This is a genomic window from Desulfohalobium retbaense DSM 5692, from assembly GCF_000024325.1.
In the GTDB taxonomy this organism is placed as follows: Bacteria; Desulfobacterota; Desulfovibrionia; order Desulfovibrionales; family Desulfohalobiaceae; genus Desulfohalobium; species Desulfohalobium retbaense.
The window spans coordinates 2541576-2598849 of the sequence record NC_013223.1 but is presented as its reverse complement, the minus strand read 5'-3'; the positions used below and the strand labels follow the sequence as shown (position 1 = coordinate 2598849).

Genomic DNA, 57274 nt, shown 5'->3' with positions numbered 1-57274 from the left:
GGCTCTGGAAAACGCTTTCGCCTGCGACCGCATTGCCGCCTTTGGCGGGACTGTGGTCGTCAACCGCCCGATCGACCAGGCAACGGCTACGTTTTTGAGCCAGTCCTATTTTGAAGTCGTGGCCGCCCCGGACTACGAGGCCGGGACGGTGGACATTCTGCAAGGGCGCAAGAATCTGCGCATTTTACAGGTTCCCGGTCTGGCCAACCTCGATTTTCTCTTGCAGCGCCCGTATCTGGATATCAAATCATTGACTGACGGGGGCATGGTTGTCCAGTTCTCGTTTCGCAACCAGATCACGAGCGCTGAGCAATGGGAGCCGGCCCGGGCCGAAAAAGACGGGCTCATCGTCACGGCCCGCCCCCCTTCGGCTCAAGAGGCCGAAGATCTCCTCTTTGCCTGGGCCGTGGAGGCCGGCGTGACGTCCAATTCGGTCATCTTCGCCCGCAACGGGGCCACAGTCGCGATCGGCACCGGGGAGCAGGACCGGGTCGGCTGCGTTGAACTGGCCATCCATAAAGCCTACACCAAGTACGCTGATGGACTCGCCTTTGCCCAAAGCGGGGGATCGTTGTACCAATTGAAGAGCCAAGCCCGGACCGGAGACCAGGAAGCCGCGCAACAGCTCGAGGCCATCGAGGCTCAGACCCGGCGTGAGCACGGCGGACTGCCCGGCTCGGTCATGGTCTCCGACGGATTCTTTCCCTTTCGTGACGGCGTAGATGTGGCCCTGGCCGAAGGGGTCAGCGCCATCGCTCAGCCCGGTGGCTCCATCCGCGACGTGGAAGTGATCCAGGCCGTCAACGAGGCCGAGCCCCAGGTGGCTATGGTTTTCACCGGTCAACGATCTTTTAAGCACTAGGGGCCCGAGGCGCCCCAGACGACAAAGGCGGCAGAGTGACACTTTTGTCTTTTTTCAGGCCCCATAACCTTGAGGTGATGAGTTTTTTCTATGCGACATGAGACTCAGCAGATCACCTCGGGGACGGTTGTTGAATTCATGCAGAGCAACCAGCCGATTGTGGCCTGGGTGGTCGACGCCCAACCCAATCGACTGCGTGTGGTAACGATCAATAAACGGGAAAGCAAACTCCCTGCGGCCCGGGTGCTGCCCTGGTCCGGGCCGAGCTACACCGCCGCAGCCTCCCGGGAGGAATTCCTGGAGCGCCTGGAGCAGCACCAGCAGCGCCGGGTGCAATTGGCCGCAGAACTGGAGCCCGAGTCCCTGTGGGACTTGGTACGCGACGATGTCCAGCGTGGCACGGCCCGGTGGTTTGCTGAACTCATCTGGGCCGACCCTGACGCCGACCAGATCGCGGCCATGGGCCGGGCGCTTTTGGAAAGCAAAGCCCACTTCAAGTTCGTCACTCCCAATTTTGAGATTTATTCCGAGGAAAAGGTCCAGCTTCGCCTGGCAGAGATGGAAGCGGCCCGGCGGCGACAGGAACTGATCGACCACGGCCACGGTTTTTTAAAGGCGCTCTGGGCCAAGCGCCGGGGCGAGGAAACGGTCCTGCCGGAATTGTCGGCGGAATTGGTCGACCAGTTGCGCCAGCTTCTTCAGCGGCGCATGGCCGATCCTGAAGATGGGGAAACCGCCAATGTCTGGCGGGAACTGCGCAAAGGACTGCCCGACGACCCCCATTTGCCCTTGCGTCTGGCCCAGGCCTGGGGACTTGTTCCCGAGCACTATAACGTCCTTCTGGACCGGGCCGGGTACAGTTGGGGCGACGGTTGGTCCCAGGCCTATACGCAGGAAATTGAACGTCTGGAAAACGTTGTCGGGGAGGGCGCCGGCAATCCGGAACCGGAGCGGTTCGTCAGCATAGACGGGGCCTCGACCGAAGACCTCGACGACGCCTTTTTCCTTGAGCGCGACGGCGAAGGGTACCGCTTGACGCTCGCCCTGGCCTGTCCGGTCTGGGGATGGCACTTCGGCAGCCCGCTGGACCAGGCCGTGGCTGAGCGGGCGACAAGCCTGTATCTCCCGGAAGGAGCGAGCCACATGCTCCCCGAACGGCTCGGCACCGGGCTGTACAGTCTGCGCGCGGGACAGACCCGGCCGGCCCTGCTGGTGGACATGGCCCTGGATGCGCGTGGGAGCCTGCAGGAGGTCTCTCCCCGTCTGGGCTGGGTGCGGGTGGCGGAAAATCTGACCTATGCGGCGGTGGAAGAGGCTATGGCCGGGGGAACGGCCCCGGCCATGCTCACCGAGGCCCTGGATCTGGCGACCACCCTGCGCGACCGGCGGATCCGCAACGGCGCCGTGATCATTGAGCGCCCGGAACCCGAGTTGGTCCTCGAAGATGAGGGGCAGACCACCAGAGTCCGTCTGGAGATGAAGGAACCGACCCCGCAGGCCCAGTTGGTGGTCAGCGAATTCATGATCCTGACCAATCGTGCTGTGGCCCAGTGGGCCAACGCTCAGGGGGTGAGCCTGGTCCACAGGACGCAGGATATCAATCTGGGAAACGGCAGCGCGGGGATCTGGAGCGATCCGGCCCAGGCCTACCAGATCGTGCGGCAAATGGGGCCGTCCAAACTCGCGTTGGCGCCCCAGCCCCATGCGAGTCTTGGGGTCAATGCCTATGTTCCGGTCACCTCCCCCTTGCGGCGTTATACCGATTTTCTCAATATGGCCCAGATCATGACCTTTGTGCAGTCGGGCCAGGCGCGTCTGGATGCGGCGGCCTTTGAAGAGCTGTTGCCGTATCTGAGCGCTCGACAGGACAATGTGGCCCAGATCCAGCGGTTTCGGCCACGATACTGGAAATTGGAGTACCTGCGCCAGAATCAGGACGCGTGGTGGCCGGGTATTGTCGTCGAGGCCGGTCCCAAATTGATCACGGTGGCGCTACCCCGGGAACAGGTCCTTTTGCGGGGCAAACGCAATCTTTTCGATGAACCCCCCTCTGTCGGCGAGCGTCTTCTGGTCCGGGTGGGCAAAATCGACCCCTTGAACAACGCAATCGAACTCATGGAAGTGCGGGAGGAAACATGGGACAATTCCTGTTTACAATAGGCTGGCTGGCCCTGTGCTACCTTTTGGGCAGTGTCCCGTTCGGTTTGGTGATCGGCCAGGCCGCATGCCGGATTGACCCCCGGCATTACGGCAGCCGCAATACCGGGGCCACCAATGTCGCCAGGACCTGCGGCACCAAATACGGGGTGGGGACGCTGTTGCTTGATATCGGCAAAGGGGGAGTGCCGGTGGCTCTGGCCATGGTCGTGAGCACATCTCCCTGGTTTTTGAGCCTGACCGGTGCGGCTGTGCTTCTCGGACACATGTTTTCCGTGTTCCTGGACGGCAAGGGCGGCAAGGGTGTGGCCACGACCATCGGGGTTTTTCTGGTCCTCTCCTTTTGGCCCCTTTTCTGGAGCTTGGTCCTGTGCCTGCTGCTCATCTGGTGGACAGGTTTCGTTTCCGTCGGGTCGCTGGCCCTGGTGACTGCTTTGCCTGTTTTGCTGGCAGTTTTCGGCCAGTGGGGTTTTGTGCCTCTGGCCCTGGTGGTTCTGTTGCTTGTGTATTGGCGGCACCGGGAAAATATTGAACGCTTGGCCAAAGGGGCGGAAAACCCCTGGCGCTGAACCGAACCTGGTCGCCGTGACGCACAAGGTGGTTTCCGGAGCGCCGGCGCCCCTCACTCGAGCGTTTTGACCACAGGGATGGAGCCCGGTTGCGCAGCATAGTGCGCAACCGGGCTTTTTTTGACGTCATCATGCAAAATAGGGGAACGGGTGGAGCCGGTGTGGTGCCACAGCCTGGGAAACAGGCAGCAAGCTGAGTGTTGAACGCTTCCTGTATAATGCGGGTCGTTCAAAAATCCCAAGAACGAGGCGCGAAAACGTTCAAGGTCGCAGGGTACTTGTCCGTAGGTCCAAGTTTGAACGTTTTGCAACTGTCAGCCATTGGGAGGTTTTCAACGGCCAGCTAGGCCGGAAGCCGTTTGAGTATGGCTTGGACCAGATCCTCGAGGCCGCCTTTGTCCAGAGCGGTGGTCGGCAGGCCGTGGGGAAAGATATTCAGGACGCGCTGGCGGGCCTCAGGTTCCAGGGTGTCCCATTTGTTCAGCGCCAGCAGACGGGGGATGTCCTCGAGGCCCATGTCCTGGAGAATGGCGTCCACGGCAGCGACCTGTTCTTCGAGTTCCGGGTGACCGGCGTCGGCGACCTGGATCAGGACATCGGCCTCTTCGAGTTCTTCCAGGGTGGCCAGGAAGGCTTCGCGCAGGTCTTCGGGCAACTCGCGGATAAATCCAACCGTATCTGTGAGGACCACTTCGCGATCCTGGGGAAAGCGGATGCGGCGGCTGGTGGGGTCCAGGGTGGCGAAGAGCTTGTCCTCGGCCACAACCTGGCTGTGGGTGATGGTGTTGAGCAGGGTGGACTTGCCGGCGTTGGTGTAGCCCACCAGGGCGACAATGGGCACGCCGGCGTCGGAGCGACGGGAGCGGGTGTGAGCGCGGTGTTTGCGGACCTTGTCCAGTTCCTTGCGGATGCGGGTGATCCGTTCGCGGACTTTGCGCCGGTCCAGTTCGAGTTTCGTTTCCCCCGGTCCCCGACCCCCGATGCCGCCGGCCAGGCGACTCAGGGCCCTGTTTTGTCCCACCAAGCGCGGCAAGGTGTATTTGAGCTGGGCCATTTCCACCTGGAGTTTGCCGGCACGGCTGGTGGCGTGCTGGGCGAAAATGTCCAGGATGAGTTGGGTGCGGTCCAGGACCTTGCGTTCGGTGACCTGGGCCAGGTTGCGCATCTGGCTGGGGCTGAGTTCTCCGTCGAAGATGATGATTCCGGCGTTGGCCTGGAGCGCTTTGACTTCGAGTTCGGCAAGTTTGCCGCGACCGAGGATGAATTTCGGATTCAGGCGGGCCACTCGTTGGACCAGTCGTCCGGCCACATGGAGACCGGCGGTCTGGGCCAAATCGTCCAGTTCGTCGAGTTCGGCCTCCAGACGGGCCCTGGGCTTGGTGCCGACACTGACCAGAAGCGTGGTGTTTTCCCGGGCTTGTAAAGCGATGCCTTCCTGGCGCCGGGCCAACTCCTCTTCCAGGGCTTCGGCCTGGGCGTTGAAGTCGATGTCCACCCGGTCCCACGGTTGCCGTTTGGAAACGGTGTAGGGTTTGGCGTCGGCGTTGGCCGGCAGAAGGTGGGCCCATTGCATGTGCCCGGGGGTGCCGTGCGAATCGACCTCCAGAACCGTGATGGAGTCCAGGCGCAGGAAGACCATATCCATGAGGTCTTCCTCAGAGAGCCCTTCCTGGCCCAGATGGGTGTGGACCAACCGTAAACCGCGCAAGCGCCCGGAATGTTGCCGCTGCCGGCCGAGTTCGGGAATGACGATGCGTCCGGGCTCGCCGACGACGACCATTTCCAGCCGGCCTTGGCGGTCGATCAACAACCCCAATTGGCGGCCGACCTCGTGGGTCAAACCGGCGACTTCGCGGACCTGTTCGCGGCTGAGTCCCCCCTGGCTTGGATACCGGCGCTGGGCGAGACGTTGGAGCTTTTTGAGCTGGCTGGGCTTGAGCCCTGACGTGGAACCTCGTACTTTGGCGGCGATGGGGGCTGCTCCTTTGCTCACTTTCGGAGGTTATTGCTCCTGGACGGGGCGGAGATAGTCGGCGATCATCGCGTCGTAGCGCGAGACCTGGGCAAAGGTTTCGGCGGCGCATTGCTGCCGGATACTCATGCCCACAGTGCCGTTGTTGTCCTGAATTTCCTGGCGGATACGCGGATACCAATGCGGACCGGGCACGACGCAGACGGAATGGAAGTTTTTGGCCGCCGCCCGGAGCAGGGTCGGTCCGCCGATATCGATCTCTTCCACCGCTTCGCGCACGGACTGGTTCTGGGCCACGGCCTTGCCGAAATCGTAGAGATTGACACAAATGAGATCAAAAGGGGCGATGTGATGGTCCTGCAGGGTCTGCATGTGCTCGGGATTGTCCTTATCGGCCAGAACGCCGGCGTGGACGTTGGGGTGCAGGGTTTTGACCCGTCCGCCGAGAATTTCGGGGAATCCCGTGATTTCGTTGACGGAGCGCACCGGGAGCCCCGCTTGGGTCAGCTGGCGCATGGTTCCCCCCGTGGAAACCAATTCGACCCCGGCCTGGTGCAGGGCGCTGCCGAACTCAATGATCGAGCTTTTGTCAGTGACACTGATAAGCGCCCGTGCGATGGGCAAAAATTCCATGACAATTTTCCTCTCGTGTTTCCTGAATTCGGTTCTTTGACGGATCCTGTGAATTTTTGGAGTTTGCCGTCTCTTCTGTGTGCCCACTTTCGGCCCGGTATTTTCTCAATCCCGCCAAAGGGGGATCCTTGCCCCCTCCGGACTCTCAAGTAAAGCAGAACTCCAGGTGTCGAAGATGGCCCTTGTTGCATCGGAATCCGCCTGGGAGCATTCAGTTCGCGGTCCGGTTTCCCCCTTTTGGCGGGACCAAGAAAATGTGCGGGCCTTTCGCTCGAAGCACACAGAAGAGACGGCAAACTCTTGCGTCTGAAATTCCATGCCCTGTGACGAAGAGCCCTGAATTCATGGCCCAGGGGCCTGTGGCTCGGCAGACGGTGCCGATCCCGGGACACGGCCCGAATGTTTTCTTTGCAGGTGCCAAAATTCCGGATGCCTAGCAAGGTACGCCCGGCGATGCCGGTTTGAAAAGGGATGTGTATGCCGATTTATGAATATTTCTGTCAGCAGTGCCGCCGGGTGCATGAAGTGGTCACCACCCGCGCCTCAGCTGCGGCCGATGTCCCCTGTCCGGATTGCGGACACGGCGGGATGCGCCGTTTGATGTCTCGGAGCCGGGTGGTGCTCTCGGAGCAGACCCGCACGGAGCGGCTTGAAGATCCCGCTCAATGGGCCGGCCTTGATGAGGAGGACCCGGTCGCGCTGGCCCGGACCCTCAAACGTATGGGAGCCGCATTTGGGGACAGTTTCGAACCCAGGGAGGTCGACCAGGCCCTGGAGGAAAGTATGGATGCGGCCGCCTCGGCCCCAGAACCGGACGAGGGGGAGCCGGAATAGGCCGCCGGAATCGTTGGCAGGGCCGCGGAACCTCTCCCAAGGCACGTCAAGCGGTATTTGAGTGCAATCGCTTCCTGCCCCCAAGCGAAAGGCAATTGCAGGGGAAAACTCCCTTAGGCACGTGTTTCCGGCGTCTTCAGGGGGTTTTGAATGGGCTGCGAGAGAAGGTGATGTAACAGGCAGCCAGAGAGCCGGGGTGGTGTTTTGAAAGCGTTTTTACAGCGGCATCCGAAAATGGGGTCCGGCGATGAGCATGTTGTTGGGCATCGTGGTCTGGACGGCCTCCATGGTGCTGCCAAACAGCAGGTCCCGGATCACGCCGTGTCCGTAGGCACCGAGGACGAGCAGAGCGTCGTGGGGGATTTCCCAGAGGTTTTCCTGGAATTTTCCGGAGTCGTAAAAGTTCCAGGAGCGGATCTGCCTCTCCACAGTCTGGAGCAGGCCACGTTGTTCCAGGACCTGCCGGTAGTCTTCCCGGGAGCGACCCGGGCCATACGTAAAGACATCCACTGGCAACCCGGTTCGGCGTCCGACAGCGAGCCCCAGGCGCAGGGATTTGACCGCATTCTGGGAGCCGCCGAATAAGACGGTGATGTTGTTCCACGGCTTGTAGACAGCGCTGGGGATGAGCACAGGAAACCGGGAGTTGTGCAGAATTCGCCGGACCTTGGCCCCGATGTGCCCGAGACCGATTTTTGAACTCAGATCGCTGATGCTGCGAGGGCAGCACATGAATTCGTAAGAGGTGGAAAGATCGGGCAGCGTGGAGGCGGTGAACTGCTTCGGGTCGACGAAATGCGCTTCCATATCCATGTTCTCAAGCAGTTCCCGGGCGTGGCGCTGGGCTGTGCCGGGCGAGTTGAGATAGGAGCCGTCCAGATCGACCTGGACGGCATCATGCTCGAAATACATGAGAAATTTTGTCGTCGACGGGATGTAGACCTGGGGCTCCAATGAGAGTTGGTCACAGAAGTACAGTGACTCCAAGAAGGTCTCCCGGCCCAGGGGGGTATTGCGAAAAATATGGAGTAAGCGTGCGGGCATAGGTAGCTCCTTTGCACTTTGTGAGCATAGCGGGACTGTTCCGCAAGGGTCCCAGGCGGTCGTTTGGTCCGGGATACATTTATCGTCAGCCGTTTATTGTCAAGCCGAGGGCCCTGACGAGAAAGCGCACGTCCTCCGCGCTCACGGGACGAGGATTGTGGGCCGTGGAGCCTGAGGCCAGAACTTCGTTAATAAAGGGCCCGGCGTCGGAAATGGTTTTCCCTTGCAAGGGGTTGTCGAGAGTCAGGCGGTCGGCCAGGGCGCGGACAAAAGCGAGGGCATCTTTTCCCCCAAGGGCCTCTTTGGCGGTTTGCAGGCCCTTTGGCGCGGCCTCACGGTTGAATTCCAGCGCCAGGGGCAAGCACAATCCGCAGACGTGGCCGTGGGGAATGGAAAAACGGGCTCCTAACGGATGTGCCAGCCCGTGGACGACCCCGAGTCGGGAATTGGCAAAGGCCATCCCGGTCAGAAAGCTCCCCAGCAGCAGCTGTTCAGCGGCTTCGGATCCGGTGTCAGCCAGGGCTGCTTCCAGGGATTCTGCCAACAGGGCAAGGCCCTGCCCGGCCAATTGGGTGGTGAACCAGGTCGCGCCGGTGCTCATGAGCGATTCCAGGGCCTGGGTCAGGGCGTCAAATCCGGCATTGCGCATACTTTCCGCCGGCGCTCCCTTGAGACAGTCGGCGTCGAGAATCACCAGTCGGGCCAACATCTCTTGCCGTCTGAGCGCTTTTTTGACCCCTGTCAGCGGATTGGTCAGCACCGCGACCTTCGTGGCCTCAGATCCGGTCCCGGCTGTGGTCGGCACAGCGGCAAAGGGCAGGGCCGGAGTCTCGGGCGGCCCGGCGGCGTGGTAGGCAGCCGTCGGTTGAGGGGCCAAGGCCAAACCGGCGCAGGCCTTGCCCAGATCAAGGACGCTACCGCCGCCGACGGCGGCAATCCAGGTCGCGCCGTGATCGTGGGCGGCTTCGCGCAGATCGTCGACCTGCTCGACAGTGGGTTCACCCCCGGCGTGTTCCCAATACCTGACCTGCACCCCGCTCGGACAGGAGTCCTGCAGGGCCTCCAGCCCCCCGTTCTCGCGCAAAGAGGCGCCGTGGACCAGAAGTCCGTGGTTGCCCCAGGCCGTACAACGCGGCAGCAAATCGTTTTTTTCGCCCCGGCCTTGGCGGACAAGGGCCGGCAAGACGGTTTCCTGTCCCCATAGCGTCATAGGCGGCTCCTTTACCAAGCTGACCGTGAAACCCAGCGGGGGCACGGGGTTGGTTAGACAGTGCGGGTCCCGGTGACCCGAAGCACTTCCTGGACCGTGGTTTCTCCCTTCAAGGCGCGTTGTAATCCTGAATCGAGAAGGGTCGTCAATCCCTCGCGTTGGACTATGCCGCGCAGGTCTTCCACATCCGCTCCCGTCCGCATAGCCTCCTGCAACGAAGCGGTAAAGGGGAGGATCTCAAAGATCCCGATCCGTCCCAGGTACCCAGTAAAACGGCAGGCGTCGCATCCTTTGCCTTCCCAGAGCCGGGGCGGGTCATTCGCCCACTGGGAAAGTCCCCAATGCTGCAGGGTCTGCGAGGAGAGACGGTGTTCGCGTTTGCAATACGGGCAAATGCGACGCACAAGGCGTTGGGCAATGATACCCACCAAAGCGGCATTGATAAGGTATTCGGGGAGTCCGAGATCGACAAGTCGGGTCAGGCTCGAGGCGGCGTCATTGGTGTGCAGGGTGGAGAAGACGAGGTGGCCGGTGAGTGCAGCTTGCACGGCCTGTTCCGCGGTCTCCAGATCCCGCATTTCCCCGACCATGATCAGGTCCGGATCCTGGCGGAGGATGTGGCGCAACGTGGCGGCAAATCCAAAACCGATCTGCGGTTGCAGGCCAATCTGATTGAAATCGTCCATGACCATTTCTATGGGATCTTCTACGGTGACCACATTGACCAGCGGCGAACTCAGGCTGTGGAGCGCAGAATACAAGGTGGTCGATTTGCCGCTGCCGGTTGGCCCGGTCACCAGGAGCAATCCGTGGGTCCGGGCGAGAAAACGTTCAAAGAGGCTAAACTGGTCTGCGTCCATCCCCAACTGATCAGGTGCCGGCAGATCGGCGTGACTGGACAAAAGACGCAGGACCATTTTTTCGCCGAACGCCACCGGCAGGGTGGAGACCCGGACATCAGTCGGCTTGTGCTCCAGGACCAATTGGACCCGCCCGTCCTGGGGGCGCCGTTTTTCGGAGATGTCCAGGCGGCTCAGCCCTTTGATCCGGCTGACCATGGCCCGGTGAACGGTCAGCGGCAAGCGGTACAACGGGTGCAGGACACCGTCGATGCGGAATCGGACCAGGGAGTGGTCCCGTTTGGGCTCCAGGTGGATATCGCTGGCCCGCTCGCGCAGGGCCGATTGCAAGAGGTAGTCCACGGCCTGGATAATGTGTTTATGGCTGCGCTGGCCTGGGGGGCCCTTGCTGCCGACATCGACCCGCCCTTCAAGATTAGAAATATCGAGGCCGTCGCCGAATTCTTCGGACGCGGCCTGGATGGCCAGCCGAAAACGAAAGAAATCGTCGATCAGGCGGTGGATATCCGCGCGGGTGCCAAGATAGACGGTGTAGGGCAGGCCGGTGACCCGCTGCATGTCAGCCCAGAGATCGGGTTGAAAGGGGTTGAAGGCCAAAAGGGTGAGACGGCCGTCTTCGATGCGCAGAGGCACGATCTGGTGACTGCGGGCGAAGCTCTCAGAGATCGTTTTCGTGCTGACCTCAAGGTCGAGGTCGAGATAGTCGACCCGGATCAGGCTGAGGCCGAAACAGTTCCCCACTGTCTGGAGCACCACTTCTTCTGTGACCGTGCTTGGACCGGATTCGGGCAAGACGTGCCGTTGTAAACCGAGTTCCAAAAGCAGATCGAACCCGGCGGGATCCTTGCCGGAAATATGTTTGTCCTCGGCGTGGCGGCGGACCCGGGCCTCCTGCTCCTGGACGATTTCCCCGGCTTCGCGCAACAATGGCAACAGGATGTCCAGGCAATAGGTCAGGCGGCGGCGTTGCCAGATCGGGGTGTGTTGGCTCATGCTCGGTCCTGCTGGATGCGTTGGATGAGGGCGCTGGTCGAGTACCCGGCTAAAACCGGCAGACTCAGGACCTCTCCCCCGGCCTGTTCAACGATATCGCGCCCGACAATGGCTTCGACACTCCAATCCCCACCCTTGACCAGGGTGTGCGGCTGGACGGCACAGATCAATTCGTAAGGGGTGTCCTCGTCGAAGACCACGACGGCGTCGACGCAAGCAAGGCCGGCAAGGACAAAGGCGCGCGCCGCTTCGGCCACCACCGGCCGGGAGACTCCTTTGAGGCGGGCGACCGAGGCGTCGCTGTTGAGACCGACGCAAAGAAAGCTCCCGAGGGCCCGGGCGCGCTGGAGATAGTCGACATGACCGGGGTGGAGCAGGTCGAAGCACCCGTTGGTGAAAACGATGTGTTGGCCCTTCCAGTCGCTGTGGCGCAGAATACGGGCGGCTTCTCGGGAATAGAGCTTAGGATTGGGGGGAATGGTGGACATGAACGGCTCGCTGGCAAATTGGGGGAACCTGGATTTCTGGATCGCTTCCGGAATGGGGCGTGCAGACTGGGAATCGAATGTGGGTGCACAGGCGACGCCCGGTTGCCTCTCCAGGCAATGCGTGGGAAAGGGCGATGCTTTTGAGGGGCGTTGCAAGGATTTCCAGGCCGAAGCTCAATTCCGGGAGTGGGTTTGGGGCGCGATTTTTAATGGATTCATAGCATCAATCATACATTCAGCTCGGGGCGGATGCAAGCCGAGTGACCATAATGCGGGGCATCGAACTTCTTCTGGAGTGGCTGGAGGAGACCGAGCAATCCCTTTTTTTAAGGAGCAGGCGTGAGTAACGTATTTTGCAGTGTGGTGATCCCCGCCTTCCATGAGGCCGGCGGGATCAATGCCGTCTGTCGCCATGTCTTTTCCTTGCCGGCGCCAGGGGAAATAGAGGTCCTTGTCGTGGACGGCGCCCCAGAGGCGGATACGTTAAAGGCCCTGCACGTGGCAGGGGTGCGCGGAGTTCGCGCCCCGGCGGGACGGGCCCGGCAATGCAATGCCGGGGCCGGGCTGGCCAGGGCAGAGCGGTTGCTCTTTTTGCACGCGGATACGCGGCTGCCCCATCTGGGATTGTACGCCTTAGGAGAGGCGCTGGGGGGGACGGCCGAGGCGGGGGCCTTTGATCTTGGCGTGGATTCTGCGAGGCTGGGGCTTCGGGTTGTCGCGGCCGTCGCCTCGCTTCGCTCCCGATGGACGCGTGTGCCTTACGGCGACCAGGGGTTGTTTTTCCGCCGGGAAACGTTTTTTCGCTTCGGGGGGTTCCCCGAGATTGCCTTGATGGAAGATCTGGAATTGATGCGCCGTTTACGGCGGGGGAAGACACGGATCGCCATTGTGCATCCGGGCGTCCGGACCTCGCCGCGACGGTGGGAGAAAGAGGGGATCGTGCGGGGCACGCTGCGCAATTGGAGTTTGCGCTTGGCGTATTTCTGCGGTGTTTCTCCGGCGCGGCTGGCGGGTTGGTACCGTCCGCACGGTCAGTCGGAAAATTCTTGAGCAAGGCCGAATGGATTTGTGGTCCGCGAGAACGGGTCGGGGGGTCATACACAAAGCGCCGCTGTGAAAGCAGCGGCGCTTTGTGTGATGCGAATCACGTCGGCGTTTCGCACGGAAACGCGAAATCAGGCTCAGGAAAAGCCCCCGGCCGGAGCGCATCCTGTCCCCGGCTGACCGCCCGGAGAGCCGGACTGACACCGCACGGCCGACATCTGTCTCTGGATGTTCTCGCTTTGACAGGCAGGGCAGCGGACCTTGCTGTCGTCGCTGGACGGGGCCATCTCTTCGAATTCCTGTCCGCAATCGCGGCAGATATATTCAAACAAGGGCATACCTACCTCCGCAAAGGATGGTCTGAAAGTTCTTGCTCCAGGCATTCCTGGAGTTTGTCATTGATGCACTCGACCAAGAGGGTTTTCATGCTTTTGCCGGTGCAGGCCGACAAAATCTTGAGCTTGCGATGTGTATCAAGAGGCAACCGAAGGGTAAGCTGTTTTGTAGGGACTTGTTCTTTCTCCGACACCTGTCCACCTCGTTCGTTCCGGCGTTATGTGTTGGACGAAAGATACATAAAAATGTCAAAATGTCAATAGCCCTTGACATCCTTGCTGTAAGTCTATAAATATGTCTTTGTTTTCGCGGCCCACGAATCGATCCGGGGCCGAAAATCCGGCATCCGCGGCCGTTTAACGCGTGTTCTATCTATGAGTAGTCATTACGCTTTCCAGCGCAGACGACCCCACATCTCCTCACAGCATCCGGCCGCTCCGGGAGCGCTGCCCCACAGCGAGATCCTCCGGACGGATTCGTATACCACCCCTGCCTTTTTTGGGATTTTCCAGCCACTGTACCACCACCATTCAGGCTTGTGACCAGCTTGGTTCAGCAGTCCGATGGGGCAGGATTTTTTTTCCAATAATTCGTATTTTAACCATATAATTTTTAACCAAACACGGCGAGAGGTTAGCGCAGCAGACGGGTTACCGGAGAGTGATATCGCTTGACACGACTGCCGAGTTCTGCGCTTAGTCCTTAAGGAGAGCACCTTAGCGAAACGAGGGACAATATGGCTGAGACAAAGATTAAAGTTGAAAATGTGTACAAGATTTTCGGGCCCCATCCCGAACGAGGCATTGAGCCGCTCCAACAGGGCAAAGGCAAAGAAGAGGTCATGGAGGAGTACAAGCTCAGTGTTGGGGTCAACAATGTTTCCTTTGAGGTCAAGGAAGGCGAGATCCTCGTCATCATGGGCCTTTCCGGAAGTGGAAAATCGACCCTGGTCCGGTGTATCAACCGTTTGATTGAGCCCACGGCCGGTAAGATTTACGTCGGCGGGGACGAAATCACCCAGCTCGACGAGGACGGCCTGCGCAAAATGCGTTTAAAGCACTTCGGGATGGTCTTTCAGAACTTCGCCCTCTTCCCCCATCGCACCGTCCTGCAAAACGTGGGCTACGGTCTGGAAATCCAGGGCGTGGAGATGGAAGAACGCAAGCGCCGGAGCCAGGAAGCCCTGGAGCAGGTCGGCCTGAAGGGTTGGGGCGATTCCTATCCGTCCCAGCTCAGTGGCGGGATGCAGCAACGTGTCGGTCTGGCCCGCGCCCTGGCCCTGGACTCGGATATCATGCTTATGGACGAAGCTTTTTCCGCTTTGGACCCGCTGATCCGCCGGGACATGCAGGATGAGCTGATTGAGCTGCAGAGCCGGATGCAGAAGACCATTGTCTTTATCAGTCACGATCTGGACGAAGCCCTTAAACTCGGTGACCGGATCATCCTCATGAAAGACGGCTACGTGGTTCAGGAAGGCACGGCCGAGGAAATTCTGACCAAACCGGCGGATGAGTATGTGGCCAAGTTTGTTGAAGACGTCGACATGTCCAAGGTCCTCACCGCTGAAACGGTCATGAAGCACTCCGAAGCCCTGGCCAATTGGCGCACCGACGGCCCGCGGGCCGCGCTGCGGAAAATGCGCAAGGCCGGCATTTCCTCAATCTTTGTTGTGGAAGACAGCAACCATATCGTCGGCGTGGTCATGGCTGAAGAGGCCGCCAAGGCGGTTGAAAACGGTGATAAGACGCTGGAAAATATCCTCATCCGCGATGTTAAAACGGTGGCCACGGACGTGCCCGCCCATGAGCTGTTCGCTGAACTCAGCGAAATCCCCTATCCGTTGGCCGTTGTTGATGAAGAGAAGCGTCTGCGCGGCGTGATTGTCCGGGGAACGATTCTGGCGGCCCTTTCAGACCGCGGTGTGGTGGAGTAAGCTGGCGCAACCGCTGAGAGCCGCAGCAAGACCGCATCTGACTTATAGCGACGCTCCACCCAGGCGCGTCCAGACGATAACGATAAGGGAGTTCAACCCATGGCATGGAAGATACCAGTAGGTGACGTTATAGAAGCCACAATTGATTTTCTGGCTGACAACTTTTCATTTGCAACCAAGGCCTTTACCCGGGTGGTCGAGACCGGGCTCGATGTTCTCGTCGGGGGCATGGGGCTCTTGCCGCCCTGGCTGTTTATTATCTTGGCCGCCGCCTTGGCCTGGTGGCTCAGTAAACGACGTGGCATCGGCCTGTTTACCGTCCTCGGTCTCGGTCTGGTCTGGAACATGGGGCTGTGGGATCCGACCCTGAGCACCATCGCTTTGGTTCTCGTGGCCACAGCGATTGCGGTCATGATCGGGGTGCCGCTGGGTATCTTCGCCGCCTTGAACCAGACCTTCTTCCGGGTTGTGACCCCGATTCTCGACTTTATGCAGACCATGCCGGCCTTTGTGTACCTGATCCCGGCGATTCCGTTTTTCGGTCTCGGGAAGGTCGCGGCCATCTTTTCGACGGTCATTTTCGCTATGCCGCCGTCGATCCGTCTGACCTCACTTGGAATTCGCCAAGTGCCCGGTGAATTGGTTGAAGCCGCCGACGCGTTTGGCTCCACCAAGTCCCAGAAGCTGTTCAAATTGCAGCTGCCGCTGGCCACGCCGACCATTCTGGCCGGAGTCAACCAGACGATTATGCTCGCCCTGTCCATGGTTGTTATCGCGGCCATGATTGGCGCCAAAGGGCTCGGCGGTGAGGTCTGGAAGGCCATTCAGCGCCTGGAACCCGGGCGCGGCTTTGAGGCCGGTATCGGCATCGTGATCGTCGCCATTATTCTGGACCGCATCATGCAGCAGGTCGGCGGCGGGAACAAAAGACGGGAGTAATACCCTTTTGGCGCAAACGCCCTCGCGCCGCGAGGGCGTGTTTCTCGCATACCCACCCCAAACCTAAGGAGGATTACCGTGAGAAAGCTGACGCTTATCGCTTTGGTACTGAGTGCTTTCATTCTGGCTGGAGTAAGCACTGCCATGGCCAAGGACACCGTGGAACTGGCCTATGTGGAATGGTCGTCCGAGGTCGCTTCGACCAATGTGGTCCAAGCTGTTTTGCAGGAAAAAATGGGTTATGAATGTGAAATCACGCCGGTAAGTGGTGCCGCCATGTGGCAGGCGACTGCCACAGGTGACGTGGACGGACTGGTAGCCGCCTGGCTGCCCACCACCCACGGCCATTACCTGGAAAAGGTCAAGGACGAGGTTGTCGATCTCGGTCCCAACCTCGAAGGCACCCGTATCGGTCTTGTTGTGCCTGAGTATGTGAGCATCGATTCTATCGATCAAATCAACGAGTATGCCGAGAAGTTCGACGAGCAGATCATCGGGATCGATCCCGGTGCGGGCATCATGTCGGCTACTGAAGAGGCGGTCGAAGAATACAACATGGACAACATCGAACTCATGGAAGGCAGCGGCGCGACCATGACCGCGGTTTTGAAAAACCGTATCGAAGACAAAGAATGGGTCGTGGTCACCGGCTGGACGCCGCACTGGAAGTTCGCCAAGTGGGATCTCAAGTACTTGAACGACCCCAAGGGCGTCTATGGCGGCGAAGAGTTCATTTCGACCATCGTCCGCCAGGGGCTGAAAGAAGATATGCCTGAAGTCTACGAATTTCTGGACAACTTCTACTGGGCTCCCGAAGACATGGCCGAAGTCATGGTCTGGAACCAGGACGGCATGGATCCCTACGAATCCGCCAAGAAGTGGATCAGTGAGAATCCTGAAAAAGTCGAGAAGTGGCTGCCCTAGGGCGTCGCTTCATTGACACCTTTCTGGGCCGCTTTCCGTTAAGGGAGGCGGCCCTTTTTGTCGTTGGCGGTCGGCGTCTCGCATGCTGCCTCTGGGTGCCCACTGGGTTGCGGGGGCGCACTGAGGGCAGTGGGGATGTATCCTGCTTCCTGGCGAACAAAGGAGCACGAGAGATCCATGTTGGATAAAGCGACGTTTGTGTCTGTTTTTTTGCAGAAGCTGGCCAAATTGCCGGTTGGCCATTGTCTCGATGTCCGGACCTACAAGCGAAATCGTTCGGTTGTCTTTCGTAAGGAAACGTCGGAGCGGTATTTCGTGCGTCAGGACGGGTTTTTTGTCGATACCCTGGAAATTGAGCACAGTGAAATGCGCAAATTTTTGAAAAAGGTCCTCAAACAGGAATTTCCCCGCAGTACCAAGATCCGGGTCTACGACCTGGGCCCCTGCGATGTGCACCAGGCGCAACACATGGGGCGAAAGAAGGTCTGAGTGACCAGGTGGTCGAAAAGAACGCACCTGAGCGGGGCTTGTGACACGCATTATGAAGACAGAGCTGTCAAGTGGGTTTGAGGCAATGGTATAATGCTTGCCGGACCGTCTGTTCCTGTTCGGCAGCGGTGAGTTTTTCTCCCCATTGGTCCCGGACATAGAAGGTGTCTGTGACATGGTGGCTGACGGTGTGCACCGAGGCCCAGGCGACTTCCAATTTGAGCTCCTCCAGGGCGTGGACGATACGGTAGAGCAGCCCCGCCTGATCCGGGGCCGCGATTTCAATGACCGTGAAAAAATCAGAGCCCGCATTGTCGAGGCGAAGTTGGACCGCACAGCCAGGGGGAGTCTCAAATCTGGGCACCACCCGGGCGAGCTGGTATTCGAGCGCCAGCCTGGCGGAAAAGACCGCTTCCAGGTCTGACCGGACCCGTTGCCAATACTTCTCCGGGTACAACGGATCCGGAGGTTCGTCGGTGTGCAGGGAAACGACGATAGTCCCGTCCAACCAGCGGTGCAGCGTCCCGGACCGGATATTGACCTGATGCCGGGTCAGCACGCCGGCCAGGGCCGAGAAAAGCCGATCCTCCTTGAGGCACAGGGCGTCGATGCGCCATCCGTCCACTCCCTGCCTGCGCCAGGCTCGCACAACAGGGCCCCGCAGGGCCTTTTCAGTGGCGGCACGGTACATGTCCAGGTGTTCGAGAACATTGTCGATATCGTGCTGCAGAAGGTAGCGCGAGCCCAGACGTTGCAGGAGGGTTTCCTTGTGTTCCGCCGAGCACGGCCATGGCATCCGGGATCGGAGCTGGTCGCGGATGCGGCTGAGGCGGCGGGCATGGTGCCCGTCGGCGAATTCGCCGCTGGCGAGCAGGCGACTGGTCTTGGTCACCAGTTCATTGATCAGACTGGCGACCCATGGAGTCCAACCGGCGGAGCCACTGGCCCGGCTGTCGGCCCAGGTCAGCAGAAGCAGGGCGTGCAGGGTCGCTGGATGCCCGACCTGGTTGGCGAAGGCCAGCACGGTTTCCTCTTCTTGGAGGTCCCGGCGGGTGGCGGTGGTGGAAAGGAGGAGGTGGTTTTCAATCAAAAAGCGAAGCAGCCGTTTCTCTTTCTCTGTCAAGGCAAAAAGGTCCAGGAAAGGTTGAAAAAGACGGGCACCGGCATGGGCATGATCGGAACGTCCTTTGCCAATGTCATGGACCAGCGCGGCGAGTCTGAGAACGGGGGTTTTGGCAAGGGTTTCATACCCTGGATCGCCGAACACAGTCGCCTCGCCGCGGCTGAGTTCGGCCAATGCCCCCACGCTGTGCAGGCTGTGCCACCCCGTGGGATAGCGATGGCTCCCATCCAGGGCAAAGGTGTGGGCCGCTTGTGCCCACGGGGGGACAATGGCCGCGAGAAAGCCGGTTTCGTGGAGTATTTCCAACAGCGGCAGCGGGTCGGGATCCTGCAGGCAGGCCAATACGATGTCCGCCCCATCTCGGCGCTGCTTTGCGGTTTGCGGGGGGTCACGCCGTAAGGTCTCCTGGGTCTGCCAGCTTGGCAGACGTTTTGTGGCCAGGTCTGCCTTCAGCAATTCCAGCCCGCCGCCGGTCAATGTGGCCGAAGCGGCGCAGGGGAATTGATCGGCGGCGTGAAGCACCAGATGGTTGGTGTAGCGTTTGAGGCGTGCGGCATGGTCCTGAAAGCGGGCATAGAAGCGCTCCACTGGCGAATTTCCCTCTTGGATGTCGTTTCCGGCCAGGGCCTCGGCCACCGGGGGAATAAGATCCAGCGGAATTGTGTCTCGGGGGCGGCCGTCACACAGGGTGACGGCGTTGCGGGCGGCCAGGAGAAAGTCGCGCCCTTCAATGATGGCCGGAGGCAGGGCTATCTCGGAGTCCTCGAAGAGCAGACCGGTCCAGTGGCAGAGGTGGTAATCGCGCAATCCACCGAGGCCGTATTTGCAATCCGGTTCGAGTTCCTGGCTGGCGTCTCCATGCAGGGCGGCACGTTCGAGGCGCTGGGTCCGCAGCCATTCAAACACCTCCCGGCCCCTTCGCCGGGTGAAGGCCAGGAGGTGGGTGTCGAGTTCTCTGGCCAGTGCCTCGCGACCGGCGACATACCGCCTGTCGAGCAGGGCGGCGAAGACGCTGGGATCGCTGGAGGCCCAAGCCAGACATTCTTCCAGGGTTCGCACCGCATGGCCGACGTCGAGCTTCGCGTCCCAGAGAGGATGAAGGAGTGGCCCGGCGATTTCGGCGGCTTTGGGGGAGTCCGGCGGACAGAGCAAGAGGATGTCGATGTCCGAGGCCAGACCGAGTTCCCTGCGGCCATATCCCCCTACGGCGAGCACGGCAGTCGTGGTGCCGGGGAAGATCGAAGCGATGCGGGCCTCGAAGTACCCGTCGATCCAGGCTGAAAGTTCGCGACAAAAGGCCGGAGCACGGCTCGGATCCGTGGCTCCGGCCCTTCGAGCGCGAGCAGCGTCAAATTGGGCCAAGCAGGCCCGGGAAGGGGCGTCGAGGTCGGGGATGTCCATAGCTGTCCGGATCAGAGAGCTTCTGCGCCGCTTTCTCCTGTGCGGATTCGCACGGCGTTATCCACAGGGGAGATGAAGATCTTGCCGTCACCAACCTTGCCGGTGCGGGCCCCTTCCTGGACAGTGGAGACGATCTCCTCGACCAGGCCGTCATCGACGACGATTTCGATCTTGACCTTGGCCACGAAATCGACCTGGTATTCAGCTCCCCGGTAGATCTCCTTGTGGCCGCGCTGACGACCAAACCCCTTGACCTCGGTGACGGTCATGCCCTGGATGCCGAGCTTGGTCAGACGCTGCTTGACCTCATCGAGTTTAAACGGTCTGGTAATGATCTCTATTTTGCGCATATATCCTCCAGTGCGAGTGCCTGTTGTCTGTTCGGGCAGGCCGGCATAGCCGGTCTACCACTGGTACCCTGTTTCGCTGTGCTGGCTGATGTCCAGACCCTGTTCCTCCTCTTCAGGGGAAACACGCAGTCCGACCAGCCTATCCGTGATTTTCAGCAGGATCCAGGTCAGGGCAAAGGCGAAGACGCAGGTAGCGACAACCGAAATCAACTGGATCCAGAATTGGGAAAAATTGCCAAAAAACAGACCGTTCGCTCCGCCAGGATTGACGCTCAGACGGGCGAAGAGGCCGGTTGCCAGCGCACCCCAGACGCCCCCGGCGCCGTGGATGCCGACGACATCAAGGGAATCGTCGTACCCGAAGGCTTTTTTCAGCAACACGGTGCCGTAGCAGGCCATGCCGCCGACAAAGCCAATGATCAGGGCGCCGATGGGACCGACGAAGCCCGCTGCCGGAGTAATGGCCACCAGTCCGGCGATGGCTCCGGAGACGGCGCCAAGTGTGGTTGGTTTGCCGGCGTGCCGGGTTTCGACCACCAGCCAGCCAAGCACCGCCGCGGCCGTAGCAATATGGGTGGTCACAAAGGCGTGGGCGGCGAGACCGTCCGCAGCCAGAGCGCTCCCGGCATTGAAACCGAACCAGCCGAACCAAAGCAATGCCGCCCCGGTGATGGTCATGGGCAGATTGTGGGGAATGAACGACCGGGTCCCATAGCCTTTTCGGGGACCAAGAAAGAGACAGGCCGCCAGTGCTGCGCTGCCTGAACTCATGTGCACCACAGCGCCGCCAGCAAAGTCCAGGGCGCCCATGGCACCCATCCATCCGCCGCCCCAGACCCAATGGCACAACGGGCTGTAGACAAACGTGGACCACAAAATTGTAAAGACGAGAAAACCCTTGAAGCGCATCCGCTCGGCAAAGGCGCCGCTGATCAGGGCCGGGGTGATGATGGCGAACATGCATTGGAAAATCATGAACGCCAGGTGGGGAATGTTGCCGGCCAGATCCGGGTTGGGCTCCATGCCCACATTGCGCAGGCCCAGAAAATCAAATCCGCCGATGAGCATGAAAATGTCCGAACCAAAGGCCAGGGAATAGCCCCACACAATCCAGACCACGGTGACCACGGCCAGGGCGATAAAGCTCTGCATCAGGGTCCCGAGGACGTTTTTGGAGCGGGTCATGCCCGCGTAGAACAGGGCCAGCCCTGGGGTCATGAGCATGACCAGGGCGGCACAAATGAGAATAAAACCGGTGTCAGCAGGACTCATAGATATACCTCCTTCAGTGTGTTCGAATACACGGAGGCAAGAGAGGTGCCAAAACCGGATTTTGGCTGGAAATCCCTCGCATTTGGAAGGACCCTGGCCCAGGGCGAGCGGTTTTTTTGTCAAAAATGGCATTTGACTTTTCGGGTGGATGCGGTCTTGGACAAATTTGTTACAACTTGTTTCGCGGAGAACGAGCTTCGAGGATCAAACAGACAATTATGCCGCCACCCGGCTTGCGAGCCACTGGGGGCGAGTCAAGGAGACGCTATGGCTGAGATGTGTTTTACCTCCATCGGGACCGTCCGCTCGCCGCATACGAGCCGCGAGGGGGCGCCTATTCAGCCTACCGGGGCCCAGGGGGTCCGGGGGCACATCGATATCAATCCCGAATTCCAAGCGGGTGTTAAGGATTTGGACGGATTTTCCCACATTTTTGTCCTCTACCATTGCCACTTAAGCCAAGGCTATGACCTGGAGGTGGTTCCATTCATGGATACCGAGGTTCACGGCGTTTTTGCCACCCGTGCCCCCCGCCGGCCCAACCCGATCGGTCTTTCCGTGGTGCGACTCCTGGCGGTTTATTCAGGGCGCCTGGACCTCGCCGATGTCGATCTGCTTGACGGCACTCCAGTGCTCGATATCAAGCCGTTTGTCCCGGATTTTGACGTCCCGGCCGGGGAGGTGCGCACCGGTTGGCTGGCCCAAAACGCTGAAAAGGCCGAAACCCTGACCGCTGACGACCGCTTTACCTCGCGGGATTATGGCGAATAGGGTCTGATGAGGACCGGTATTCCGGGCCGCTTCGGGCGACCGGAGCTGTCCCACGAACCATGCCCCGCAATGGTGCACGGCGTGTTAGCAAACCGGGCAGGGGCTGGAAAATTTTGCGGGGACAATCCCAGGGAGGACGAGATGGGCCTACAGAAAGGGAAACAGCTGTGCCGGATGGTCTGGGCCGGGAGTGTGTGTTTGGTTGTCCTGGGACTGTTTCCCGGGGTGGCAATGGCATTGACGGTCAACGCCCCTCAGGAGGTGCCGCTTGGAAAGCCGTTTCGGATCCAGATTACCGCTGAGGCCGGCCTGTCGGAAATCGGCGTGCACTGGCTTGGTTCTGTCCTGCACTTGCCGGTGGGGGGTGGTGAAAAGGCGGAGTCATTCGAGTGCCTGTTGGGCTCCGACGTCAAATCGGCCTCAGCCGGAGAGTATGCGCTCGAAGTTCGGGCCAGGCGGGGCGGACAAGAGGTGGTTGTGCGCCGGTGGGTACGTCTGGCGGAGGCTGCATACCCCTTGCAGCGGCTCTCGCTGCCGTCCTCCCAGGTCGACCTGAGTCAGTCGGCCTTGGACCGCCATTACCGGGAAAAGGCCCGCGTTATGCGTGCCCTCTCACGGAGTTCCCCGGCCAAGCACTGGCGTTTGCCGCTCAAGCGCCCGGTGCCCCAGGCGGTGGGCTCGGTCTACGGCTTGCGCCGGGAGATCAACGGGCAGCCGCGATCGCCCCATCGCGGAGTGGACTTCCGGGCGCCGGCCGGCACGCCGGTTCGCAGTGTCGCTGCAGGGCGGGTGGCCCTGGTCGGCGACCATTTTTTTGCCGGAAAAAGTGTTTATGTCGATCACGGCTGGGGCATGGTCAGCATGTATTTCCATCTTCGCGGGGCCAGGGTTCAGGAGGGCGAACGCGTTGGTCGGGGAGCGGTGTTGGGCCGGTGCGGCGCCACGGGCCGGGTGACCGGGGCCCATCTCCATTTCGGGCTCAGTCTGCTTGGCCAATTGGTGGACCCGTTGCCCCTTTTGAACGTTTCAAGCGGGCAGTAAGTGGGAGTTGGGGACAGGCGTCAAACGGGCCGCTTCCGCACAGGAAGCGGCCCGTTTGCAATACGGTCGGGTAGTGGAGTTACTCCTGAAAGAGGTCCTCGTAGCGTGCATACCCTTCGCTTGCCAGATCGTCGGCCGGGATGAACCGCAGGGCGGCGGAATTGATGCAATAGCGCAGTCCCGTGGGTTCGGGGCCGTCCGCAAAGACATGGCCCAGATGGGAATCTCCCTGGCGCGAACGGACTTCGGTGCGGACCATGAATAGTTTGCGGTCTTCGCGCTCGATGATGTTCTCCGGTTCCAGAGGTTTGGTGAAGCTTGGCCAGCCGGTGCCGGAATCAAATTTGTCGGTGGAAGAGAAAAGCGGTTCGCCGGAAACCACATCAACGTAGATGCCGGGCTGCTTATTGTTCCAATAGGCGTTGTCAAAGGCGGGCTCGGTGCCGTCATTCTGGGTGACCTCGAATTGGATCGGGCTCAGACGGCTTTGCAAGTCCTCGCGGGAGGAGTTGTCAGCGGATCGGGGGCCTTTGTTCGCCGAATCCTGGTTCTTTGGCCAATGGCTTTCCAGAAACCGATCCCGGCCGGAAAAGAAGCGGTAGGTTGTATACCGTACGGCATGGGTCTGGTAATAGTCCTGATGGTACTCCTCGGCAGGGAAAAATCCGGTGAAGGGCTCAATGGCCGTGACCACCGGGGCGTCGAAACGGCCGGAGGCGTCCAGGCGGGCTTTGGAGTCTTCCGCGGCCTGGCGTTCGTCCTCGTTTTGATAATACACCGCCGAGGTATACTGGTGACCGCGGTCGCCAAACGACCCCCCGGGATCGGTGGGGTCGATGCTGCGCCAAAAGTGATCCAGAAGCGTTGTATACGACACAATTTCGGGGTCGTAGATAACCTTGACGCTCTCGCGGTGCCCGGTCTGTCCGGAGGCGACCTCTTCGTAGCTCGGGTCGGGCTCCTCGCCACCACTATAGCCGGAAACCACCTCCTTGACGCCTGGGCGCTTTTCCAGGTCGGCTTCGACGCACCAGAAGCACCCGCCAGCGAAATAGGCCGTGGCCGAGTTCTTGGAGGCGTGCAGCTGGCCCGCTCCGGCTATAATCAACACAAAAGCAAAAAGAAGCGTCTTCATACAGGGACCCTCCATTCGTTTTTTTTGAGCATATAGTGCAATTAAGGCGCAAAACGGGGATGGCAAGAGTTCAATCGCCGGTGGCCGGACAGCAGAGACATAGAGAGGAGTAAAACCACGGTGAACGGCCTTGCGAGTTCCGGCTCGTCCAGGCACAACCATCCCGAACCGGTCCGCATACGGCCGGTATCCGTTTTTTCTCGGCCGGGTTGGCCGGCAGTGACATCCGCTCAAGGAGCCGCGTCGATGCGTCAATTGTTCAAAAAGGGAATTTCCGGAAAGGATGTCTGGCGGTTTTGCGCCCGTCAGACCATGATCGCCCTGGGGGCAACCCTGGTCGCTTTTGGCTTCAGCCTGTTTCAGGTCCCTGTGGATTTGGCAGCGGGCGGGGTCAGCGGTCTGGCGATCGTTTTGAACCGCTTCACAGGCTGGTCCGAAGGCACCCAGATCCTGGCCATGAATGTCCCCCTGCTTGTCCTGGGGTATTTCTATCTGGGACGGATGCGTTTTCTTGTCTCGACCGTGCTCGCTGTGCTCGTGTTCTCCATGGCGACCAATATTTTCACCGAGTGGTTGCCCACAGCCCTGGAAACGTATCCCGTTACCGAAGATTTGTTGCTCAATGCCCTCTACGCCGGGATTGTATTCGGTCTGGGTACGGGGATCATTTTCCGGGCCGGCGGGAGTATCGGAGGCACCAGCATCCCGGGGCGCATACTGCAGATCAAGACCGGTTTCCCTCTTGGCCAATCTTACCTGTTCACCGACGGGGCCATCATTTTCCTTGCCGGCCTGGTCTTTGGCTGGGAACTTGCCTTACTGGCGCTTATCTCGCTGTTTTTTTCGGGGTTTGCTTCTGATTTCGTCCTGGAAGGGACAAGCCACGTCAGAACGGCCCTGATCATCACCGACGCCCCGCAGGAATTGCGGCGGGCGCTCATGCACGGATTGGACCGCGGCGTGACCCAGTGGACGGTGACCGGCGGGTACACCGACGCCGCCCACACCATGCTCTATTGTACAGTGAGCCGCTCTCAGGTGCGGGCGCTCAAGGATGTGGTCGCAGATGCGGATCCCAACGCCTTCGTGGTTATCGGCGTCGCCCAGCAGGCCTTTGGTTCCGGGTTTCGGATGCTGCGCCGTGGCCGCTCTTTAGCCTGAAGGCAGCCAGCACCTCGAGCGGGAAACGGATTGACAGGAGCGGTAGGGTTTATTAATTGAACAATTGATCAAGCGTTGCAATAAAAAAACAGGGCGGCTCATGAGCAAAGACAAGCAGACCGAATGCGAAGTATTCCAGGAACACCCGGAGACCATCAAGACTGTGGCCGCCGCAATGGTCGGCGCCGCTGAACTCGGTGAGGTGGCGGAGTTGTTCAAGGTTCTGGGCGACGCGACCCGGGTCAAGATTTTGTATTCACTCAGCCAGGCCGAATTGTGCGTCTGCGATCTCAGTCGTGTTCTGGGAATGAGTGTTTCTGCGGTCTCGCATCAACTCCGGGTCCTCAGGGCGGCTCGGCTGGTGGCCTATCGCAAGGAAGGCAAGATGGCTTTTTACCGTCTCAACGACGACCATGTGCGGACGCTGTTTCAGCAGGCCCTGGACCATGTGCGTGAATAATGGACCATGTGCGTGAATAAGTCGTGCTCGAGAGCGTCGGCAGGCCGTCAAGCCGGCTGACCTATTTGACCGCTCCGCCCGGAAGGGAGGGGCCGGTAGGGGGCTCGGTCGGAAAACAGGTGAAACGAATACAACAGCCCTCAAAAGCTGGCAAAGCAAGAGAAAGGCAGTCAAGGAAACGGTATGCACAATATTGAAGAAGCGTGCCCCACTGGGGCCTCCTGTGGTTGCAGTCATTGCGGTGCAAGCGGCCCTGAAAAAGAGGGATTGCGCCAGGAACTGCGGCAGATCCTGCCCGCAGCAGCAGTTTTTGCGGTTGCCCTCACCGCGCGGCTGGCCCATCTCGAGCCAGACTGGCTCTGGGTGGTCGCCTTGTTGGGCAGCTATGTCTGGATTGGCCGGGAGATCCTGGCGGCCACCTGGCGCAATATCCGGCAGGGAAAAATCTTTGACGAATTGTTTCTCATGAGTCTGGCGACGCTGGGAGCCATTGGCATCGGGGCCTACGGCGAGGCTGTGGGCGTGATGCTTTTCTACCGCATCGGCGAGGCCCTGCAGGATGCGGCCGTGGATTCCTCGCGCCGCTCTATCCAGGGGCTACTCGCTCTGCGTCCGGATGTCGCCGCTGTTCAGCGTGAGGGCAGCTTTGTGCAGGTCGACCCCGCTTCTGTTCAGGTGGGGGAATTGATCCGGGTCCGTCCGGGAGAACGGGTCCCTCTCGATGGCGAAGTGGCTGAAGGGTCGGCCTCCTTGGACACCGCAGATCTGACCGGAGAGCCTCTGCCGCGTTTCGTCGAGCCGGGAGAATCGGTGCTCGCCGGGATGGTCAACCAGTCCGGTGTGCTCCATGTCCGGGTGATTCGGGCCGCACACCAGTCCACTGTGGCCCGGATCCTGGAACTGGTGCAGGGAGCGGGGCAGAAAAAGGCGGAGATCGAGCAGTTCATAACGGTGTTCGCGCGGTATTATACCCCGATTGTGGTTTGTGCTGCTCTGGCGGTGGCCTTGGCCCCCCCGCTGCTCTCCCGCCTGCCGCTGGCCGCGAGCTGGTTTGCCGCTCCTTTGTCCTTCAGTGAGTGGATCTATCGGGGATTGATTTTTCTGGTCGTTTCCTGCCCCTGCGCTCTGGTCCTGTCCATTCCCTTGACCTTTTTTGCCGGAATTGGGGCGGCGTCCCGGCGCGGTATCCTCATCAAGGGGGCCAATTTTCTGGAGGGTTTGTCCCGGGTGCAGACGATTTTGTGGGACAAGACCGGGACCCTGACGAGCGGAGCCTTTGCGGTTTCAGAGATTCTGACCGAGAAGGGCTGGAGCCGGGAGGCGGTGCTGGAGTATGCAGCCCTGGCCGAGATGCATTCCAGTCATCCGGTCGCTGTGGCGGTGCGCGAGGCCTATGCGGGGCAGCTCAATGAAGAGGCGGTCACCACCTATGAGGAGCATTCCGGTCTCGGCGTCCAGGCCCGGGTCAATGCCTCTTTGGTGGTGGTCGGCCGGAACCAACTCCTGGCTGGCAAAGGGATTGCGATCCCGGAACCCCGGCGCCGGGGTTCCGGCACGCGGCTGCATGTCGCCATTGACGGTGACTATGCCGGAACGCTTGTCATCACAGATACAGTGCGCCGTGACAGCGCCGCAGCGATTACCCGTCTCCGTGAGGCCGGGGTGCGCGAACAGCATATGCTCACCGGCGACGCTGAGGCCACGGCCTGGGATGTGGCCCAAGGCTTGGGTCTGGATCAGGTTCACGCCCGCCTGTTGCCCCAGGACAAGGTCGGTGTCGTGGAACGGTTTCTGGAAAAGAGCCGCTCCGGTTCGCGAGTTGTTTTCGTCGGCGATGGGCTGAACGACGCCCCGGTGCTGACCCGTGCGGATATCGGCGTGGCCATGGGCGGTGCCAGTGGCCTGGATGCGGCCATCGAGGCCGCCGATGTGGTGCTCATGGAGGCCACTCCAAGCAAGATGGCCGAAGCGATCAGACTTGCCAAGCGGACCCGGCGGGTGGTCTGGGAGAATATTGGGCTGGCCCTGGGCATCAAGGGTGTCGTCCTGGTTTTGGGGGCCGTGGGGTTGGCCAATATGTGGGGGGCGATCTTTGCCGATGTGGGCGCTGCCTTGCTGGCGGTGGTCAACAGCCTGAAGGTGCTGCGGTTCCGGGAATGAGTTTGCGGGGCCTGCCTTGCGCTTGTGCTGTGGCTTTGGCATAACAGCAGGCCGTTTCTTGAGTTCATCCCCAGATCGAGTCCAATCCACCCGTCAGGCCCCTGCGCCGAAGACGGAGGAGGTGTCCATGCAGGCTCCCCGAATAGCTGTCTGGCTTTGCGGTTGCCAAGGACAGATCAGCGACGCCCTGGACCTTGAGGCGCTGGCCGCAACGGTCCGTGAGTGGCCGCATGTGGTCCATGTCGAGACGGCGGCCGGCTGTTGCAATCCCGCTGCCACCGAAGGTTTTCGCAAGCGATTCGCCGATGCCGGCGCCGACCGGCTTCTTTTCGCCGGATGTTCGCCACGATCGTCCCTGAAATTTCCCGAAGAGGAGATTGCCGCTGCGCTCTCTGGCGTTGTTGATTCGAGCCTCTTCGAAGTCGCCAACACCCGCGAACAGGGCGTGTGGCTCCATGAAGCGGGGCCGGGACTTGAGGCCAAGGCTCTTGATGAACTCCGGATGGCCCATGCCCGGTTGTGCACGGCCACTCCCTCGTCCCCGCCCGTACCTGTTGCCCAGCGGGCCCTGGTGGTTGGCGGCGGTCCAGCCGGTCTGGCCACGGCCAAGGAACTGGCCGGCATGGGTCGCGAGGTGACCCTGGTCGAACAAGCCCCTTCCGTGGGCGGACGCATGGCCCAGATCCGGCTTTTGTTTCAAAGCGAGCAATGGGACGGCCGGTGTCTGAGCCTGTGTGTTGGTCCGGTTCAAGCATTGGGAACGCTGGTCCAGCGCAAGGTGACCGCCTTCACCCAGACCGAAGTGACCTCGATCACGAAGCATGAGGGGAATTTTCGGGCCCGTCTCTCCAGCGCCGCCCAGCCCGTTGATCCGGCCGCCTGCGTTGCCTGCGGCGCTTGCAGTGCTGTTTGTCCCGAATTCGGACACAGCGGCTTCAACGAGGGGCTTTTTGCCCGCAAGGCTATTGACAAGGACGCCCCGCGAGCGGTGCCCGACGCGTATACGATTCTGGACGACGTCTGCACCCGCTGCGGGGCCTGCGAAGAGGTTTGTCCCGCGGGGGCCATCGATCTCAAGGCCGAACCCGAGGAACGTGTCCAGGACTATGGGGCGGTTTTCCTGGCCACCGGCTTTGAAACTCTGGATCTGAGCCAGGAGCAGGCCTTTCACACCGACGCCCCCAATGTTGTGCACGGCATGCAGTTCGAACGCATGCTCGACCAGGGCATCACCAATCCCCAAACCGGGGAGGCGCCCGAGCATATTGTCTTTGTCCTTTGCGCCGGATCCCGGGCGACAGCCGACAAATCCACCGGCGGGGTGCCCTATTGCTCCAAGACCTGTTGCGGGGCGACCATGCGCCAAGCGCAGCAGGTCGCCAGACTCCTGCCGGAAACCGCAGTCAGTATTCTCTATTATTACGACGTGCGGACCTATGAACGGTCGTTCGAAGCCATGTACGACATGGTCCAGAAAATGGGCGTGGAATTCGTTCAGGGTGACCTGACCGCCATCGCGGACGCCGAGGACGGCGCGGTCCGGCTCACGATCAGGCAGATCGGGGAGCAGACCACCTCGTCCATGGGCGAGTTCGAATTCGATCCTGAGGGCCACCTGGACATCGACGCCGACCTGGTGGTCCTGGCCTCGGCCCAGACGCCGCGGCAACAGGCTCGCCGCCTGGCTGACCAGCTCGGGGTGGCCCTGGATAACGTCGGTTTCCCCATCGAGAACCAGCCCCGCATTTTTCGGCCGACGGAATGTTTTGTGGATCGGGTCTACTATACCGGGGCTTCTTCCGGTCCCAAGGTTGTCCAGCAGGCCGTGGAGCAGGGCAAGGCCGCGGCCATGACCGCCTTGCCGGCGCTGCATTTCGGACAGAAAACCCCGCCCAAGCATAGCAGTCATCTCAACCGCGAGACCTGTATCCAGTGCCGGATGTGCGAAACGGTCTGCCCGCACGGGGCCATCCGCCTGACAGAGGAGGGAATGGTTGCGGATCCGGCCTTTTGCCAGGCCTGCGGTTTGTGCGCGGCTGCCTGCCCGACCCACGCGGCCCAACTGGCCAACTTCACTGACCGCCAGCTCCTTGATCAGGCCGAAGTCGCCTTTAGCGCTCTGCCTGAGGGCGAGCCGCGGATTCTGGCCTTGTTGTGCTATTGGTGCTCGTATTGCGGGGCGGACATGGCCGGCACAGAACGGCGCAAAGCCCCGTCCAATGTCCGCAGCATCCGCATCCGGTGTTCGTCCTCGGTCAACACCGGGCTTTTGCTGGAGATGTTTCGCCGCGGTGTGGACGGTATCCTGGTCGGCGGTTGCCCGACCAAAAGCTGTCACCACCTCCACGGCAACTATTTGGCTGATAAACGCATCGGCCTGGCCCAAAATCTTCTGGAACAGCTCGGACTGGATAGCAACCGGTTGCGCTTTGCCAATATCGGCGTGGCCCACGGCAAGGAATTTGTGGATATCGTCGGGGCCATGGACGGTATCTTGCGCAAACTGGGGCCCAATCCCGCGGCCCAGGACAGGCTCAAACAATTGGTCTAGGCGCCCAGAGCGAGGAGGATGCAATGAGTCGCAGAATGTCAATCGCCATGAATTGGGCCGGAGCCTGCGGTGGCTGCGATGTATCGCTGTTGGATACCCAGGGAAAGCTGCTGGAACTCACGGCGGTGGCCGATGTCGTCTACTGGCCGGTGGCCCTGGATTATAAGCGCAGCGACCTCGAAGCGCTCCCGGAAAAAAGTGTGGATATCGGCTTGTTCAACGGGGTGGTGCGTACCAGCGAACAGGCGGAGGATGCCCGGCGGCTCCGCGAACGGTGCCGGGTCCTGGTCGCTTATGGGGCTTGTGCCTGTCATGGCGGGATTCCCGGGCTGGCCAACCAGTCCGACCGCGAGGAGATCTTCCGGGTCGCGTATCAGGACACGGTTTCCACGGATAATCCGGACCAGATCCGCCCGCAGCAGCGCACTCCCGTCCCTGGCGGCGAGGTGACCTTGCCGGCATTTCACGACAGTGTCCGGGCACTGCACCAGGTCGTGGACGTCGATTATTTTCTCCCGGGCTGCCCGCCGACCCCGGAACGGATTCTCGACCTGCTCGGTGTGGTCCAGGCCTACAATGCGGGGGACGATCTCCCCCCTGCGGGGAGCATTCTCGCTCCGGAGGCGACGCTGTGCCAGGAATGCCCCCGGGCTGAGACCCGGCGCGCTGGACGCATGCCGCGGCTTTATCGCCCTCACGAAATCGTGGCCGACCCGGAAACCTGTTTTCTGGAGCAGGGTGTTATCTGTATGGGGCCGTTTACCCGTGGCGGGTGCGGTTCGGCCTGCATTACTGTCAATATGCCCTGCCGCGGTTGTTTCGGTCCGGCCCCGGGGGTCTACGATCCCGGAGCTGAGGCCTTGTCCGTGTTCGGTTCTGTCGCCGGGGAAGGCGGCGAGGATTTCCTCTCCCGCGGGGAGATGAAACGGGCGGTGAACAGTTTTAGAGACCCCCTGGGCTCGGTGTACCGATTTACCCTGCCCTGCGGGATTGTGCCCCGAAAAGTGAAGGACAACGGCGGCAAATAGCCGAGTGAGGCGCTCTATGGCCAAGAAAATCAGCATCGATCCACTGACCCGTCTCGAGGGCCACGGCAAGATCGATATCTTTCTCAACGACGACGGCACCGTGCAGGACAGTTATTTCCAGGTTGTCGAACTCCGGGGATTCGAGCAATTCTGTCAGGGCCGTCCCGTGGAGGAACTCCCCAGGATTACACCGAAAATCTGCGGTGTCTGCCCTGGTGCCCACCATATGGCCTCTTCCAAGGCAGCGGATGCGGTCTACGGGCTGACGCCCCCTCCAGCGGCGCGCAAAATACGCGAACTTTTTTACAATGCCCACATCGCCCACAGCCACATCCTGCACTTTTTCGCCCTGGCCGCTCCGGATTTCATGCCCGGGCCGGAAGCAGGCCCGGGCAAACGGAATATCCTGGGACTCGTGGACGAACTCGGCAAGGGCGCGGTGCGCCGGGTCCTGCAAAATCGCGGATACGCCCAGAAAATCCAGGGTCTTATAGCCGGTCACCCCATCCATCCGGTGGCGTCCCTGCCGGGCGGCATGGCTGGTCCCGTGTCCGAAAAGACGCGGCAGGAAATCGCTGGCATGGCCTCTGAGATCAGGGAGTTCGCCCAATTCGCGCTCTGGTTTTTTGAAAACCATATCCTGGCCCAGGACAGAAACCGGGAGTTGCTCACCGGTGAGCTCTTTACCCACCGGACCCATTATATGGGCCTGGTCGACTCCCAGGGCCGGGTCAATTTCTACGACGGGCAGTTGCGGGTGGTGACCCCCGAAGGGGAGACCATGGCCCAGTTCGATGGCAGCGATTACCTCGAGCATCTCGCTGAAACGGTGTTGCCGTGGAGCTATATGAAGTTTCCCTACCTGCGGGACAAAGGGTGGCACGGTCTTATCGATGGGGCCGACAGCGGTGTGTACCGGGTCAATTCCCTGGCCCGGCTCAATGTCGCGGACGGTATGGCCACGCCGCTGGCCCAAGAGGCGTATGAAACGATGCGCGCCTTTTACGGCGGCACCCCGATCCACAACACCCTGGCCTTCCACTGGGCCCGGCTGGTTGAACTCATGCAGGCGGCCGAGGCCCTGGTGGACCTCTCGCAGGATCCGGAAGTGACTGACACGAATGTGCGCAGTCTGCCAGAGGGGCGGCCCGGCGAGGGAGTCGGGGTTGTCGAAGCGCCGCGGGGCTCGCTCATCCACCATTACACCACCGACGCCAACGGCCTGGTCAAAACGGTCAATCTTATTGTGGCCACAGTCCAGAACAATGCCGGGATGGGCATGTCGGTCAAAAAGGCGGCCCAGGGACTGATCCAGGACGGCGCGCCGGACGAAGCCGTCCTGGACATGATCGAAATGGGGTATCGCGCCTATGACCCCTGCCTGGCCTGCGCCACCCATGCCCTGCCCGGGGAGTCAGACCTCGAGGTGCGCCTGTGGCACAACAACGCCGTGTTCCGGACTCTGAAACGGTCGTGATGGAACACCGACCCGCGGCCATGCCCGAGATTTCCGTCCAGGTCCTGTGCCTGGGCAATACCCTGCTTCGTGACGACGGCGTGGGGTGGGAGGTGGCGGCTTTGCTCCAGGATCGGCTCGATCCCGGTAGCGCCACAATCACCTGGGGCGGCACAGGAGGCGACGCCCTGCTGGATCTGTTGCAGCCCTGCCGTCACCTTGTCGTTGTCGACGCCTTGGATTGTGGCTTGCCACCGGGCTCGGTCCACGAACTCGGGGTCCACGACCTGGACCGGATGCCGACGCCGCGGCTGAAATCCTCCCACGGCCTGGATCTTGGCCTGGTACTTGAGTTGTACCGGACGCTGTATTCCTGTCGCTGGCCCGAAGAGGTCCTGATTGTTGGTATCCAGATCCAGGAGATGTGTTTTTTCGGCGAAGGCTGCGCTCCAGCGGTGCTTCAGGGCGCACGGGAAGCGAGTGAACGCATTGCCACCCAAATACAGCGTTGGACACGGCCGTCGGAGGCGCGCAACAGCCGAGCGCACGGCGTGTAGCTGTTCGGGGTGAGGTATGTGATGTCCCTGTTTTTCTTCGTTTTTCTCGCCTGTGTTCTGGTTCTGGCAACCGTGTTGGTTTTTGCTTCGGCCCGGTGGCATTCGGCGACCAAAGCCACACGCATCAAGCTCGAAGCGGCCCGAGTCAGTGGCGGCCCCTCCCGTTTTGATTCGGGGGAACTCGCTGGTCTTCCGACCCCTGTAGTCCGGTATTTTCGCCATGTCCTGGGCGAGGGACAGCCGTTGGTGGCTGCGGTGCGCCTGGAACAAAAGGGGACCATGAACATGCGGGCCCAGGGGCAATGGTGGCGCCCTTTCGCGGCCACCCAGCGGGTGGAAATCAAACGCCCGGGCTTTGATTGGGATGCCCGGATCTCGCTGTTGCCGGGCCTGATCGTTCGGGTCCGGGATGCGTATGTCGCCGGGGAGGGCCTTCTCCAGGCCTCGTTGTACGGGTTGCTGAATGTGGTGCAACTCCGCGGACGTGGGGCCATTGGCCGGGACGAATTGATGCGCTATCTGGCCGAAGCGCCGCTTTACCCGACCGCCCTGTTGCCCAGCCAGGGCGTGCAATGGGAGCCGGAGGACGCGCAATCGGCCTGGGCCACGCTCAAGGACGGGCCCCATACCGTGAGCCTCCTTTTTTCCTTCGCCCCCGGCGGCGAAGTGGATTCGGTCTGGGCCCCGGACCGGGGGCGGGCCAAGGGGCGGGAGGTTGTGCCGACTCCCTGGCTGGGACGGTGGTGGAACTATGCCCAACGCGACGGCCTGCGGATCCCGCTGGCCGGGGAGGTCCTCTGGCAGTTGGAGCAGGGCGAGCACCCGTATTGGCGCGGCGAACTGACCGAATTGCGGTACACCTTTTCCTGACTGACTGTTGAAAAATTCCTCTGTTCCGATGCCGAGCCGGTTTCGCTCGGCAAATTTTTTCTTTCTGCTATATCAAAATATCTTGATATCCTTTTTCGGTTTTGGCATCTCTGGGGGACGTTGCTTCGGCAGCGGTCGAACCATCCACCAGAACATGAAGGAGAACCTCCCATGCACAAAAGGAATCTCGAGCAGCGACTCGCGGACGGGCCGGTCATTTGCGCTGAAGGGTATTTGTTTGAAATGGAGCGGCGCGGCTATCTTCAGGCCGGCAGCTTTGTTCCGGAGGTGGCCTTGGAGCATCCCGAGGTCCTGCGCCAACTCCATCAGGATTTTTGTTTCTGCGGCTCAGATGTGGCCGTGGCCTTTACCTATAACGGGCACCGGGAAAAGATGCGTCTGATCGGCAAGGAGGATCTGCTTGAGCCCCTGAACCGCCACGCACTGCGTCTTGCCAAGGAGGTCGCTGATGCGCAGCGTCCGGAGCCCGCCCTGGTTGCCGGCAACATCTCCAATACCAATGTTTACGATCCCGACGATGCCGGGTCGCACCACGAAGCCCGGTCCATGTTTGCGGAAATGGCTGGCTGGGCCGTGGAAGAGGGTGCCGATTTCATTTTGGCGGAAACGATGTATTACCACGGCGAAGCGGTTCTGGCCCTGGAAGCCATTCAGGAGGCCGGACTCCCGGCGGTGGTGACGCTGGGGCTGATGGGCGAGAATGTTCTGCGCGACGGATGGAGCGCCGAAGCGTCCTGTAAAGCCCTGGAAGATCGGGGGGCAACTGTCGTCGGTATGAATTGTTTCCGCGGCCCGGCGACCATGATGCCTTATCTGCGCAAGATCCGCGCTGCAGTTCAGGGCCCTGTTGCCGGATTGCCGGTTCCTTTTCGGACCACAGAGGACCACCCGACCTTCTTCAATCTCCCCGATCCGGGCAATACCGCGCCGCTTCCCCATCCGACCCCGTTTCCGACGGCCCTGGAACCGCTGTCATGCAATCGCTATGAATTGGCACAATGGGCGGCCACGGCGCAGAACGAGGGGATCAAGTATCTGGGACTTTGCTGCGGGGCGACTCCGGCCCAGATCCGGGCCGTGGCCGAGGCCGTGGGCAAAACCACGCCAGCCAGTCGGTATTCACCTGATATGTCGAAGCATTTTCTTTTTGGCGACGACGCTCGCCTGCGCCGGCACATGACCTCGTATGCCGAAAAGGCGTAAGGTGGGGCACTCCGCGCGGAAGTGCGTGTCGTGGGGCCCAACAGCCGGGGCATTGATCTCAATCAATGTCCGGCGGGGGGAGAGGCGCATAAATAGCGTGGCGATTTTTGGGAATACGGGCCTTGTGAGAACCTGCGTCCCGGCGTTATGGTCGGCCCGTATCCAGGAAAAAGACAGGATACAGGCAGCATTTTCTCCTGTCTTTTGCCAATCCAGGCTTGAAGAGATCGGCTGCGGCCGGGCCCTGGTATTCCGGAATCGGTCCTCTTTTCAATAACTCCAGGAGAACCGCCACTTCGTGACACAGGGCAGCCAAGGCGGCCGAGCGCACGTCAACCTCAAGGAGTACGAACAAATGGCTTCACAACGCATACTTGTCGTCGGCGGATCCGCGGCCGGCCCCAAAGCGGCGGCCCGGGCCAAACGGCTGGATCAGGACGCCCATGTGATCATGATCCAGAAGGCCCCGGAACTCTCCATGGCCTCCTGCGGCTACCCGTACTATGTCGGCGGGTTCTTTGACCGCAGAGAGGAACTGTTGTGCACCCCGACCGGCGTCGTCAGGGACGAGAATTTTTTTGCCGGAGCCAAGGGAATAGAAGCCAGGACCGAAACCGAAGTCGTGGCCATTGACCGGGAGGCCAAGCAGGTTTCCTGCAAGGATTTGCGCAGCGGGGAAACCTATGCCCTGGACTACGACAAACTCATTCTGGCCACCGGGGCCACGCCACGCATGCCGCCTATCCCCGGCACGGATCTCGACGGGATTACCACCCTGCACGCCATGCGCGATGCGGATTATCTCCGGAGCTTGCGCGATGAGGGCGGGGTGAGAAAAGCGGTGGTCATCGGTGGCGGCCTGATCGGTATTGAGACCTGTGAGGCCCTGCAACTCGCTGGCATGGAGGTCACCGTCGTTGAACTTTTGCCGCAGATCCTGATGTTCTTGGACTGGGAACTGGCCAAGCTCCTGGAAAACCATGTCAAGGAAAAGGCGGCCAATGTCATTACTGACAACGCGGTCAGCGGCTTTCTGGGCCAAAACGGCAAGCTCAGCGGCATAAAATTGCAAAGTGGCACGGAACTGGAGTGCGAATTGGCCGTGGTGGCCATCGGGGTCCAGCCCAACGTCCAACTGGCCCGGGAAGCGGGACTGGACATCGGAGTCACTGGCGGCATCGCCGTGGACGAGCAGATGCGGACCTCCGACCCGGCCATCTTTGCCGCTGGGGACTGTATCGAGGTCCCGGACCGGTTGACCGGAAAGAAAACCCTGGCCCCGTATGGGGATCTGGCCAATCTCGAGGGCCGGGTCGCTGGGGAAAACGCGGTCCTGGAGAGTGGTGCGACGTTTCCAGGGACGCAACATACTGGAATATGCAAGGTTTTTGATTATGCCGCCGGCTCGACCGGACTCTCGGAACGCAAAGCCCGCGAGGCCGGATTCAACGTCCTGACCGGTGTGAACGCCAGCCTGGACAAACCCGGCTTCATGGGCGGGAAGCTCCTCGTCTCCAAGATGGTGGTCGATGCCGATTCACAGCGCATGCTGGGGTATCAATGTGTCGGACCCGGCGACGTCAGCCGGCAGATTTCCGAGGCCGCCATGGCCATAGCCGGCAAGCAGACCATCCCTGATCTGGTCAATGCCGATCTGCCGTACGCGCCTCCGTTTTCCTTGGCTATCGACCATCTGATCGCTGCCGCCCATATCGTGGAGAACAAACTCAAAGGACGGATGGTCGGTATCGCGAATACTGAGGTCAAAGCCAAGCTGGACAGCGGGGAGCACCCCTTCTTTCTGGATGTCCGGGGACCGGCCGAGTTTGAAGCCATGCGTCTGGGGCTCGGGGAAACACTCATCCCGCTGGGCAAATTGCGCGACCGGCTCGGGGAATTGCCCCAGGACAAGGACAAAGAGATCATCTGCTATTGCAAGATCTCCATGCGGGGCTATGAAGCGCAACGCATCCTTTGGGCCCACGGCTGGACCGATATCAAAGTCATGGAGGGCGGCATCATGGCCTGGCCCTATGGCCGGGAAAAATAAACCTAGCAGGGAATCCGGGCTTCGACCCGGCAATGCCTCTTTATTCGAGATCGACCGCACCGGCAGGGCCCCGCACACGCCGGTGCGGTCGGTCATTTGCAAGGAAGAGCTATGTTGAACGAGAGCAATGGTGTTTTTGCCGCCAGTTTCGTGTTGCCCCAGGCAGAGGCGGACAACTCCGGCCGGATTGGCGTCCCCGCCCTGGCCGCGCTCTGCCAGGAGGCAGCTGGACGGCACGCCGCTGCAATGGGCCTGGGAATCGCGGATGTCCTTGAGAACAATCAGGCCTGGTTTCTGCTGCGGATGTATCTGGAACTGGAACGCCAGCCTCAAGCGGGGCAGACACTGGCCATCAGAACTTGGCCGTGCCGGATGAAAGCCGGAACGACCAAACGGGATTTTTGTCTTGCCGATTCCACCGGTACCCCCTTGGGACGGGCGACTTCTTTGTGGGCGATTGTCGACCTGCAGACCAGGCACATGCTTGCGGCGGGGCCTTGGCTGGCTGAGCAGGTGCGGCAGTGTCCCGAGTCGGTCCTGGCCTTTCCGGGGCGCCCCCGGGGCGGCCCGGAGCATGACTGTACAAACCGGTGCACAGTCCTGGCCCGCCGGGCGGACCTGGATGTCCACGGCCATGTCAACAATATCCGGATCCTGGAGTGGGGACTCGAGGCCGTTCCGGGTGCGGTCCGGGACCAGCGCCTGGCCTCGGCCGTGGATATCGTGTTCAAGCAGGAATGCCGCGATGGGGATCGTATTCAGGTTGCTGCGGGGGAACCTTCGCCGGGATATTGGCACCACACGCTTGAGCGGGAGCAGGACGGAAGCACGGTGGCCGTGATGCAGACTTGGTGGCGGACGAAAGACAACTTTGCATCCTGATGAGAAGTCTGTAGGCTTTAGGTCAGATAACAGGGCCCCAAACACCCTTTGGCCTCTTTCAGCTGGGGACATTTCCCACTAGGGGCAAGCAGGCACACGAGCAATCGTTGGTGTGCAGGTCGCTCGCGTTGATCTCAACGCTTTTGCGTCCTCTTTCGCTTTTCGGGGCCAGCCTGCATCAGAAGATGGTTTTCAACAGTCAGCTCTTGAAGGATACGCCATGCGAACCAACACCATTGTCACCCTCGGACCGGCCTCGATGCAGCCGGAGATCCTGCGTCAATTGGCCGAGCAGGGGGTGCGGATCTTCCGTCTCAATTTTTCCCATGGGGATGCGGCCTATTTTTCCTCGACAGTGGCCGCCATCCGTGACTTGGAAGGCGAAATCGGTCATCCGCTGACAATCATGGCCGATTTGTGTGGGCCCAAGATTCGTATCGGCGAACTGCCGGGATCACCGGTGCATATCGCGCAGGGGACCCGGGCCATGCTCGGCCCGTCCACGCTGCAAACCCGTTTCGATCCCGACACGGTGTATTTCTCACTGGATATGCCCGAGGTGCTCAACGGTTTGCAGGAGGGCATGCCGGTCTATCTCAGCGACGGGATGCTCCGGTTCGAGGTCGTCCAGGTCCATGAACCGGACCGGCTGTTCGAACTCGAAGCCCGGAACCGAGGGATCGTCACCTCGCACAAAGGGATCGCCTTTCCGGGCAAGGAACACAAACTCTCGGCCCTGACCGACAAGGACCGTCGGGACCTCGACGAGGCGGTGGAACTCGGTGTTGATGCCGTGGCCCTGTCGTTTGTCCAGGACCGGCAGGATATCATGGAGGCCCGGGAGGCCATCGCGCGGCACCGGACCTGGATACCGGTGGTCGCCAAGCTGGAACGCAAAAGCGCAGTGGATAACCTGGAATCCATTTTGGCGGTGGCCGATGCGGTTATGGTCGCCCGGGGGGATCTGGGCCTGGAATGTCCGTTGGCGACCTTGCCGGTGCTGCAAAAACGGATCATCAGGGCCTGCCGGCACGCCCAGAAGGCAGTGATCGTGGCCACGCAGATGCTCTTGTCCATGGTCTCCAATCCGGTGCCAACGCGGGCGGAGACCACGGATGTGGCCAATGCGGTTCTGGATGGAGCTGATTGCGTCATGCTTTCCGAGGAAACGGCGGTCGGCGAATACCCTGTCGAAGCGGTCCAGTTCATTCGGGAGATCACAGAGTCGGCGGAGACCTATTTCCTGGAACGGGTCCAAGGGCCGTATCCGCCGAAAAAAGAGCACAATCCCGCCAAATATTTGGCCTATGCTGCAACGTTGATCGCCGAGAACATGAAGGCCAAGGCCCTGGTCAGCCATTCGACCTCGGGGATGACCGCGCGGTTGCTTTCCAGCCGCAGGCCCGCCCTGCCGGTCTATGCCCTGACCCCTGAACAGCGGGTGGTGCGGGCCTTGAATTTTTTCTGGGGCGTCCGGCCTCGTCTGGCCGATGAGCGCATCGATAACCATCTGGAGCGGGTCCAGGAATTTGTGCAGCGCAGCCAGGATTTCGAGCCCGGGGAATCGGTCATCCTTACTTCCGGACAGCCGACCCCGGGGCAGACCAAGATCCATACCAACGAGATCAAGGTGTATTATAAATAACCGCCGTGGTTTGAACCGGAAGGTGTGCGCATGAAAAGGGCCCGACTCCAAGACACGGAGTCGGGCCCTTTTCATGCCTCAGGGGGCTTGGCAAAAAAATGGTGGCGCTCAGCAGTTGCCGAGGCACAGGGCCAGACCGCCGGCCGCAGTTTCCCGGTATTTGGGCAACAGGTCGCGCCCGGTGGCGGCCATGGCCTGAATGACTTTGTCCAGGTCGACTTTGTACAGGGTCGGGGCCACCGCAGTGGCGATCAAAAATCCGTTGTAGGCTTTGATGGCCCCCATGGCGTTGCGTTCGATGCACGGGATCTGGACATAGCCGCCGACAGGGTCGCAGGTCAGCCCCAAGTGGTGCTCCAAGGCGGTTTCGGCCGCGTTTTCCGTGACCCTGAAGCGGTGTCCCTTGGCGTAGGAGACCAGGGCGGCGGCCATGGCCGAGGCTACGCCGACCTCGCCCTGGCAGCCGACTTCAGCCCCGGCGATGGAGGCGTTGTGTTTGGCCAGAAAGCCGACCGTGGCCGCGGCCAGCAGCCCCTGGCACAAGGCGCGGCGGCCCAGGCCCAGAGAATGGGAGAGCAGGTAGACCACGGCCGGGACAATGCCGGAGGCGCCAGCTGTGGGCGCGGTGACGATGGTGTGCCCGGCGGCGTTTTCCTCGGCCGCGGCCAGGGCGTAGGCGTTGAGCGCCAAGAGGATCTTTTCTTGTTCGTAGACCACACTTTGCAGGCGGTGGTGCAGGGCCGGGGCCTTGCGCTGCAACCCCAGCGGGCCGGGCAGAACCCCGCTGGTCTGAAGCCCCCGGTCGACGGCCTGTTCCATACAGTCCAGCAAATGCTCCAAGCGGTCATAAATCTCGTTTTCCGAGGCCCCAGTCAGGGCCTTCTCGTTTTCGAGCATCAGACGGTGCAGCCGCAGCCCATGGGTGGTGAGTTGTGTCTTGCACTCGGCCATATTCTGGTAGGGGTAGGGCAAACGAGGACGTTTGGCAGCGGCCTCTTCTCCCTTTTCCAAAAGAAACCCGCCGCCTATGGAGTAGTATTCCCGCTCCAGCAATACCCCTCCCGGCCCGTAGAGGAGAAACCGCAGCGTATTGGGCCAGGGAAAAGGGTGGTCCAGGGTGTCGAAAATGACATCCCCCGCCGAGAGTGGCAGTTCGCGATCGCCGAGAGCAAGCCGGTGCTGGGCTGGATGGGTCCGGAGCTGTTCAAGGATGTCCGGCGGTGCGGTTTCGGGTTCGTGGCCCAGCAGACCGGCGAGAACCGCCTCCACAGTGCCGTGGCCCTGGCCTGTGGCGCTCAAGGAGCCGTAGAGATGGATCTTGACCTGGACGGCCTCGTTGCGTTGGGAGGCGTCAAGGCGCTCCAGTTCAGCGAGAAAACGGGCTGCGGCGCGCATGGGGCCGATGGTGTGCGAACTGGAGGGGCCCGGTCCGATACGAAAGAGTTCGAAAACTGAGGTCTCAACAGGGGGCATGGGTCATCCTTGTGCAAAGGCGCGGTCCGTTCGGGACCGCAAGACGCTGGCGCACCAAAACACCGAGGCAAAGCGGCGGCTCACCACTGGTCCTCGCGGTCCAGGACCCGGAAATTGATCGCCTCAGCCAAGTGCGGGATCTGGATCCGGTCTGCGGACTCGAGGTCGGCAATGGTCCGGGCGATGCGTAAAACCCGCGTATAGGCCCGGGCGGAGAGCCCGAGCTTGTGGACAGCCTGCTCCAGGAACTGGTGCTCGGTCTCGGTCAGGGCGCAGTGGGCCTGGAGCCACGTTCCGCGCAACTGGCTGTTGGCTGTGATGGGCGTGCCGGCAAGGCGTTGGGCCTGGATCTGCCGCGCCTGGAGGATATTGGCCTGCATGGAGGCCGAATCCTTGCTGCTTTGGGTTTTTTTGAGGTCGCTGTAAGGCACTGCCGGGACCTCGACCTGGAGGTCGATGCGGTCGAGCAACGGTCCGGAGAGCCGGGAACGGTAGCGCTGGATCTGTTGCGCTGTGCAGGTGCAGGGGTGTTGCTCGTCGGTCAGATAGCCGCAAGGGCAGGGGTTCATGGCCGCCACGAGCATGAAATCGGCAGGGTAGCTCAGAGACACAGCGGCCCGAGAAATGGTCACCCGCCCATCTTCCAATGGCTGGCGCAGGACTTCGAGGACGTGCTTTTTGAATTCCGGCAGTTCGTCGAGAAAAAGGACGCCGTGGTGGGCCAGCGACACTTCTCCGGGCCGAGGATAGTGGCCGCCGCCGATAAGCCCGGCGTCGGAAATGGTGTGGTGCGGGGAGCGAAAGGGTCGGGTGATCACCAAAGCTTGGCCGGGGTCGAGCTGACCGGCCACGGAATAGATTTTGGTCACCTCCAGGGCCTCATTGAATTCCAGCGGTGGCAGCACGGTGGGGAGGCGCTGGGCGAGCATGGTCTTGCCGCTACCTGGCGGGCCGAGGAAAAGCAGATTGTGGTTGCCGGCGGCAGCGATTTCAATGGCCCGCTTGGCGTGTTCCTGGCCTTTGACTTCACTGAAGTCGACCAGAAAGTCTTCGCGCTGGCCCCACAGTCCTTGGATGTCGCTGCCCTGGGGATGGAGGTCCTCTTCTCCTAGAATGAAGCGGATAGCTTGCCCCAGGGTCTGGACCGGATAGACGGGCAGGTCGTCGACGACGGCGGCTTCGGGAGCGTTGTCCGCGGGGAGGAGCAATCCCCGGGCCTGGCGTTCCCGGGCCTTGAGGCCCATGGGCAGCGCGCCATTGATGGGTTTGAGCCGGCCGTTGAGCGAGAGTTCACCGGCAAAAAGATACCCGTTTAAAGCCTGTTCAGGCAGTTCTCCGCTCGCACCGAGCAGGCCGAGTGCCAGGGCCAGGTCGTAGGCGCTGCCCTCCTTGCGCATGTCTGCGGGAGCGAGGTTGATGGTAATCCGGGCCGGGGGCAGACGGAAGCCGGTATTCTTCAGCGCGGTCAGGACCCGCTCCTTGCTTTCCCGGACAGCGCCTTCTGCCAGGCCGACCATGGTGAAGGCCGGGATGCCAGACCGGGTCAGGTCGGCTTCCAGGTCCACAGGAAAGGCGTCTATGCCCAACAAGGCCGCAGTGGTCACCTTGGCGATCATGGTCACTCCAGTGTGCTGCGGCGCGGCCCGGTGTGCAGGAGGTGTCGGCGGTTCAGTTCACGGTCTGAAACATGCGACCCCAGCGGATTTCGTCAAATCCTTCCCACGACCAGTAGATGATCCAGGCCTCGCCTTTGATCTTCGAGTGCTCCACAAAGCCCCAGAACCGGGAGTCATAAGATTCGTCTCTGTTGTCACCCATGACGAAGTACTTGTCCTCGGGCACGGTTACCGGTCCGAAATTGTCCCGGCGGGGAACGGTGGACGGGTCTGTGTGCTGGACATAAGGCTCCTGGAGCTTTTGCCCATTGCGGTAAACCTGTTTGTCCCGGATTTCGATGGTGTCTCCGGGCAGGCCGATAATACGCTTGATAAAATCTTTCGAGGGCTCCTCGGGGAACTCAAAGACGATGATGTCTTGGAACTCGGGATCGGAGACCGGGATGACCGTGAAGTCGGTAAACGGGGCCTGGACGCCGTAGATAAACTTGTTCACCAGGAGGTGGTCGCCGATCTGCAAGGTCTGCAGCATGGACCCGGAGGGGATCTTGAAGGCCTGGACAACGAAGGAACGGATAAAAAAAGCGAGGACCAGGGCGATGATCAGGGCCTCGGCGTATTCTTTGATCAGATTGTGCCAGCGTGGATTCATAATGGGGTGTCCATATCAACTGTTGGAGTTACTCCGGCAGGTGCAGCGGCAATGCGATCGGGGCGCCAGCAATCGAAGGGTTCAGACTTCGCGGCGGCCCAGGCCGGGTCAATCCTCATCCAGGCTCAAGGCGGCCATGAAGGCCTCCTGGGGGATCTCCACATTGCCCATCTGTTTCATGCGCCGTTTGCCTTCTTTCTGTTTTTCCAAGAGCTTACGCTTTCTTGTGATATCCCCGCCATAACATTTGGCGGTCACGTTTTTGCGCAGGGGAGCGTTGCGCTCCTTGGCCACGATTTTGTTGCCGATCGCGGCCTGGATGATGACCTCAAAGAGCTGCCGGGGAATGGTCCGCTTGAGCTTGAGAGCCAGGGCCCGGCCACGGTGATAGGCTTTGTCCCGGTGGGCGATGGTCGACATGGCGTCCATGGGTTCGCCGTTGATCAGGATATCGAGTTTGACCAGGTCGGCCGGGAAGAAACCAATGACTTCGTAGTCCATGGAGGCGAAGCCGCGGGTCACGGATTTGAGGCGGTCGAAGAAGTCGAAGACGATCTCCGCGAACGGCAACTCGTAGGTAATGATTACTCGCGAGGAGGTCATGTAGCGCATATCCTTCTGGATCCCCCGCTTTTCTTCGCACAGGGTCAATACGCTGCCGACGTATTCGTTCGGCACATGGATCTCCATGCGCACGTAGGGTTCGGCGATTTCCTCGATCTGTTCCCGGGCCGGAAGTTCACTTGGATTGTCGATGGTAAAGGTCGCCCCGTCGATGGTCGTGACCTGATAGGCCACAGAGGGCGCAGTGGCAATGAGCTGGGCTTGAAATTCCCGTTCCAGGCGTTCTTGAATGATTTCCATGTGCAAAAGGCCCAGAAAGCCGCACCGGAAGCCGAACCCAAGAGCCTGGGAGGTTTCGGGGTCGAAATTGAAGGCGGCGTCGTTGAGTTGCAACCGCTCCAAGGATTTTTTCAAGGGCTCGTATTGCGAGGGTTCTGAAGGGTAGAGCCCGCAGAAGACCATGGGCTGGATCTTTTTGAAATCCGGAAACGGCGTGGCCGTGGGATTGGAGGCGGCAGTGATCGTGTCGCCGACGCGGGCGTCGGTCAGGTCCTTAATGCTGGCAAAAAGGAAGCCGACCTCGCCGGGTCCGAGATAATTGACCCGCTGGGGTTCGGGCGCGAACATCCCCAACTGAGTGATCTCGAACTCCTTTTTCGAGGAGAACATCTGGATGCGCTGGCCGTCGTTCATGAAGCCGTCCAGGATCCGGAACAGGACCACTACTCCTTGATACGGATCGTACCAGGAGTCGAAGATGAGGGCCTTGAGCGGGGCTTCCTTGGCCCCGGCCGGCGGCGGGACATCTCGGAGAATGCGTTCCAGGACCTCGGGCACGCCGTCGCCGGTCTTAGCGCTGACCATCAAGGCCTCACTGCAATCCAGGCCGATGGCCTCCTCGATTTCCTGCAGAATGCGCTCCGGTTCGGCGCTGGGGAGATCGATCTTGTTGAGAACGGGAATGATCTCCAGATCGTTGTCCAGGGCCAGGAAAACATTGGCCAGGGTCTGGGCTTCGACGCCCTGGGTGGCGTCAACGACCAGCAGAGCCCCCTCGCAGGCGGCCAAGCTGCGCGAGACCTCGTAGCTGAAATCCACGTGGCCCGGAGTGTCGATCAGATTGAGTATATATTCCTGGCCGTCCGCAGCGGTGAACGGGATGCGCACGGTCTGGGCCTTGATGGTGATGCCGCGTTCGCGTTCAAGATCCATCCGGTCCAGGTATTGGTCGCGTTTGTCCCTGTCGGCGACGAGGCCGGTGAGTTCGAGAATGCGATCGGCCAGCGTCGACTTGCCGTGGTCGATGTGGGCGATAATGCTGAAGTTGCGTATGCGTTTGGGATCGGTCATGGCCATAAGGCTGTGCCCGTTCTCCTTCCAAAAGAGGTGTTCGAAAAGTTCCTGTTTTGCTTGAGCGGCTTTTGCGGCGATTGGCCTGGTCATAGGCGTCGCGAAAAGCGCGGCTTATGGGGCAAAGTCAGGAAAAACCGGCAGCGTGATCGGGACAGGAGAAGTTTTCCGGTCCTGCCTGCTGGAACCGAACTTTCATAGTCGATTTCCAGTCTGCTGTCTAATACGCAGCCATTGTCTGGGCAAGCATTTCCTGCCAGCGACGCTTGGTCCGCCAGGAAAAACCTCCGGGAACGCAGGGCCAGATCGAATTGTTCTGGCACAGCGGGTCTTCGGCAATGGGCCGATCAGAGACCTCTACGGCGCGTTCAAAAAGGGGCGTGCCGGGCAAGGGCGAAAAATGGGCCAGTTGGGGGCGTATACCCGAGGCGGCGGCGAGTCGAGCGGCTGCCAGGACCTCGGCCTCGTTTTGATCGGGCAGGCCGAAGAGGATATAGGCCCCGATATCTTGGGCGCGGAACCCGGCGGCAAAGAGATTGTCCACCCCCTCCTGCCATTGAGGAGCCGAAAGCTTGGCATCAAAGCGGTGGTCGAAATCGCCGCTTTCCAGTCCCAGGCGGATGGTGGTCAGACCGGCCCGGAACAGGGCCCGGCAGACTTCCGGGGTCAAGGCCTGGACATGCATGGCATTCGGGGTGTGGAGCCGAATGGGCTCGGGCAGTTCGCAGATCTGGTGCAAAAATGGCAAAAGCCAGGTTGTCGGCCGGAGCAAAAGAGCGTCGTCGTAAAAGGCGAAATCCCTGACCCCTGCCTGGTATTGGGCCCTGAATTCCTGCCATACGGATTCGAAGCTGCGTTGGACGAACCCGGAGTACAGGTGCCGGCTGGCGCAATATTCACAGCCGTAGGGGCATCCCCGTGACCCCAGAATGGGGGCATATTCCGGTGCGGCATAGAGATCCAGGGCCAGGTTGAAGCCGGCCTGGGGCGGAAGCGGTGGCGCGGTACCGCCCATGGCGCTCCAGACCCGTTGCCAGTTCCCACCGGTTTCCAGCGGCCCGGAGAGCACGAGATCAGCCGACCATGTCGCGGCGTGCTCCGGACAGAGTGTGGGGTACACGCCACCGATGGCGATCGGCACCCGGGGCCAGATTTCGCGAACGAGCCGGAGCATCTGGACCGCGCCGGGATACCAATAGGTCATGGCGGTGGTGATCAAAACCAGATCCGGGGGCGGCGAAAGGTGGCTCAGGGCGCTGCGTACGGTCTCGTACGCATGGCCGTAGCGGCTGAATTGCCGCGGCACATCGGACAGGTACCAGGGAACCGGCAAGGGGGTGCGGGGATAGGGACCGCAACCGAAATTTTTGCGCCGCGGCCAGGGGCTTTCTTGCCACATCTGATCGAGGCAGTCCAAAAGCGCGATGCTGGCCCCGCTTTGGCGCAAGGTCTCCAAACAGGCCAATAAGCCTGCCGGCCTGGCCCACAGGTTGTACGCGGCGAAGTCGGTGATCCAGGGATTGATGCCCAGGACACGCGGCTCGTGGGAGGAGGAATCAGAAGAGTGCCAGGTAATCCCGGGCCACTTCGGCCTCTTCGCTTTGGGGGGCTGCGGCAATGATGCGCTGGAACCAGGTGCGGGCATAGGCGGTGTTTCCAACCCGGAGGTGGTTTTCGGCCAGGGCGAGGAGCATGGCCGGCCTCTTGGGGAGCTTGGCTTGAGCTGTCTCCAGGCGCGTCAGGGCTTCTTCGATCTGGCCCTGAGAGACCAGAACCTCATTGAGCACCAGATAGGCCGGTTCGAAACGGTCGTTTTCCTCAATGGCCCGCAGCGCCAGGTCGGCCGCTTTTTGGGGGCGGTCGGTCTGTTGGTACAGGCGGGCCAGATTCAGGGCGGCGCGTTCCGGCGAGAGATAGGTCAAGGTGTCCAGGGCGGTCTGAAACGCCTGTTCCGCCTTATCCGGGCGGCTTTGGGCCACATAGACCTGCCCGAGATTGTTCCAGGCCTGCGCGAATTCTGGATCGATGGCCACTGCCTGGCGGAGGTGCTTTGCAGCCGCGGGCCATTGGGAGAGGGCCATATAGGTCAGCCCGAGGTCGAAGTGGTAGCGCTTGGAATGGTCACCCGAGGCGCCGATTTTGCGCAGTTCCTTGAGGCTCAACCGGGGTTTGTCATTATTGAGGTAGGCCTCGGCCAGTTCCAGATGGGCCTCGAGCACAGGCGAGTGCGTCGTCGGTGCGAGGTGGGCGCAACCAGCTAAGCCACCACCGATCAGGCAGATCAAGAGCGGCGCAATCCGCACGAATCGTAGCATACCCTCTCCCCTGGAAAGCTTGGGTCAAATCCCGGCGACCACACGTGTGGACGTTTCTCGCCCTGACTCGTCTACCCTATACCCCCGCTTCCGACAACACAAAGCGACCGGCACCCTTTCATCCACCCGCACCGCCGGCCGTGGTCGGCGGTGCGGGAAGGTTTCCGGGCCGCGAAGGCAGCGTCGTGAACAGTTACCAGGCCGTTGAAAATCTCCCAATGACAGATAGGCGCAAAATGTTCAGCCTTGTACGTACGGCTCAGTACGCTGCGACCTTGAACGTTTTGCCGCCGTCTTTTGGGATGTTTGAACGACCTGCACGATAAGGAATTTTTCAACAGTCAGTTAAATAACCTTGTTCAAAGGATATTCGATGATGCCCTCGGCGCCCTGGGCCTGGAGCTGAGGGATCAGGTCCCGGACCACGCTTTCCTCAACCACGATTTCCACCGAGGTCCAGTCGCTGTTGTGCAGATGGGCCACGGTCGGGGCGTTGAGGCTGGGCAATAATTCCATGACCGTGTCCACGCGGTCATGGGGAACGTTCATTTTCAGACCGACCAGTTTTTCGGCCCGCAATGCTCCTTGCAGCAAGGTGTTCATCTGTTCGATCTTGGCCCGCTTCCAAGGGTCTTCCCAAGCGGCCTTGTTGGCAATGAGCTGGGTGTTGGTCTGCAACAATTCCGCGATGATCCGCAAGCCGTGGGCGCGAATGGTGGTCCCGGTCTCGGTGACCTCCACGATGGCGTCGCACAAGCCTTCGACCACCTTGGCTTCCGTGGCCCCCCAGGAGAATTCGACTTCCACAGGGATGCCGGCCTGTTCGAAATATTTCCGGGTGAAATTCTCCAGTTCGGTGGAGATTTTCTTGCCCGCCAGGTCCTCGGGGCGTTTATACGGGGACTCGTTTGATACGGCCAGGATCCAGCGCGCCGGACGGTTGCTGACCTTGGAGTAGACCAGGTCGGAGACGACCACCACGTCGGATTCGTTTTCCAGGATCCAGTCCTTGCCCGTCAGGCCGACATCAAGGGTGCCGTCCTCGACATAGACCGCCATTTCCTGGGCCCGGCACAAGGAGCATTTCATGGTCTCATCATTGATGTCCGGGAAATAGTTGCGGTGGTGCAGGCCGATTTTCCAGCCGGATTTGGCAAAAAGGTTAATGGTTGCGTCCTGCAACGATCCTTTGGGGATACCGAGTTTGAGCAATTGTTCACTGGACATCTCAGGAATAGACCTCCTCAGGGTTGAATACTTTCGGGGAACAGATGCTCCAGGCACCGTCCTTATACTCTTCATAAAAACAGCTCTTATAGCCTTTGTGGCAAGCTGCTCCGCCCAGCTGCTCGACCAGCAGAAGGACCGTGTCCTGGTCGCAATCAAGGCGGACACTGTGGATTTTCTGGACATGTCCGGAGGTGCCGCCCTTGCGCCACAGGCAGTCGCGGCTGCGGCTGTAATAGTGGGCTTCTCCGGTTTCCAGCGTCCTGTTCCAGGCGTCTTCGTTCATATAGGCCAGCATGAGGACTTCGCCGGTGGTGGCGTCCTGGGCGATAGCCGGGACCAGACCGTTGCCTTTGGCAAAATCGGGTTGTGGCATGAGAGATCCTTGTCGCTCGATGTTATGTGTTGGTGACAGTGGGGCCGCAATTGTTTGCGCCGGCAGTGCGGCGGGTCTTGAGTTGGCCGCACGCGGCGGAAATATCCTGCCCTTTGCTTTTGCGCAAGGTCGCCGTCAACCCCTTGTCGCGGAGCAACGTCTCGAACGCAAGGACCTGCTCGGTCTCGGGGGCCGAATAGGGGAGTCCCGGACAGGGGTTGAACGCGATGAGGTTGACCTTACAACGGATGCCATTGAGGCAGCGCACGAGTTGGCGGGCCTGGTCGAGGCTGTCGTTCACCCCGCCCAAAAGAACGTATTCGATGGTGACCCGCTGCCGCGGGGCCATGGGGTAGCTGCGAAGCCGTGCGAGAAGATCCGGTAGCGGAAGCATTCGAGCGGCCCTGGGCATGATCTTCTCGCGCAGTTCCTGGTTCGGGGCGTGCAGGGAGACGGCCAGGGACGCCTTGTGGCTGTGGCCCAGGGCGTCCAGGGTTCCCGGCACGCCTACGGTGGAAACCGTGACCCGGCGCGGAGAAAAATTCATGGCCGAGGCATGGATGAGCCGATCCAGGGCGTTGTCAACGTTTTCCCAGTTCAGCAGGGGCTCGCCCATGCCCATAAAGACGAGGTTGCGCAACCGCATACCCGTACCGGTCTGCCAGAGGTGATTGCGGGCCACGATGACCTGTCCGGCGATCTCTGCCGCGCTCAGATTCCGAGTCAATCCCATCTGTCCGGTGCTGCAAAAGGTGCACCCCAGATTGCAGCCGACCTGTGTCGAGAGACATTGGGTGAAGTGTTCCCCGCCGGGAATGAGCACCGTCTCCAGCACATGGCCGTCGTGGAGGTTGAGCAGGAATTTTCTGGTCCCGTCGGCGCTGGTGTGGACTTCGGCTACAGTCGGCAGCGCTATGGGGAAGACCTGCGACAAGGCGCTTCGCAGGGATTTCGAGACATTGGTCATATCCTCAAAGCTTGTGGCGCCTTTGATCCACAGCCATTGCCAGATTTGTTCGGCCCTGAAACGTGGCTGCCCCTGTTCAGTGAGCCAGGCGGCGAGGTCGTCGAAGGAAATGTCGTGTATGGTTTTCGGTCTCATTGTTGTGCTGACAACCCGGCTGCCGGACGTGACGAAAGTCTGTCCCGCGAGTGTCACGAGGATGCGACGGTCAGGTTGTGGTTAGGGTGTTGTCCGGCCCCGTATGCCGAATCGAAATTGTCCCGGCCTGTCAGGCAGGGAAGCTCCAGCACGCAGTCTCTCTCCCGCTGCGGTAGGGGCAGAGGGACGCATTGGGTGCTCACGGATGCGGGGGTTGGGTTCTCGGCTGGGTCGTGCTGCGGGCCGGGACTCAACTGGAGGCGCCCTCAGGGGCGTTCTGGTCCTGGGACTCGGACGCGTATTTGTCCCACCGATAGCGGAATTGTCTGAAATTCAAGCCGACGAGCTGGGCCGCCTGGCTCTTGTGTCCGCCGGTGGCGTCCATGGCGGCTTTGAGAATCTTGTGCTCTTCGCTTTGCAGGTGGTCCTCCAGACTGAGTTCACCACCTAAGACCCGGTTGACCCCGGACGGATCCGCTGCTGCATCCTGTTCGTAGATGATCAATGAGGACGGGGTGATAGTATTCCCCTGCTCCAGGGCCACAGCCCGTTCGATGATATTTTCCAGTTCCCGAACGTTGCCGGGAAAGTGGTAACGCTGCAATTTCCTCCGGGCTTCCGGGGACAAGCGCAAAAGGGAGCGTTTTTGCTCTCGGCAGGCCCGGCCCAGGAAATGCTCGGCCAAAAGCAGGACATCGGAGCCGCGATCGCGCAAGGGGGGGAGGTGGATGATCATCCCGCTTAAGCGGTAGTAGAGATCGTCTCGGAAATGCCCTTGGGCCACGTCCTGGTCCACTTGGCGATTGGTGGCCGCGATGATCCTGACGTCGGTCGTGATCTCTGAAGCCCCGCCCAGAGGAATAAAGGACTTGTCCTGGACGCAGCGCAGCAGTTTGACCTGGGTGCTTGGGGCGAGTTCAGCGACCTCGTCGAGAAAGGCGGTTCCGGAGTCAGCGAGCTCAAGCAATCCTTTTTTGGGCTTGTCCGCACCGGTAAAAGCGCCCCTGCGGTAGCCGAACAGCTCGCTTTCAACGAGATTCTCAGGCAGTCCCCCGCAATTGATGACCATGAGGGGGTTGTCCCGACGCGGGCTCTGGGCATGGATGGCCCGGGCGACGAGTTCTTTGCCCGTGCCAGACTCGCCGGTGACCAGAATGTTGATCACCGTCGGGGCGACCCGTTCGACGAGGTGGAAGACCTCTTGCATGCATGGGCTTTCACCAATGATTTCCCCGTAGCGGCCCTGGATCTCTTTTTTGAGCCAGCGGTTTTCCTCCTGCAGTCGCGAGGTCTTGAGGCTGCGCTCTACGACCAGCAACAATTCCTGTACATCAAAGGGCTTGTGGATATAGTCACTGGCGCCGAGTTTCATGGCCTCGACCGCGCTGTGGCTGTCGGCGTAGGCGGTTATCATGATTACTGGCAGATCCGCCCAGTTCTGACGCACGAGGCGCAGGAGGTCGACGCCGTTTTCCTGGCCGAGCCGGACGTCCAGCAGGACCAGGTCCACGCCGTTGTTTTGGACGGCGGACAAAGCCTGCTCGCTGTTCTCGGCCGTGAGCGGGCAGTGGCCGCGGCGTTCCAGGGCAATCTCCAAAACTACACGGAGACTGGCGTCATCGTCGACAATAAGTACCGTGGCCATAGGCGGTTAGTGGCTCCCTGCGAGAGGGGCGTTGCCGTCATAGATACAGCGCCCGCCTAGAAAATGGGCGCTGACGCGCCCTGTGAGCGATGCGCCGAGACAAGGCGTGTTTTTTCCCAGCGAGGCCAGGGAGCGGGGAGAAACATCCCACTGCCTGTGGGGGTCAAAGAGGAGAAAGTCAGCCGGAGCTCCGGCGGTAAGAGCCGACGGGGCAGGCAGACCGAACACCTCGGCCGGAGCCTGAGACCAGAGCCGTATCCAGTCTGCTGCGTCAAGTTCGTTCTGGGCGACGAGCCCCCAGGTCAGACTCAAGGCGGTCTCCAGACCGGAGATGCCGTTGGGTGCGGCCATGAAGGGAACATCCTTTTCATGCCCGGCGTGGGGGGCGTGGTCGGTCACCAGGCAGTCGATAACCCCTTGGCGAACGGCTTGGCGCATGGCCTGGACATCATCCGGGGTGCGCAAGGGGGGATTGACTTTGGCCAGGGTGTTGAAGCCCTCGAGCAGCCCCTCGTCCCACAACACATACTGGGGACAGGTTTCAGCAGTGATCGGCACCCCTTTTTGCTTGGCCTGAGCGATGAGTTCCACGGATTCGCGGCAGCTGATGTGGGCCAGATGGATGGGCAGATCGAGATAGCTAGCCAGAAGGATGTCCCGGGCGACATGGAGACTCTCGGCCACCGTGGGTTGCCCTTTCAGTCCGAGGCGGCTGCTCATCCGACCCTCGTTGATCCCGGCCCCCGGAGCGAGATGGGGGTCCTCGCAATGGTCAATGACCCGGCAGCGCCAATCGGCGGCGTATTCCACGGCCCGCCGGAACAATTCCGTATTACTGACCGGATTGCCATCGTTGGAGAAGGCGACACAGCCAGCTTCAGCCAGTTCAGCCAATGGGGCGAGTTCCTGGCCTTGCAGTCCTTTCGTGGCTGCCCCCACGGGGAGCAGGGCCGGGCCCTGCGGGTGGCTCTTTTGAGCTGCATCCAGAAGAAACCGGGTTGTGCCCGGGGTATCATTGACCGGGTCGGTATTGGCCATGGCCATGACCTGGCCGAATCCCCCGGCTGCAGCCGCCTGCAATCCGGTAGCGATGGTCTCCTTGTGCTCAAAGCCGGGCTCGCGCAGATGGACGTGGCTGTCAAGGCACGAGGGCCAGAGAAGGGCGCCGTTGCCCGGGAAGACAGAGCACTCCCAGGACCGGTTCGGCTCATGGGGCTGGACGGCGAGGATGCGTTCACCAGCCAGGAGCAGGTCGCAGGGGGTGCCGTCTGGATGCTGGACGTTATGGACCACGAGTTCGCAATCGGCCATGTCAGGCTTCCTCCCGAGTGGACGTCAGATAGAGATAGAGCAGCGCCATACGTGTGGCCACGCCGCTGGAGACTTGGTCCAGGATCAGCGAGTTCGGGGCATCGGCCAGTTCCGCAGCGATTTCGATCCCGCGATTGATGGGCCCCGGGTGCAGGATTCGGGCCCCTGTCCGGGCGTGGCTCAGATGGGCCGGCCCCAGGCCGAAGTGGCGGGCGTATTCCCGCAGATCAGGCAAAAGCCCGGCCTGCTGGCGTTCGAGTTGCAAGCGCAGGCAGATGACCGCGTCCATGTCCTGACAGGCCCGACCCAAATCCTGCTCGATCTCCACCGGCCATGACTTCAGGGCCGGCGGAAGCAGGGTCCGCGGGGCGCAGACCCGTACCTTGGCGCCGAGCTTGGTCAAGAGTTCGATATCCGAGCGCGCGACCCGGCTGTGGGCGATGTCGCCGAGCAGCAGCACATTCTTGCCCGCAAAGGATTCCCAGACCTGAAACAGGCTGAAGCCGTCGAGCAGGGCCTGCGTCGGGTGGGCGTGCCAGCCGTCACCGGCATTGATAACCGCGCAGTCGAGCTGGCGGGCGAGATAGGCCGAGGCCCCGCTGGCCCCATGGCGCAAGACAATGGCGTCCGGATGCATGGCCTGAAGGGTGAGGGCGGTATCGCTCAGGCTCTCGCCTTTTTGCAAGCTGCTGCCGGACTGGGCCAGCGAAAATGTGTCGGCCGAAAGCCGCTTGCCGGCCATGTCAAAGGAGATTTTGGTCCGTGTGCTGGGTTCGGCGAAAAAGAGCACAACACTTTTGCCTTTGAGGGTCGGGACCTTTTTGACCGGGCGTTGGTTGATTTCGGCGAATTTGAGAGCGAGATCGAAGATGTGTTCGATTTCCTGAGACGTCAGCTGCTGGATACTGAGCAGATCCTTGTGCGGCCAGTGCATGGTCGTCATCCTTGCTACGGGGGTCGATATCGCGCCCACTGTGCCAAGTTCAGCCACGTCAGGCAAGAGGAAGGCGGTTCGCCTTCTCCAGAGACAGCCGGGCATAGACAGCCCGTTTGCCGGGGGCAAGGCGGCCCAGACGTGGCAGGCCCAGGATGCGTGCCGGGGTCGTGGTCATGAAGCTGACCAGCTTGTCCAGGGTCAGTGTGCCGGACCAATGTTGGGCGATATACCAGGCCTCCTGCCATAAATCGAGGTCCCAATTTGAGGCCAGACTGTCCGTACCCAGACACAAGGGAACACCTGCGGCGTCCAGGGCTTCCCACAAAGCGCGCCCCACGCCGATGAAATCGTTGCTGCGCGGGCACAGACAGACAGTAGAGCCGCGGTGCGCGATAAGGTGCGGGTGGCCCGGGTCGAGGTGAACAGCGTGCACCACCAGGGTGGAGGAATCCAGAAGTCCCAACGAATCGGCATAGGCAACCGGGTGCAGGCCCGGCGGAGAAAAGGATTTGGGGACCAGCCGTTTGGTCAGCATGGCGCCAAACGGGCCGCGGCCGGTGGTCAAAAATTCTATTTCACCGGAATGTTCGGCGAGATGGAGGCTGAAGGGGAGTTCGTGGGAGCGACACCAGGCCTTGGTCTGGCGCAAAGTCTCCGGGCTTGTTGAATACAGGGCGTGTCCGGCAGGAGCGACGCGCAGCTTTGGAGTTGCCCCGGCATCAGGCAGACCTCGCGGCTGGCCCTGGGGCAAAGGGGCGAACCCGATCTGCTCGACCCAAAGGAGGGCATGGAGATCGCTTTGGCGCCATAACGAGGCCATGGCCTGCGGATTGTTCCCGCTGATGTCTCCCACGGCACAGATCTGACCGGCGGCCATTTCGTCTATGGCCTTGGAGACCGCCTTGGTGTCCAGATCCCGGGCCGGCAGCGCAAGCAATTGGGCGACCCAGTCCTCGAATCCGCCGCCGGGCTGGATGCGGTCCCGCAAGTGGCTGAGTTCGGTATGGGTGTGGGCGTTTATCAGCCCGGGCAGTAACACCGTCTCTCCTTCGTCGACCAGCCGAGCGTGGTGCGTCTGGGATAGCTCACCGTATTTACCGACAGCGCAAATCATCCCGTTGGCTTCCAGGATCGCTCCATTGTCGATCACCGGCCGGGCCGGATTCCGTGTGAGCAAGGTGCGCGAGCGCCGCAAGATCGGTGTCTCTGCAGAGGATGTTCGGGATAAAGGCATGGGGAAGTCATCCAAGGGGAAGAGGTTTGGGGCGCTGGATCACCGAGAGCAACGTCGATCGGGTCCGGCCGCGCCTATGGACATTGGGAATATGGCTGGAGGCAACTCGTTCGCAGTCGGAAGATGCGACCTGAGAGGACAGAGAGAGCACAACGGGAGTGCTGGAGAAAGATCCGTTCAGAGGCCAAAGTCCTCTATGGGGGTGCAAGCCCTGATCCGCTGTGGGCCCTGGGCTCTCTGTGGTTCAAAAGAGAACTGGATTCGAACAAGGGGATGTCCTGGACGCGTATTCGTCGCGCCAGAGATCCCGACGTTAGCCGAGGGCTTGGAGACAACATTGCGTGGCGTCCCAGGGGTACAAGCGGTCTCTGGACAATCCGATGCGTTCAAGCACGGGCAGGTTGCGACCGTGGTGGCCCAGAACCTGACTTCGACGTCTGCTGGGAAGGTAGAGCGCTTTGGGGCCGGCAGGCAAGCGGCGGCTGTGGCTGACGATGCGGCGCAAAAGGGCCCTGCTGCGGATGAGTTCCCCCAGGGCCGGATGCCACGGGCCGTCCAGGATCGCTTCCACCAGCCCCGCTTCTGGCGGAAGGCCCATACGGATGACTTCGATGCCCGAGTCTTCAATACGGTTCAGGGCTGCGGCCAGCGCGCGGACGGTTTGTGACAGCGGCCACGGCTGGTAGTCCCCTTCCCGCCAAAGGCGGGACAGAGGGGTGCCGTCAATAACCACACATGGATAGATGCGCAGACATTCGGGGGCAACAGACAAGGTCGCCTCTATATCTCTGGCCCAGATGGCCGGGGTATGCCCTGGCAATCCCGGGAGCAATTGGATGCCAAGCCCCATTCCGAAGGTTTTGACCCGGTTGCAGGCGGCAACGGCCGTTTCCGGCGTATAGCCGCGCTGGCTCTGGCGCAAGACGGTGCCGTCAAAGCTCTGGATGCCGATTTCTACAAGGTCGAAATCGTGTTCGGCAAGCAGGTCGAGCTTGCGGGACTCAAGAAAATCGGGTCGGGTCGAACACCGGACGCGCTCAAGAAC

At 61.0% G+C, this 57274-nt stretch carries 48 protein-coding genes (2 of these 48 only partly in view); 23 read left to right on the top strand and 25 right to left on the bottom strand.

The features are described 5' to 3' along the window. The 3 genes from DRET_RS11455 to plsY form a co-directional block, all read left to right on the top strand. Positions 1–862: the 3' portion of an IMP cyclohydrolase gene (locus tag DRET_RS11455; protein WP_015752711.1), read on the top strand. 416 nt of this gene lie to the left of the window's left edge; 862 of the gene's 1278 nt are visible here — the last part of the coding sequence; the start codon falls outside the window, past its left edge; the stop codon is at positions 860–862. A gap of 90 nt (positions 863–952) precedes the next feature. Next, positions 953–3022 carry a ribonuclease catalytic domain-containing protein gene (locus DRET_RS11450; protein WP_015752710.1) on the top strand — a complete coding sequence of 690 codons (2070 nt, stop codon included), beginning with the start codon at positions 953–955 and terminating at the stop codon, positions 3020–3022. Further along, entirely contained in the window at positions 2998–3588 is a 591-nt protein-coding gene (gene plsY / locus DRET_RS11445) for a glycerol-3-phosphate 1-O-acyltransferase PlsY (protein WP_015752709.1), read from the top strand. The genes DRET_RS11450 and plsY overlap by 25 nt, the downstream gene beginning before the upstream one ends. A gap of 343 nt (positions 3589–3931) precedes the next feature. Here the strand turns inward: plsY and hflX are convergent, their stop codons facing one another. Both hflX and DRET_RS11435 read right to left on the bottom strand, forming a co-directional pair. Continuing rightward, positions 3932–5581, bottom strand: a complete 1650-nt coding sequence (gene hflX, locus DRET_RS11440; RefSeq protein ID WP_015752708.1) for a GTPase HflX — start codon at positions 5579–5581, stop codon at positions 3932–3934. A gap of 9 nt (positions 5582–5590) precedes the next feature. Then, on the bottom strand, positions 5591–6193 hold the full coding sequence (locus DRET_RS11435) for an IMP cyclohydrolase (protein ID WP_015752707.1): 603 nt from the start codon (positions 6191–6193) through the stop codon (positions 5591–5593). A 477-nt stretch (positions 6194–6670) separates the two neighbouring features. Between DRET_RS11435 and DRET_RS11430 the strand changes: the two genes are divergently transcribed. Then, entirely contained in the window at positions 6671–7027 is a 357-nt protein-coding gene (locus DRET_RS11430) for an FmdB family zinc ribbon protein (RefSeq protein ID WP_015752706.1), read from the top strand. Positions 7028–7243: 216 nt separating this feature from the next. On the opposite strand, the gene DRET_RS11425 is transcribed toward DRET_RS11430, so the two are convergent. From DRET_RS11425 to rfaE2, 4 genes are all read right to left on the bottom strand, one after another. Continuing rightward, positions 7244–8071 carry a universal stress protein gene (locus DRET_RS11425; protein ID WP_015752705.1) on the bottom strand — a complete coding sequence of 276 codons (828 nt, stop codon included), beginning with the start codon at positions 8069–8071 and terminating at the stop codon, positions 7244–7246. An 85-nt stretch (positions 8072–8156) separates the two neighbouring features. Further along, the gene (locus DRET_RS11420) at positions 8157–9281 is read right to left on the bottom strand and encodes an iron-containing alcohol dehydrogenase family protein (RefSeq protein ID WP_015752704.1); all 1125 of its coding nucleotides are present in this window, start codon (positions 9279–9281) and stop codon (positions 8157–8159) included. 53 nt (positions 9282–9334) lie between these two features. Beyond that, the gene (locus DRET_RS11415) at positions 9335–11134 is read right to left on the bottom strand and encodes a GspE/PulE family protein (RefSeq protein WP_015752703.1); all 1800 of its coding nucleotides are present in this window, start codon (positions 11132–11134) and stop codon (positions 9335–9337) included. Continuing rightward, on the bottom strand, positions 11131–11622 hold the full coding sequence (gene rfaE2 / locus DRET_RS11410; RefSeq protein WP_015752702.1) for a D-glycero-beta-D-manno-heptose 1-phosphate adenylyltransferase: 492 nt from the start codon (positions 11620–11622) through the stop codon (positions 11131–11133). The genes DRET_RS11415 and rfaE2 overlap by 4 nt, the downstream gene beginning before the upstream one ends. A gap of 339 nt (positions 11623–11961) precedes the next feature. Between rfaE2 and DRET_RS11400 the strand changes: the two genes are divergently transcribed. Then, a complete protein-coding gene (locus tag DRET_RS11400) occupies positions 11962–12672 on the top strand; it encodes a TIGR04283 family arsenosugar biosynthesis glycosyltransferase (protein ID WP_015752701.1) in 711 nt (236 codons plus the stop codon). 131 nt (positions 12673–12803) lie between these two features. Here the strand turns inward: DRET_RS11400 and DRET_RS11395 are convergent, their stop codons facing one another. Further along, positions 12804–13004: an FmdB family zinc ribbon protein gene (locus DRET_RS11395; protein ID WP_015752700.1), complete on the bottom strand. Its 201-nt coding sequence runs from the start codon at positions 13002–13004 to the stop codon at positions 12804–12806. A gap of 734 nt (positions 13005–13738) precedes the next feature. Between DRET_RS11395 and DRET_RS11385 the strand changes: the two genes are divergently transcribed. The 4 genes from DRET_RS11385 (at position 13739) to DRET_RS11370 (ending at position 17290) form a co-directional block, all read left to right on the top strand. After that, positions 13739–14938, top strand: a complete 1200-nt coding sequence (locus tag DRET_RS11385) for a quaternary amine ABC transporter ATP-binding protein (RefSeq protein WP_015752698.1) — start codon at positions 13739–13741, stop codon at positions 14936–14938. Positions 14939–15037: 99 nt separating this feature from the next. Continuing rightward, positions 15038–15877 carry an ABC transporter permease gene (locus DRET_RS11380; protein ID WP_015752697.1) on the top strand — a complete coding sequence of 280 codons (840 nt, stop codon included), beginning with the start codon at positions 15038–15040 and terminating at the stop codon, positions 15875–15877. Positions 15878–15955: 78 nt separating this feature from the next. Continuing rightward, complete coding sequence (locus DRET_RS11375) at positions 15956–16801, top strand: glycine betaine ABC transporter substrate-binding protein (protein ID WP_015752696.1); 846 nt, start codon at positions 15956–15958, stop codon at positions 16799–16801. Between the two features lie 177 nt (positions 16802–16978). Then, positions 16979–17290, top strand: a complete 312-nt coding sequence (locus DRET_RS11370; protein WP_015752695.1) for a hypothetical protein — start codon at positions 16979–16981, stop codon at positions 17288–17290. A 67-nt stretch (positions 17291–17357) separates the two neighbouring features. Here DRET_RS11370 and DRET_RS11365 read toward each other — a convergent pair whose 3' ends face one another. From DRET_RS11365 to DRET_RS11355, 3 genes are read right to left on the bottom strand one after another with little or no spacing between them, the layout of a single operon-like run. Further along, positions 17358–19814, bottom strand: a complete 2457-nt coding sequence (locus tag DRET_RS11365; RefSeq protein WP_015752694.1) for a [protein-PII] uridylyltransferase family protein — start codon at positions 19812–19814, stop codon at positions 17358–17360. A gap of 11 nt (positions 19815–19825) precedes the next feature. After that, entirely contained in the window at positions 19826–20164 is a 339-nt protein-coding gene (locus DRET_RS11360; RefSeq protein ID WP_015752693.1) for a P-II family nitrogen regulator, read from the bottom strand. 54 nt (positions 20165–20218) lie between these two features. Continuing rightward, entirely contained in the window at positions 20219–21436 is a 1218-nt protein-coding gene (locus DRET_RS11355) for an ammonium transporter (RefSeq protein ID WP_015752692.1), read from the bottom strand. Between the two features lie 267 nt (positions 21437–21703). Between DRET_RS11355 and tsaA the strand changes: the two genes are divergently transcribed. Beyond that, positions 21704–22207, top strand: a complete 504-nt coding sequence (tsaA, locus tag DRET_RS11350) for a tRNA (N6-threonylcarbamoyladenosine(37)-N6)-methyltransferase TrmO (protein WP_015752691.1) — start codon at positions 21704–21706, stop codon at positions 22205–22207. A gap of 141 nt (positions 22208–22348) precedes the next feature. Then, positions 22349–23248: a M23 family metallopeptidase gene (locus DRET_RS11345; protein WP_015752690.1), complete on the top strand. Its 900-nt coding sequence runs from the start codon at positions 22349–22351 to the stop codon at positions 23246–23248. Between the two features lie 79 nt (positions 23249–23327). Here the strand turns inward: DRET_RS11345 and msrB are convergent, their stop codons facing one another. Next, complete coding sequence (msrB, locus tag DRET_RS11340) at positions 23328–24383, bottom strand: peptide-methionine (R)-S-oxide reductase MsrB (RefSeq protein WP_015752689.1); 1056 nt, start codon at positions 24381–24383, stop codon at positions 23328–23330. 246 nt (positions 24384–24629) lie between these two features. On the opposite strand from msrB, the gene DRET_RS11335 reads away from it, so the two are divergent. The 12 genes from DRET_RS11335 to pyk all read left to right on the top strand — a co-directional run bounded on the left by DRET_RS11335 (position 24630) and on the right by pyk (position 40427). Next, positions 24630–25544, top strand: coding sequence for a YitT family protein (locus tag DRET_RS11335; RefSeq protein ID WP_015752688.1), 915 nt, complete (start codon positions 24630–24632; stop codon positions 25542–25544). A 100-nt stretch (positions 25545–25644) separates the two neighbouring features. Beyond that, positions 25645–26004, top strand: coding sequence for an ArsR/SmtB family transcription factor (locus tag DRET_RS11330; protein ID WP_015752687.1), 360 nt, complete (start codon positions 25645–25647; stop codon positions 26002–26004). A 183-nt stretch (positions 26005–26187) separates the two neighbouring features. After that, positions 26188–28164, top strand: coding sequence for a heavy metal translocating P-type ATPase (locus tag DRET_RS11325; protein ID WP_015752686.1), 1977 nt, complete (start codon positions 26188–26190; stop codon positions 28162–28164). A gap of 127 nt (positions 28165–28291) precedes the next feature. After that, complete coding sequence (locus DRET_RS11315) at positions 28292–30715, top strand: hydrogenase iron-sulfur subunit (protein WP_015752685.1); 2424 nt, start codon at positions 28292–28294, stop codon at positions 30713–30715. Between the two features lie 23 nt (positions 30716–30738). Next, positions 30739–31743 (top strand): NADH-quinone oxidoreductase subunit B family protein, encoded by a 1005-nt coding sequence (locus DRET_RS11310; RefSeq protein ID WP_015752684.1) that lies wholly within the window; start codon positions 30739–30741, stop codon positions 31741–31743. Between the two features lie 16 nt (positions 31744–31759). After that, positions 31760–33220, top strand: a complete 1461-nt coding sequence (locus tag DRET_RS11305; RefSeq protein ID WP_015752683.1) for a Ni/Fe hydrogenase subunit alpha — start codon at positions 31760–31762, stop codon at positions 33218–33220. Then, complete coding sequence (locus DRET_RS11300; protein ID WP_015752682.1) at positions 33220–33756, top strand: hydrogenase maturation protease; 537 nt, start codon at positions 33220–33222, stop codon at positions 33754–33756. The genes DRET_RS11305 and DRET_RS11300 overlap by 1 nt, the downstream gene beginning before the upstream one ends. A gap of 21 nt (positions 33757–33777) precedes the next feature. Further along, positions 33778–34626 carry a DUF6544 family protein gene (locus DRET_RS11295; protein WP_015752681.1) on the top strand — a complete coding sequence of 283 codons (849 nt, stop codon included), beginning with the start codon at positions 33778–33780 and terminating at the stop codon, positions 34624–34626. Positions 34627–34797: 171 nt separating this feature from the next. Then, positions 34798–35850, top strand: coding sequence for a homocysteine S-methyltransferase family protein (locus DRET_RS11290; protein WP_015752680.1), 1053 nt, complete (start codon positions 34798–34800; stop codon positions 35848–35850). Between the two features lie 355 nt (positions 35851–36205). Continuing rightward, positions 36206–37900: an FAD-dependent oxidoreductase gene (locus DRET_RS11285; RefSeq protein WP_015752679.1), complete on the top strand. Its 1695-nt coding sequence runs from the start codon at positions 36206–36208 to the stop codon at positions 37898–37900. Positions 37901–38011: 111 nt separating this feature from the next. Then, positions 38012–38782 (top strand): acyl-[acyl-carrier-protein] thioesterase, encoded by a 771-nt coding sequence (locus DRET_RS11280; RefSeq protein WP_015752678.1) that lies wholly within the window; start codon positions 38012–38014, stop codon positions 38780–38782. A 220-nt stretch (positions 38783–39002) separates the two neighbouring features. Continuing rightward, complete coding sequence (gene pyk, locus DRET_RS11275; protein ID WP_015752677.1) at positions 39003–40427, top strand: pyruvate kinase; 1425 nt, start codon at positions 39003–39005, stop codon at positions 40425–40427. A gap of 108 nt (positions 40428–40535) precedes the next feature. Here pyk and DRET_RS11270 read toward each other — a convergent pair whose 3' ends face one another. The 14 genes from DRET_RS11270 to DRET_RS11205 form a co-directional block, all read right to left on the bottom strand. Continuing rightward, positions 40536–41900, bottom strand: a complete 1365-nt coding sequence (locus DRET_RS11270) for an L-serine ammonia-lyase (protein ID WP_015752676.1) — start codon at positions 41898–41900, stop codon at positions 40536–40538. Between the two features lie 80 nt (positions 41901–41980). Then, on the bottom strand, positions 41981–43516 hold the full coding sequence (locus DRET_RS11265; RefSeq protein WP_015752675.1) for a YifB family Mg chelatase-like AAA ATPase: 1536 nt from the start codon (positions 43514–43516) through the stop codon (positions 41981–41983). A gap of 52 nt (positions 43517–43568) precedes the next feature. Next, positions 43569–44168: a signal peptidase I gene (gene lepB / locus DRET_RS11260; protein ID WP_015752674.1), complete on the bottom strand. Its 600-nt coding sequence runs from the start codon at positions 44166–44168 to the stop codon at positions 43569–43571. Positions 44169–44276: 108 nt separating this feature from the next. Next, on the bottom strand, positions 44277–46088 hold the full coding sequence (gene lepA, locus DRET_RS11255) for a translation elongation factor 4 (protein WP_015752673.1): 1812 nt from the start codon (positions 46086–46088) through the stop codon (positions 44277–44279). Positions 46089–46302: 214 nt separating this feature from the next. Beyond that, complete coding sequence (locus DRET_RS11250) at positions 46303–47727, bottom strand: B12-binding domain-containing radical SAM protein (RefSeq protein ID WP_052293306.1); 1425 nt, start codon at positions 47725–47727, stop codon at positions 46303–46305. Next, on the bottom strand, positions 47639–48397 hold the full coding sequence (locus DRET_RS11245) for a tetratricopeptide repeat protein (RefSeq protein WP_015752671.1): 759 nt from the start codon (positions 48395–48397) through the stop codon (positions 47639–47641). The genes DRET_RS11250 and DRET_RS11245 overlap by 89 nt, the downstream gene beginning before the upstream one ends. A gap of 345 nt (positions 48398–48742) precedes the next feature. Next, on the bottom strand, positions 48743–49624 hold the full coding sequence (gene hisG / locus DRET_RS11240) for an ATP phosphoribosyltransferase (protein WP_015752670.1): 882 nt from the start codon (positions 49622–49624) through the stop codon (positions 48743–48745). Position 49625: 1 nt separating this feature from the next. After that, the gene (gene hisI / locus DRET_RS11235) at positions 49626–50000 is read right to left on the bottom strand and encodes a phosphoribosyl-AMP cyclohydrolase (protein WP_015752669.1); all 375 of its coding nucleotides are present in this window, start codon (positions 49998–50000) and stop codon (positions 49626–49628) included. 22 nt (positions 50001–50022) lie between these two features. Next, entirely contained in the window at positions 50023–51102 is a 1080-nt protein-coding gene (rlmN, locus tag DRET_RS11230) for a dual-specificity RNA methyltransferase RlmN (RefSeq protein WP_015752668.1), read from the bottom strand. 250 nt (positions 51103–51352) lie between these two features. Next, positions 51353–52747, bottom strand: a complete 1395-nt coding sequence (locus DRET_RS11225) for a sigma-54-dependent transcriptional regulator (protein WP_015752667.1) — start codon at positions 52745–52747, stop codon at positions 51353–51355. 6 nt (positions 52748–52753) lie between these two features. Then, a complete protein-coding gene (locus tag DRET_RS11220) occupies positions 52754–54058 on the bottom strand; it encodes a dihydroorotase (RefSeq protein ID WP_015752666.1) in 1305 nt (434 codons plus the stop codon). A gap of 1 nt (position 54059) precedes the next feature. Further along, a complete protein-coding gene (locus tag DRET_RS11215; protein ID WP_015752665.1) occupies positions 54060–54992 on the bottom strand; it encodes an aspartate carbamoyltransferase catalytic subunit in 933 nt (310 codons plus the stop codon). Between the two features lie 58 nt (positions 54993–55050). Beyond that, entirely contained in the window at positions 55051–56229 is a 1179-nt protein-coding gene (locus tag DRET_RS11210) for an amidohydrolase family protein (protein WP_015752664.1), read from the bottom strand. Positions 56230–56542: 313 nt separating this feature from the next. After that, on the bottom strand, positions 56543–57274 hold the 3' portion of the coding sequence (locus DRET_RS11205; RefSeq protein WP_015752663.1) for an elongator complex protein 3. Its footprint extends 333 nt past the window's final position; 732 of the gene's 1065 nt are visible here — the last part of the coding sequence; its start codon lies off the right edge, out of view — the gene reads right to left on this strand; it ends in the stop codon at positions 56543–56545.

What these genes read in the sequence shown, in the direction of transcription:
- DRET_RS11450 (WP_015752710.1), top strand. Translation starts at nt 953, where the DNA reads ATGCGACATGAGACTCAGCAGATCACCTCGGGGACGGTTGTTGAATTC.
- plsY (WP_015752709.1), top strand. Translation starts at nt 2,998, where the DNA reads ATGGGACAATTCCTGTTTACAATAGGCTGGCTGGCCCTGTGCTACCTT.
- DRET_RS11435 (WP_015752707.1), bottom strand. Translation starts at nt 6,193, where the DNA reads ATGGAATTTTTGCCCATCGCACGGGCGCTTATCAGTGTCACTGACAAA.
- DRET_RS11430 (WP_015752706.1), top strand. Translation starts at nt 6,671, where the DNA reads ATGCCGATTTATGAATATTTCTGTCAGCAGTGCCGCCGGGTGCATGAA.
- DRET_RS11425 (WP_015752705.1), bottom strand. Translation starts at nt 8,071, where the DNA reads ATGCCCGCACGCTTACTCCATATTTTTCGCAATACCCCCCTGGGCCGG.
- DRET_RS11420 (WP_015752704.1), bottom strand. Translation starts at nt 9,281, where the DNA reads ATGACGCTATGGGGACAGGAAACCGTCTTGCCGGCCCTTGTCCGCCAA.
- DRET_RS11415 (WP_015752703.1), bottom strand. Translation starts at nt 11,134, where the DNA reads ATGAGCCAACACACCCCGATCTGGCAACGCCGCCGCCTGACCTATTGC.
- rfaE2 (WP_015752702.1), bottom strand. Translation starts at nt 11,622, where the DNA reads ATGTCCACCATTCCCCCCAATCCTAAGCTCTATTCCCGAGAAGCCGCC.
- DRET_RS11395 (WP_015752700.1), bottom strand. Translation starts at nt 13,004, where the DNA reads ATGCCCTTGTTTGAATATATCTGCCGCGATTGCGGACAGGAATTCGAA.
- DRET_RS11385 (WP_015752698.1), top strand. Translation starts at nt 13,739, where the DNA reads ATGGCTGAGACAAAGATTAAAGTTGAAAATGTGTACAAGATTTTCGGG.
- DRET_RS11380 (WP_015752697.1), top strand. Translation starts at nt 15,038, where the DNA reads ATGGCATGGAAGATACCAGTAGGTGACGTTATAGAAGCCACAATTGAT.
- DRET_RS11370 (WP_015752695.1), top strand. Translation starts at nt 16,979, where the DNA reads ATGTTGGATAAAGCGACGTTTGTGTCTGTTTTTTTGCAGAAGCTGGCC.
- DRET_RS11365 (WP_015752694.1), bottom strand. Translation starts at nt 19,814, where the DNA reads ATGGACATCCCCGACCTCGACGCCCCTTCCCGGGCCTGCTTGGCCCAA.
- DRET_RS11360 (WP_015752693.1), bottom strand. Translation starts at nt 20,164, where the DNA reads ATGCGCAAAATAGAGATCATTACCAGACCGTTTAAACTCGATGAGGTC.
- DRET_RS11355 (WP_015752692.1), bottom strand. Translation starts at nt 21,436, where the DNA reads ATGAGTCCTGCTGACACCGGTTTTATTCTCATTTGTGCCGCCCTGGTC.
- tsaA (WP_015752691.1), top strand. Translation starts at nt 21,704, where the DNA reads ATGGCTGAGATGTGTTTTACCTCCATCGGGACCGTCCGCTCGCCGCAT.
- DRET_RS11345 (WP_015752690.1), top strand. Translation starts at nt 22,349, where the DNA reads ATGGGCCTACAGAAAGGGAAACAGCTGTGCCGGATGGTCTGGGCCGGG.
- msrB (WP_015752689.1), bottom strand. Translation starts at nt 24,383, where the DNA reads ATGAAGACGCTTCTTTTTGCTTTTGTGTTGATTATAGCCGGAGCGGGC.
- DRET_RS11335 (WP_015752688.1), top strand. Translation starts at nt 24,630, where the DNA reads ATGCGTCAATTGTTCAAAAAGGGAATTTCCGGAAAGGATGTCTGGCGG.
- DRET_RS11330 (WP_015752687.1), top strand. Translation starts at nt 25,645, where the DNA reads ATGAGCAAAGACAAGCAGACCGAATGCGAAGTATTCCAGGAACACCCG.
- DRET_RS11325 (WP_015752686.1), top strand. Translation starts at nt 26,188, where the DNA reads ATGCACAATATTGAAGAAGCGTGCCCCACTGGGGCCTCCTGTGGTTGC.
- DRET_RS11315 (WP_015752685.1), top strand. Translation starts at nt 28,292, where the DNA reads ATGCAGGCTCCCCGAATAGCTGTCTGGCTTTGCGGTTGCCAAGGACAG.
- DRET_RS11310 (WP_015752684.1), top strand. Translation starts at nt 30,739, where the DNA reads ATGAGTCGCAGAATGTCAATCGCCATGAATTGGGCCGGAGCCTGCGGT.
- DRET_RS11305 (WP_015752683.1), top strand. Translation starts at nt 31,760, where the DNA reads ATGGCCAAGAAAATCAGCATCGATCCACTGACCCGTCTCGAGGGCCAC.
- DRET_RS11300 (WP_015752682.1), top strand. Translation starts at nt 33,220, where the DNA reads ATGGAACACCGACCCGCGGCCATGCCCGAGATTTCCGTCCAGGTCCTG.
- DRET_RS11295 (WP_015752681.1), top strand. Translation starts at nt 33,778, where the DNA reads ATGTCCCTGTTTTTCTTCGTTTTTCTCGCCTGTGTTCTGGTTCTGGCA.
- DRET_RS11290 (WP_015752680.1), top strand. Translation starts at nt 34,798, where the DNA reads ATGCACAAAAGGAATCTCGAGCAGCGACTCGCGGACGGGCCGGTCATT.
- DRET_RS11285 (WP_015752679.1), top strand. Translation starts at nt 36,206, where the DNA reads ATGGCTTCACAACGCATACTTGTCGTCGGCGGATCCGCGGCCGGCCCC.
- DRET_RS11280 (WP_015752678.1), top strand. Translation starts at nt 38,012, where the DNA reads ATGTTGAACGAGAGCAATGGTGTTTTTGCCGCCAGTTTCGTGTTGCCC.
- pyk (WP_015752677.1), top strand. Translation starts at nt 39,003, where the DNA reads ATGCGAACCAACACCATTGTCACCCTCGGACCGGCCTCGATGCAGCCG.
- DRET_RS11270 (WP_015752676.1), bottom strand. Translation starts at nt 41,900, where the DNA reads ATGCCCCCTGTTGAGACCTCAGTTTTCGAACTCTTTCGTATCGGACCG.
- DRET_RS11265 (WP_015752675.1), bottom strand. Translation starts at nt 43,516, where the DNA reads ATGATCGCCAAGGTGACCACTGCGGCCTTGTTGGGCATAGACGCCTTT.
- lepB (WP_015752674.1), bottom strand. Translation starts at nt 44,168, where the DNA reads ATGAATCCACGCTGGCACAATCTGATCAAAGAATACGCCGAGGCCCTG.
- lepA (WP_015752673.1), bottom strand. Translation starts at nt 46,088, where the DNA reads ATGGCCATGACCGATCCCAAACGCATACGCAACTTCAGCATTATCGCC.
- DRET_RS11250 (WP_052293306.1), bottom strand. Translation starts at nt 47,727, where the DNA reads ATGCCCGCACCTGGTTCCAGCGCATCATTGCCGCAGCCCCCCAAAGCG.
- DRET_RS11245 (WP_015752671.1), bottom strand. Translation starts at nt 48,397, where the DNA reads ATGCTACGATTCGTGCGGATTGCGCCGCTCTTGATCTGCCTGATCGGT.
- hisG (WP_015752670.1), bottom strand. Translation starts at nt 49,624, where the DNA reads ATGTCCAGTGAACAATTGCTCAAACTCGGTATCCCCAAAGGATCGTTG.
- hisI (WP_015752669.1), bottom strand. Translation starts at nt 50,000, where the DNA reads ATGCCACAACCCGATTTTGCCAAAGGCAACGGTCTGGTCCCGGCTATC.
- rlmN (WP_015752668.1), bottom strand. Translation starts at nt 51,102, where the DNA reads ATGAGACCGAAAACCATACACGACATTTCCTTCGACGACCTCGCCGCC.
- DRET_RS11225 (WP_015752667.1), bottom strand. Translation starts at nt 52,747, where the DNA reads ATGGCCACGGTACTTATTGTCGACGATGACGCCAGTCTCCGTGTAGTT.
- DRET_RS11220 (WP_015752666.1), bottom strand. Translation starts at nt 54,058, where the DNA reads ATGGCCGATTGCGAACTCGTGGTCCATAACGTCCAGCATCCAGACGGC.
- DRET_RS11215 (WP_015752665.1), bottom strand. Translation starts at nt 54,992, where the DNA reads ATGCACTGGCCGCACAAGGATCTGCTCAGTATCCAGCAGCTGACGTCT.
- DRET_RS11210 (WP_015752664.1), bottom strand. Translation starts at nt 56,229, where the DNA reads ATGCCTTTATCCCGAACATCCTCTGCAGAGACACCGATCTTGCGGCGC.